Source organism: Reyranella aquatilis, from assembly GCF_020880995.1.
In the GTDB taxonomy this organism is placed as follows: Bacteria; Pseudomonadota; Alphaproteobacteria; order Reyranellales; family Reyranellaceae; genus Reyranella; species Reyranella aquatilis.
Genome location: NZ_JAJISD010000012.1, coordinates 164,888 through 208,781, shown reverse-complemented (window position 1 = coordinate 208,781; position 43,894 = coordinate 164,888). Strand labels below are relative to the sequence as shown.

General features: G+C 66.3%; 38 protein-coding genes. 18 read left to right on the top strand and 20 right to left on the bottom strand.

Annotation, left to right across the window (positions count from 1 at the left end; translation table 11 throughout):
• Positions 1 to 476 precede the first annotated feature (476 nt).
• The 4 genes from LJ725_RS24230 to LJ725_RS24215 all read left to right on the top strand — a co-directional run bounded on the left by LJ725_RS24230 (position 477) and on the right by LJ725_RS24215 (position 7,533).
• Positions 477 to 1,640, top strand: coding sequence for a phytanoyl-CoA dioxygenase family protein (locus LJ725_RS24230; protein WP_230553517.1), 1,164 nt, complete (start codon positions 477 to 479; stop codon positions 1,638 to 1,640).
• 4 nt (positions 1,641 to 1,644) lie between these two features.
• A complete protein-coding gene (locus LJ725_RS24225; protein WP_230553516.1) occupies positions 1,645 to 2,097 on the top strand; it encodes a hypothetical protein in 453 nt (150 codons plus the stop codon).
• Positions 2,098 to 2,275: 178 nt separating this feature from the next.
• Entirely contained in the window at positions 2,276 to 3,961 is a 1,686-nt protein-coding gene (ggt, locus tag LJ725_RS24220; protein WP_230553515.1) for a gamma-glutamyltransferase, read from the top strand.
• A 143-nt stretch (positions 3,962 to 4,104) separates the two neighbouring features.
• Positions 4,105 to 7,533, top strand: a complete 3,429-nt coding sequence (locus LJ725_RS24215) for an NACHT domain-containing protein (RefSeq protein ID WP_230553514.1) — start codon at positions 4,105 to 4,107, stop codon at positions 7,531 to 7,533.
• Between the two features lie 81 nt (positions 7,534 to 7,614).
• Here the strand turns inward: LJ725_RS24215 and LJ725_RS24210 are convergent, their stop codons facing one another.
• Positions 7,615 to 8,364, bottom strand: coding sequence for an SDR family NAD(P)-dependent oxidoreductase (locus LJ725_RS24210; protein ID WP_230553513.1), 750 nt, complete (start codon positions 8,362 to 8,364; stop codon positions 7,615 to 7,617).
• 158 nt (positions 8,365 to 8,522) lie between these two features.
• Between LJ725_RS24210 and LJ725_RS24205 the strand changes: the two genes are divergently transcribed.
• Positions 8,523 to 9,680, top strand: a complete 1,158-nt coding sequence (locus tag LJ725_RS24205) for an aminotransferase class III-fold pyridoxal phosphate-dependent enzyme (RefSeq protein WP_230553526.1) — start codon at positions 8,523 to 8,525, stop codon at positions 9,678 to 9,680.
• 503 nt (positions 9,681 to 10,183) lie between these two features.
• Here the strand turns inward: LJ725_RS24205 and LJ725_RS24200 are convergent.
• Positions 10,184 to 10,981 carry a glycoside hydrolase family 25 protein gene (locus LJ725_RS24200; RefSeq protein ID WP_230553512.1) on the bottom strand — a complete coding sequence of 266 codons (798 nt, stop codon included), beginning with the start codon at positions 10,979 to 10,981 and terminating at the stop codon, positions 10,184 to 10,186.
• Between the two features lie 13 nt (positions 10,982 to 10,994).
• The gene (locus LJ725_RS24195; protein ID WP_216958268.1) at positions 10,995 to 11,438 is read right to left on the bottom strand and encodes a hypothetical protein; all 444 of its coding nucleotides are present in this window, start codon (positions 11,436 to 11,438) and stop codon (positions 10,995 to 10,997) included.
• Between the two features lie 116 nt (positions 11,439 to 11,554).
• Between LJ725_RS24195 and LJ725_RS24190 the strand changes: the two genes are divergently transcribed.
• Positions 11,555 to 13,150, top strand: a complete 1,596-nt coding sequence (locus LJ725_RS24190) for a GMC family oxidoreductase (protein WP_230553511.1) — start codon at positions 11,555 to 11,557, stop codon at positions 13,148 to 13,150.
• 73 nt (positions 13,151 to 13,223) lie between these two features.
• On the opposite strand, the gene LJ725_RS24185 is transcribed toward LJ725_RS24190, so the two are convergent.
• Positions 13,224 to 14,528 carry an HlyD family type I secretion periplasmic adaptor subunit gene (locus LJ725_RS24185; RefSeq protein WP_268990844.1) on the bottom strand — a complete coding sequence of 435 codons (1,305 nt, stop codon included), beginning with the start codon at positions 14,526 to 14,528 and terminating at the stop codon, positions 13,224 to 13,226.
• A complete protein-coding gene (locus tag LJ725_RS24180) occupies positions 14,525 to 16,351 on the bottom strand; it encodes a type I secretion system permease/ATPase (protein ID WP_230553510.1) in 1,827 nt (608 codons plus the stop codon). The genes LJ725_RS24185 and LJ725_RS24180 overlap by 4 nt, the downstream gene beginning before the upstream one ends.
• Positions 16,352 to 16,629: 278 nt before the next feature.
• Between LJ725_RS24180 and LJ725_RS24175 the strand changes: the two genes are divergently transcribed.
• A complete protein-coding gene (locus tag LJ725_RS24175) occupies positions 16,630 to 17,679 on the top strand; it encodes a glycosyltransferase family 2 protein (protein ID WP_230553509.1) in 1,050 nt (349 codons plus the stop codon).
• A gap of 18 nt (positions 17,680 to 17,697) precedes the next feature.
• On the opposite strand, the gene LJ725_RS24170 is transcribed toward LJ725_RS24175, so the two are convergent.
• Positions 17,698 to 18,927: a glycoside hydrolase family 5 protein gene (locus LJ725_RS24170; protein ID WP_230553508.1), complete on the bottom strand. Its 1,230-nt coding sequence runs from the start codon at positions 18,925 to 18,927 to the stop codon at positions 17,698 to 17,700.
• Here LJ725_RS24170 and LJ725_RS24165 point away from each other — a divergent pair.
• Complete coding sequence (locus LJ725_RS24165) at positions 18,926 to 20,116, top strand: GntT/GntP/DsdX family permease (RefSeq protein ID WP_230553507.1); 1,191 nt, start codon at positions 18,926 to 18,928, stop codon at positions 20,114 to 20,116. The two genes, LJ725_RS24170 and LJ725_RS24165, sit on opposite strands and share 2 nt — an antisense overlap.
• A gap of 96 nt (positions 20,117 to 20,212) precedes the next feature.
• Here the strand turns inward: LJ725_RS24165 and LJ725_RS24160 are convergent, their stop codons facing one another.
• Positions 20,213 to 21,973 (bottom strand): flavin-containing monooxygenase, encoded by a 1,761-nt coding sequence (locus LJ725_RS24160; protein ID WP_230553506.1) that lies wholly within the window; start codon positions 21,971 to 21,973, stop codon positions 20,213 to 20,215.
• 22 nt (positions 21,974 to 21,995) lie between these two features.
• Positions 21,996 to 22,970, bottom strand: a complete 975-nt coding sequence (locus tag LJ725_RS24155) for a Bug family tripartite tricarboxylate transporter substrate binding protein (RefSeq protein ID WP_230553505.1) — start codon at positions 22,968 to 22,970, stop codon at positions 21,996 to 21,998.
• 188 nt (positions 22,971 to 23,158) lie between these two features.
• Here LJ725_RS24155 and LJ725_RS24150 point away from each other — a divergent pair, with 188 nt between their 5' ends.
• Complete coding sequence (locus tag LJ725_RS24150) at positions 23,159 to 24,376, top strand: MFS transporter (RefSeq protein WP_230553504.1); 1,218 nt, start codon at positions 23,159 to 23,161, stop codon at positions 24,374 to 24,376.
• Positions 24,377 to 24,397: 21 nt separating this feature from the next.
• Here LJ725_RS24150 and LJ725_RS24145 read toward each other — a convergent pair whose 3' ends face one another.
• Positions 24,398 to 24,673 (bottom strand): hypothetical protein, encoded by a 276-nt coding sequence (locus LJ725_RS24145; protein WP_230553503.1) that lies wholly within the window; start codon positions 24,671 to 24,673, stop codon positions 24,398 to 24,400.
• A 213-nt stretch (positions 24,674 to 24,886) separates the two neighbouring features.
• On the opposite strand from LJ725_RS24145, the gene LJ725_RS24140 reads away from it, so the two are divergent.
• The gene (locus LJ725_RS24140) at positions 24,887 to 25,513 is read left to right on the top strand and encodes a TetR/AcrR family transcriptional regulator (RefSeq protein WP_230553502.1); all 627 of its coding nucleotides are present in this window, start codon (positions 24,887 to 24,889) and stop codon (positions 25,511 to 25,513) included.
• A 15-nt stretch (positions 25,514 to 25,528) separates the two neighbouring features.
• On the opposite strand, the gene LJ725_RS24135 is transcribed toward LJ725_RS24140, so the two are convergent.
• Entirely contained in the window at positions 25,529 to 25,885 is a 357-nt protein-coding gene (locus tag LJ725_RS24135) for a hypothetical protein (RefSeq protein ID WP_230553501.1), read from the bottom strand.
• A gap of 74 nt (positions 25,886 to 25,959) precedes the next feature.
• On the opposite strand from LJ725_RS24135, the gene LJ725_RS24130 reads away from it, so the two are divergent.
• Positions 25,960 to 26,688, top strand: coding sequence for a glutathione S-transferase family protein (locus LJ725_RS24130; RefSeq protein ID WP_230553500.1), 729 nt, complete (start codon positions 25,960 to 25,962; stop codon positions 26,686 to 26,688).
• Positions 26,689 to 26,760: 72 nt separating this feature from the next.
• On the opposite strand, the gene LJ725_RS24125 is transcribed toward LJ725_RS24130, so the two are convergent.
• On the bottom strand, positions 26,761 to 26,976 hold the full coding sequence (locus tag LJ725_RS24125) for a hypothetical protein (protein ID WP_230553499.1): 216 nt from the start codon (positions 26,974 to 26,976) through the stop codon (positions 26,761 to 26,763).
• Between the two features lie 266 nt (positions 26,977 to 27,242).
• Entirely contained in the window at positions 27,243 to 27,455 is a 213-nt protein-coding gene (locus tag LJ725_RS24120) for a cold-shock protein (RefSeq protein WP_068191409.1), read from the bottom strand.
• Between the two features lie 272 nt (positions 27,456 to 27,727).
• On the opposite strand from LJ725_RS24120, the gene LJ725_RS24115 reads away from it, so the two are divergent.
• On the top strand, positions 27,728 to 29,194 hold the full coding sequence (locus tag LJ725_RS24115) for an FAD-dependent monooxygenase (protein WP_230553498.1): 1,467 nt from the start codon (positions 27,728 to 27,730) through the stop codon (positions 29,192 to 29,194).
• Here the strand turns inward: LJ725_RS24115 and LJ725_RS24110 are convergent.
• Both LJ725_RS24110 and LJ725_RS24105 read right to left on the bottom strand, forming a co-directional pair.
• Positions 29,170 to 29,535, bottom strand: a complete 366-nt coding sequence (locus LJ725_RS24110; protein ID WP_230553497.1) for a hypothetical protein — start codon at positions 29,533 to 29,535, stop codon at positions 29,170 to 29,172. The two genes, LJ725_RS24115 and LJ725_RS24110, sit on opposite strands and share 25 nt — an antisense overlap.
• A 125-nt stretch (positions 29,536 to 29,660) precedes the next feature.
• Positions 29,661 to 30,308 (bottom strand): TetR/AcrR family transcriptional regulator, encoded by a 648-nt coding sequence (locus LJ725_RS24105; RefSeq protein ID WP_230553496.1) that lies wholly within the window; start codon positions 30,306 to 30,308, stop codon positions 29,661 to 29,663.
• Positions 30,309 to 30,462: 154 nt separating this feature from the next.
• Here LJ725_RS24105 and LJ725_RS24100 point away from each other — a divergent pair, with 154 nt between their 5' ends.
• Positions 30,463 to 30,795 (top strand): STAS/SEC14 domain-containing protein, encoded by a 333-nt coding sequence (locus LJ725_RS24100; RefSeq protein ID WP_230553495.1) that lies wholly within the window; start codon positions 30,463 to 30,465, stop codon positions 30,793 to 30,795.
• Between the two features lie 138 nt (positions 30,796 to 30,933).
• Positions 30,934 to 31,254 carry an alkylphosphonate utilization protein gene (locus LJ725_RS24095; RefSeq protein ID WP_230553494.1) on the top strand — a complete coding sequence of 107 codons (321 nt, stop codon included), beginning with the start codon at positions 30,934 to 30,936 and terminating at the stop codon, positions 31,252 to 31,254.
• A 30-nt stretch (positions 31,255 to 31,284) separates the two neighbouring features.
• Here LJ725_RS24095 and LJ725_RS24090 read toward each other — a convergent pair whose 3' ends face one another.
• The 3 genes from LJ725_RS24090 to LJ725_RS24080 all read right to left on the bottom strand — a co-directional run bounded on the left by LJ725_RS24090 (position 31,285) and on the right by LJ725_RS24080 (position 32,933).
• Positions 31,285 to 31,464, bottom strand: a complete 180-nt coding sequence (locus LJ725_RS24090) for a hypothetical protein (protein WP_230553493.1) — start codon at positions 31,462 to 31,464, stop codon at positions 31,285 to 31,287.
• 85 nt (positions 31,465 to 31,549) lie between these two features.
• Positions 31,550 to 31,990, bottom strand: a complete 441-nt coding sequence (locus LJ725_RS24085) for an SET domain-containing protein-lysine N-methyltransferase (protein WP_230553492.1) — start codon at positions 31,988 to 31,990, stop codon at positions 31,550 to 31,552.
• Positions 31,991 to 32,066: 76 nt separating this feature from the next.
• Entirely contained in the window at positions 32,067 to 32,933 is an 867-nt protein-coding gene (locus LJ725_RS24080) for an isocitrate lyase/PEP mutase family protein (RefSeq protein WP_230553491.1), read from the bottom strand.
• 158 nt (positions 32,934 to 33,091) lie between these two features.
• On the opposite strand from LJ725_RS24080, the gene LJ725_RS24075 reads away from it, so the two are divergent.
• Entirely contained in the window at positions 33,092 to 34,681 is a 1,590-nt protein-coding gene (locus tag LJ725_RS24075; RefSeq protein ID WP_230553490.1) for an ABC transporter substrate-binding protein, read from the top strand.
• A 6-nt stretch (positions 34,682 to 34,687) separates the two neighbouring features.
• Here LJ725_RS24075 and LJ725_RS24070 read toward each other — a convergent pair whose 3' ends face one another.
• The 3 genes from LJ725_RS24070 to LJ725_RS24060 form a co-directional block, all read right to left on the bottom strand.
• Positions 34,688 to 35,671 (bottom strand): quinone oxidoreductase family protein, encoded by a 984-nt coding sequence (locus tag LJ725_RS24070; RefSeq protein ID WP_230553489.1) that lies wholly within the window; start codon positions 35,669 to 35,671, stop codon positions 34,688 to 34,690.
• Between the two features lie 68 nt (positions 35,672 to 35,739).
• Entirely contained in the window at positions 35,740 to 36,456 is a 717-nt protein-coding gene (locus LJ725_RS24065) for a LytR/AlgR family response regulator transcription factor (protein ID WP_230553488.1), read from the bottom strand.
• The gene (locus LJ725_RS24060) at positions 36,444 to 37,529 is read right to left on the bottom strand and encodes a sensor histidine kinase (RefSeq protein WP_230553487.1); all 1,086 of its coding nucleotides are present in this window, start codon (positions 37,527 to 37,529) and stop codon (positions 36,444 to 36,446) included. The genes LJ725_RS24065 and LJ725_RS24060 overlap by 13 nt, the downstream gene beginning before the upstream one ends.
• Before the next feature lie 214 nt (positions 37,530 to 37,743).
• Here LJ725_RS24060 and LJ725_RS24055 point away from each other — a divergent pair, with 214 nt between their 5' ends.
• The 3 genes from LJ725_RS24055 to LJ725_RS24045 all read left to right on the top strand — a co-directional run bounded on the left by LJ725_RS24055 (position 37,744) and on the right by LJ725_RS24045 (position 43,756).
• On the top strand, positions 37,744 to 41,250 hold the full coding sequence (locus LJ725_RS24055; RefSeq protein ID WP_230553486.1) for a Calx-beta domain-containing protein: 3,507 nt from the start codon (positions 37,744 to 37,746) through the stop codon (positions 41,248 to 41,250).
• 107 nt (positions 41,251 to 41,357) lie between these two features.
• Positions 41,358 to 42,488 (top strand): acyl-CoA dehydrogenase family protein, encoded by a 1,131-nt coding sequence (locus LJ725_RS24050; protein WP_230553485.1) that lies wholly within the window; start codon positions 41,358 to 41,360, stop codon positions 42,486 to 42,488.
• 11 nt (positions 42,489 to 42,499) lie between these two features.
• Complete coding sequence (locus LJ725_RS24045; RefSeq protein WP_230553484.1) at positions 42,500 to 43,756, top strand: acyl-CoA dehydrogenase family protein; 1,257 nt, start codon at positions 42,500 to 42,502, stop codon at positions 43,754 to 43,756.
• Positions 43,757 to 43,894 lie beyond the last annotated feature (138 nt).

Here is a 43,894-nt window from a genome sequence, read left to right as displayed (position 1 = left end):
ATCCAGGCGATCCTTCGCCACATCGATACCTACGAACATGGATCTTGGCTCCCATCCTTGCGCATGCGGGCTCGCGGTTCGGCCCAGGCGACCGTTCGGGATCACAAAATCAACGGTGGAGGCGCCGAGCTCAGGAACGGGCTTGATGGCCCAAGGAGCCTCCGGGCTCTCCACCGAGACCGCGCCCGCAACTCTACGCCGACGCGGCCGTCTCTTGATACAAGGAGGCCGCGCAGCGGCCGTCTCGAAGGATGGGCAACAGACAGGGTGCGCGTTCCCATCCTTCGAGACGCGCGCCGGTGGCGCGCTCCTCAGGATGAGGTAAGTGCTTGAAGCGATTCAATTCATTTCGAGTCAGGCTCTCAGGATGAGGTCGGTGTTTGAGCCGCAGAGCGGCCTCATCGCGCGGCGGGATTTGGCCGCAGGCAAACGCCCGCGCTATCGTCCTGGCCTAAGAAAATAACGGAGACGTCCCGATGGCGATGGCCGAAGCCGCTGCCCCGCTCACTGCCGAAGATCACGCCCGCACCATGGCCGAGTACAGCCGCGCCGGCGAAGCGCGCGCGCGGGCGCTGGGCAATCGCGGGCCGATCCGGCTCGATGCCAATGGAAAGCTGGCGCAGGACATCCTCGACGCCTACTGGACGCACGGCTTCTATGTCTTCGAAGGCGTGGCGGGACCGGAGGAACTGGCCGAGCTGCGGGCCGACGTCGATGCCATCCTCGAACGCGCGCCGGTCGAACCGGGCGCGACGGTGGATCGTCACGGCCGACCGGCGTTCGGCGAGGGCGTGCTGAAGCCGCCCTATCGCTGGGCCAAGCCCTTGAGCGACCCGCTCGGCGGCACCACCAAGAACAACGGCCGCCATCCGGTGGCGATGAGCCAGCCGACGCTGGCCGCCGACGCGCCCGCCTGGACCGTCGAACTGCTCGACGGCAACCTCTACCTGATGAACGCCGCGTTCCGGCTCTACGGCCATCCCGGCCTGCTGGCCGCGGCCGCATCGATCCTCGGCGACGACTTCGTTCCCTACAACGAAGTGACCTTCATCAAGGAAGCGGGCCTCGGCCCCTCGGTCGCCTGGCACCAGGACGGCACGACCCATTGGGACGCCGCCGACTGGGACATGGGCGCCCACGGCTTCAACTTCATGACCCAGCTCTATCCCAGCACCGCGGGCAACTGCGTCTGGGTGCTGCCGGGCAGCCACCGCCACGGCAAGGCCGATATCCGCAAGCTGGTCGCCGAGAGCGGCTCCGACCGGATCGAGGGCGCGGTGCCGATGCTGGCCGGCGCCGGCGACACGATCGTCACCAACCGCCAGCTGCTGCACGGCTCCTTTGCCAACTCCTCGCCCGACCGCCGCGTGACGCTCAATGCCGGCTTCTTCCCGCGCAAGCGCGTGCTGAACGTCACGACGAAGCGGCTGACCGGCGAGACCGTGACCTACGACGCCGAGCGCATCGACCGGCGTCTGCGCATCCTGCTGCTGGCGATCGATGCGCGCCGCCAGCGCTTCCCGAACGAGAAGAGCCATGTCTATCGCCCGCTGGCCGACCGGCAGGACGAGATCCGCTGGAGCGAGGCGATGCGCGACACGGTGCTGAAGAACTATAACCAGCTCGACATGTTCATCTGAGGGGATGCGGTTCGGCGTCTTCCTGCTGCTCGCGCTCGCCGCCCAGCCCGCACTGGCACAGACACAGGCGCAACAGGACGCACCGCCCGCCCCCGACGACGAGACGACCGCCTATTGCCTCGGCGTGAACCGCCAGCTCGCCGAGCGCTTTCGCCAGATGCAGCTCTGGGGCTGCGGCAAGGCGGCGGGGATGCAATGGTGCCGCGACGCCAGGGCCTCGGCGCCGGAGGCGATGCGGGCGCGCGAACGGCTGGTGATCCGCTTCGCCAACGAACTGACCCGCAAGGGCCTGCTCGACGTCGAGCGCCCCGCCGAGGCCCGCGGGCGCCTGACGCAGATCGTGGCCGACGGCTCGACCGACGCCGCCCGCTGCTTCAACCCGGACGGCGACCGCGACGAGCCCGCCTGCGAGCGGCTGCAGCGCTGCGTCGAAGCCGAGAAGCGCGTGGGGGAATAGGGACCCACCCCCCACCCGTCATCCTGAGCGGAGTGAGCGAAGCGAACGCAGTCGAAGGATCTCTTTTCCGACGCACGGTGTGTCGAGGCGAAAAGAGATCCTTCGACTGCGTCGCCCTTCGGGCGACTTCGCTCAGGATGACGGATATAAAAAGGCACGACATTCAGCGAGGACACGGATGACCCAGTCGACATGGCGCGAGCGCGCGGGCACGCCTTTCACCTGCGAGAAGCAGCCCGCCCACGGGCCGCGCGGCATGGCGGTCTCCAACCATCCGCTGGCCTCGGCCGCGGGCCTCGAAATGCTGGCGGCCGGCGGCAACGCGGTCGATGCCGCCGTCGCCATGCAGTTCGCGCTGACCGTGGTCGAGCCGATGATGGTCGGGCTGATCGGCGGCACGACCTGCCACATCCGCCTGGCCGACGGCAGCCACCGCATCCTCGACGGCATGAGCGCCGTGCCGAAGATGGGCCATCCCGACATGTACAAGCCGGTCCCGGGCGCGCCGCCCGAGGTCTACGACGTCGAGGGGCAGGAGAACCTGGTCGGGCCGAAGTCGGTCGCGACGCCGGGCTCGCTGCGCGCCTGGTGTCTGGCGCTGGAGCGCTTCGGCACCATGAGTCTCGCCGACGTGATGCAGCCCGCGATCCGCCACGCCGCGCGCGGCTTTGCGGTGACGCCCTATCTCTCGGACTGCATCAAGGATGCGGGCCCCGACCTCTCGAAGGACAAGCTCGCCGCCGCGCTCCTGCTGCCCAACGGCACGCCGCTGAAGCCCGGCGAGCGGCTGGTGCAGGCGCAATACGCCGAGGCGCTGACCCTGGTCTCGCAGCAGGGCGAGAAGGCGCTGCATGGCGGGCCGCTGGGCGACCTGCTGGTGGAGTGCATGGAGAAGACCGGCGGCTTCGTGCGCCGCGACGATCTCACCGGCTACAAGGTCGAGGAGCGCGCACCGATCCGCGGCCACTATCGCGGCTGGGAGATTTTAGGCCCGCCGCCGCCCGCCGCCTCGGGCGTGCACATCACGCAGATGCTGAACATCCTCGAAGCCTACGACATCGAGAAGATGGGCTTCGGCACCGTCGACACGCTGCACCTGCTGGCCGAGGTGCTGAAGATCGCCTTCGCCGACCGCGCCGAGGCGAGCGGCGACCCGGACTTCGTGAAGGTGCCGGTCGAGCGCATCGTGAGCCGCGACTATGCCGACCAGCGCCGCAAGCTGCTGGACATCGCCCGCGCAACGCAATGGACGGGTGGACTGCAGGCGGCCGAGGGCCAGGACACGACCCATCTCACCGTGGCAGACGGCAAGGGCAACGTGGTCAGCACGACGCAGACCATCAACAGCCTGTTCGGCGCGCGCTTCATCGTGCCCGGCACCGGCATGATCCCCAACAACTACATGAACAACTACGACCCGCGCCGCGGCAACGCGCTGTCGATCGCGCCGGGCAAGCGCGTCACCACCTCGATGTCGCCGATGATGGCGCTGCGCGACGGCAAGGTGCGCTATGCGCTGGGCCTGCCCGGCGGCCGCAAGATCTTCCCGTCGGCGCTGCAGGCCCTGCTCAATCTGATCGACCACGGCATGACCCTGCAGGAAGCCGTCGAGGCGCCGCGCATCTGGACCGAGGGGCCCGTCCTGGAAGTCGAGCACGGCATCCCCGCCCCGGTGCGCCAGGGCCTCGAAGCCCGCGGCCACACGCTCAAGATCATGCCGACCGTCGCCGGCGGCATGAACGCCATCCAGTTCCACGACGACGACACCATGACCGGCGCCGCCTGCTGGCGCGCGGATGGCACGGCGGCAGCGCTGGGCGGCGGGTTGGCAAGGGCGGGCGTTAGGTTCGTGTTGCCGGGGTGAGAAGTGAGACTTTTCAGCAGCCATATCTCTGCAAGCACACTGTCGGCGGACTAGATCTTCCCAGAAACAACCGCATCACGGTTGAAAACATCAACAATAGTGGGCGATAGTGGGCCACTCACTACAACCATGGATACACGCTTATGGCCGCGACCGGTGTGCGATTACCAGCCGTTCCCTCACTCAGCGCTCTACTTCCGAAAGGCACTGAGAGCGGCAAAGAATTCGCCCGGATTGTCGGCCTCCTGCTATTTCAAGATGCGCGCCGTGTTGGCAGAGAATTCATCATGTTTGATGATGCGTCAGGAGATTATGAAGGACTGGACAGTTTTTCCCGACGCTCGAAGTCAGAAAACGTAATTGGCTATCAGTACAAATTCTTTCCGTCTCCTCTCTCGGACGAGCACAGAAAGGAGATTCGAGCTTCGGCACGTAACGCAAAGACTAGATCAAAAAATCTAAAGCTCACAAAATATGTAGTAGTTACACCTGATGACCTAACCAATTCAGGTCGTCGCGCGGAAGGTGGAGACGTCACATGGTTTGAAAATTTGCGAAATGAGTTCAAGAGTACTTTCGAAATCGAACATCTGGGCCATAGCAAGCTGCAGAGCCTTTTCTTGCAGTCCCCGCATCTGTGTCTATTTTACTACCCGCGACTAGTCCCACGCGGTGAAAAGCAGCGAAAGTCAATTCAGGAAATCCGATCGCTATACGACCTCAATCTCAAGAAGAGATATGGCCGCATCGAATTTGTCGGCATGTCAGTTTACAAAGAAGAGGCCTCACGTCGGATCCCCCTTGAGAATATCTATATTCCACTTTCTGTTGTTTCGGAGCGATCGCCGGAAGAGTCGGATGATACCCCCAGGGTTGATCCCGGCAGCTTTCTAGCCCCTGGCAACAAAACTGTTCTTCTGGGCGATCCGGGCAGCGGAAAATCAACGCTATTATCTTTTCTAGCTTTATGTGGGATTAGCGAAGCGCTTCAAAAGCGATGCAACACTCAATCGGACTCAAGGCTAACGGTAGTAGTTGTCTTGCGACGATATGCAGACGAACTCAAAAAGCGCAGAAACTTACCACTTCTAGATTTTCTCGTTGAGACAGTAAAAGCAGATTTCAATTTAGATGCTTTTAGTACGGACTTCCTTGAGTATTATTTTGAGAGTGGCCAAGCCGTCATCTTGTTTGATGGCCTAGATGAACTTCCAAGCTCGACCCTTAAGACAGTCATCCGCAAAAGAATTGAAGCATTCAACGAAACGTATCCAGCCAACACAATTGTTGTATCTTCACGCATCGTTGGATACGAGGCCGAGGTTCGATTCGATGATGCATTTTCACATTATAGAGTCGCGAAACTGAGACTACCCGAAATCAAGAGATTTATTCTTGATTGGTATGCAGCGCGCTTAGAAGACGAGAGCGACAGAAAGCGAAATGCGGACGACCTCGTTAAAGTCATCACAAACCCCGACAACGATGCGATTCGGAGCCTTGCAAGAAACCCATTGCTGCTAACAATTGTCGCTTTGGTACATCGCATTGATGCCGTTTTGCCGGATCAACGGGTTGTTCTTTATCAGAAATGCACCGAGACACTCCTAAACACTTGGCACAAGGCGAAGCAGAAAGACGAAGAAATAGCAAAAGGTAGAATTGAAAGAAGGAATCGGCATCGAATCGAAGCAATCGCTTACTGGATGCATCGCCGAAGCATAGCAGAACGATCCCGGGCAGTTGCACCTTACTCCGACCTCGTAACATTTCTCACGCAACATATTACCGACAACGAACAGCCGTCTTCCGAACCGGCTGAAGACCAAGCGGAGGCATTCCTAGAGTTCATCAAGACTGGTGCAGGCTTACTCATCGAAGCTGGCGATACTTTGTATAGCTTTATTCACATGACCTTTCAGGAGTATCTTTCGGCAACACACCTGATTAGCTTTGGGGAGATGGATGGTACCGATTCGATCTGGAAGGAACTGGGCGGCGATTTAGACAACCCTAGATGGCGCGAGGTTGTACGATTGTTGGTAGCAAGCCTTAGATCGACGTCAGGCCAGAAATTCTTTGTCGACAAGCTGCTTGATTTTCCGACGGGCTCTTTTCCGAGCCGGGACAGGGCTCTTCTTATTGTTGGCCTCCTGCGAGATGGGATTGAACCGGCGGAAGAGAAAGCTCAAGTCATTGTCGAGAAAGCACTACAATCGCTGCAAACCCTTGACTCTCCTGATGACATCGTATCGCTGCAATCTAGCATTCGGGCTTGGAGCACTAAAGATGCAGCACATTCCGCCATCACTGAAGCTGCGGCCTCCAAAGTATTCGAATCATCCGCCTCCAGGCAAAAATTTATTATTGCGCTTGCAAGACCGGCGCTAGATCTTCGTCCCTCGGACTCCAAGGAACTAAGCTCCTTGGTCAAAACATACAGCGACCAAGCTAGCGCTTATGAGAGCCTGATTTTGGGCACACCAACCACAATGCTTGGCTGGGAACCTCTTATGGCTCTTCACGACTTATGGGCAACTCAAAGTCCTGAAACCAATGCAGCGGCAGCAATCGGCCTAGGCCTTTCAGCGTTGCTAGACTCTACTCACATTCCTGCGCGCCTACTCAGGCGCGAGTTAATTGTGTTTGGCACCGGAGAATACGGACCGCACAATGACCACTTTCAAAACCTAATTTCTATTGCTATGGCGGGGACAAATATACGTCCTGAATTGAAGAAGGCCCTTTTTAATTCATTTCGAAGGTCAAATTCGCCTCGAAGGCGCCGCGTTAGACCCATCTCAAGCTTGATTGCTCCACATACGAATGGGCTAATTCGACAGGAAATGGATGGCAAGCGCGACAATTTCGCGATGCTCGAACACATTCGGCCCTTTTTGGAGGCGAAGGTCGAGAATTTAAATGTCAGGTCCCTTGGCTCAGCGGCGAACAGGTCAAAGCGAGGGGACCACGCACGTGAAGAGATTGATCTGATTAAAGATACTTTCCGTTTGGGTATGGAAGAATCGCCCGGCAGTTACTGGGACATGCTATGGGCTTCCGAGATATTCTCTGAGTATGTTATCGCCTCGGTCATAAGCGCTCTTAACCTTCGCCCCATCGCACATTGGAAAGAAGGACTCCGAGGCTCCCTCAAGGCCAGAATTCCAGCGTTGGTTGGGAGATTTTTTGATGAAGCGGAATGGGAAACTCTCAGCGTACGATTGAAAGAAGGAAATTTTAGTTCCGATGATCAAGATTTTGCAGCTTGGTTAGTGCTCCTAGATTTATGGGTGTGGCAACGAGATGGATATGTGAAGCCAACTGATTCTCCCCTCATTCGGATTGTGGAGGCCGCACAATATTCTGAGCACTCACTGTTGAGGTTTTCGGTAGCTCTTTGGCGAGTTTCTCACCAATTGCCAGGAGCAAATGAAGACATGCAGAATCTCACAGCTGCAGCTAACTCACGGTTGAGAACTCAACTAGAGAGCTTCGGCTGGCCACATCCGGAAACAAAGGAAAGTTCTCAAAGGGGGAATCGGCAGCGGCGTTCTACAAAAAGAAAGTAAGTTGCGACCCTCGCAAGTCTTCACAAAGTCGCAACCCAGATTCGCGCTTAAACGCTTCTGCTCCGGCTACATCTCGCCCTTTCAGTGAAACACCCGCCCTGAATCGATCACCAGCGTCTGACCGGTCGTGCTGTTGGTCCGGCACATCGTGACGACCTGGTCGGCGCAGTCGTCCTTGTTGGCGGGCTTGCCGAGCAGCGAGGCGCTGGCGTTCTTGGCGACCACCTCGGGGCGCAGGTTCGCCGTCGCGCGGGTACCTTCGAGCAGGCCGGGGGCCACGCAGTTCACCAGCACCTCGGGCGCGAGTGCCACGGCCATGCACTTGGTGAGATGGATGAGGCCCGCCTTCGAGACGGCGTAGGCGATCGAGGAGCCGGTCGGCCCCAGGCCCGCGACCGAGGCGATGTTGACGATGCGGCCTTCGCCCTGGCGCTTCATCACCGGGCCGACCGCCTTGGTGAGCAGCATCGGGCCGGTCAGGTTGATGTCGATGATCTTGGTCCATTCCTCGTAGGTGAGGCCGTCGAGATCGGTGAAGGGGATCGACTTGTTGTAGGCCGCGTCGTTCACGAGGATGTCGAGCCGGCCGAACCGCTTCACCACGTCGTCGACCAGCTTCTGCACCTGGTCGCGCTGGGTCACGTCGCAGGCGAAGGTCGCGGCGCTGACCTGGTGGCGTTCGAGATCGCGCGCGACGCCCTCGGCCTGGTCCTTGCTCTTCGCGTAGACGACGGCGATGTGGCAGCCCTCGGCCGCCAGCGCATGACAGATGCGCTGGCCCAGCCCGCCATTGCCGCCGGTGACGACGGCCACCTTCCCCTTGAGATCCATCCGTTTCCCCCTTGGCTGCCTTGCGACCCGGGCCGGGTGCAGGCCTTCAACCGTGCGGTATATATAGGCCAGTTCACAGCGTTCGCGGAGCTCGTCCGGTGTCCCTCACAGCCGATCAGAAACTCAGGCAGCGTGCCCGGCAGGTCATTCCCGGCGGCATGTACGGCCACCTGCGCACCGACCGGCTGCCCGAGGGCTATCCGCAGTTCTTCGAGCGCGGCGAGGGCTGCCATCTCTGGGACGTGAACGGCAAGCGCTACGTCGACTTCATGTGCAGCTGGGGGCCCATCGTGGTCGGCCACGGCAATCCGGTGGTGGCCGAGGCGGTGGCGCGGCAGATGGCGGCGGGCGACTGCCTGAACGGCCCGTCGGAGCGGCTGGTCGAGCTGGCCGAGCGGCTGGTCGGGCTGATCCCGCACGCCGACTGGGCGCTGTTCGGCAAGAACGGCACCGATGCGACGACGACCTGCGTGACCCTGGCGCGCGCCGCCTCGGGCAAGCGCAAGATCCTGGTGGCCGAGGGCGCCTATCACGGCGCCATCCCGTGGTGCACGCCGAACCAATACGGCGTGACGCCGGAGGATCGCGCCCACATGCTGACGTTCAGGTTCAACGACACCGGCAGCCTCGAGAGCGCCGTGCAGCGCGCCGGCGACGACCTGGCGGGCATCGTCGTCTCCGCCTTCAAGCACGATTTCGGCAAGGACCAGGAGATGCCCGACGCGGCCTTCGCCCGTCGCGCGCGCGAACTGTGCGACGCCAACGACGCGGCGCTGATCGTCGACGACGTGCGCGCCGGCTTCCGGCTGACGATGCGCGGCAGCTGGGACCTGGTGGGAGTGCAGCCCGACCTCAGCGCCTGGAGCAAGGCGATCGCCAACGGCCATGCGCTGGCCGCCGTCACCGGCAATGACCGCTATCGCGAGGCCGCCTCCAAGCTCTACGTCACCGGCTCGTTCTGGTGCAGCGCCGTATCGATGGCGGCGGCGCTGGCGACGCTCGACGTGCTGGAGAGCGTCGACGGGCCGGCGCACATGCGCGCCATGGGCCAGCGGCTGCGGGACGGCATCGCCGCGCAATCGGCCGAGTTCGGCATCGGCGTGCGCCAGAGCGGTCCGCCGCAGATGCCGACGGTGCTGTTCGACGACGATCCCGACTGCGAGAAGGGCAACTTCTTCACCCTGGAGGCGCTGAAGCACGGCGCCTACCTGCACCCGCGCCACAACATGTTCCTGTCGACCGCCCACACCGAGGCCGACATCGACTTCGCCCTCAATGCGACCCGCGAGGCGTTCAAGGCGCTGGCGGCGCGGTGAACGTTTCCCCCGCACCCCCTCATCCTGAGGAGGCTGGCGGGGAATGAATGCAGCTAAAGCGAGAGGCTATGAACAGCCCCCATGACCTCATCCTGAGGAGCCGTGCGTAGCGCGGCGTCTCGAAGGATGGGAACGCGCACCCCGCCTCTTGCCCATCCTTCGAGACGCGCCGCTTCGGGGCGCTCCTCAGGATGAGGTGAGTGCTCAAATCGATTCAATTCATTTCCGGTCGGCCTCTGAGGAGGCTGGCCGGGAATGAATGCAGCTAAAGCGAGAGGCTATGAACAGCCCCCATGACCTCATCCTGAGGAGCCGTGCGCAGCACGGCGTCTCGAAGGATGGGAACGCGCACCCCGCCTGTCGCCCATCCTTCGAGACGCGCCGCTTCGCGGCGCTCCTCAGGATGAGGTGAGTGCTCAAATCGATTCAGTTCTCTCCGGCCAGCCACTCGGGGCGAGGTCTTTGTTGCAAGCTCGCCGTGGTTCTTTCCGTTCGAGAAGGCTTTAACTCCGCCCGCCGTTCTTCCACCAGCGGTTCAGGCTGGCGGCGTCGCCGTTGTACATGTTGCGGTCGCAATGGCCGACGCCCTCGACGTGGCGCGGCTCGCTGCCGTAGGCGAAGTTCTGCGAGGTCTCGTCGGCGACGTACTGCCAGAGCGTCCACTTCGACCAGGCGTTGGGCAGCCGGGGTTCCTCGCGATAGTCCGCGAGCCACAGATCGCAGCGCGACAGGAGCGAGCCCGGCAGCACGGGCGCATCGAGCCGGAGGCGCTTGCGGCCGTAGACTTCGCCGTTCGCCCAGGCGGGATGGGCGTAGAGCATCGGCAGCCGGCCCGTGGCCTTCTGCACCGTGCGGACGAAGGCTTCGGCCTGGTCGAGCCGCATCGTGTTGCGCGGGTTGGCGTCGTTGGGTTCGAGATCGAGCGCCATCACGGTCTGCGGGCCGGGCTGGCAGGCCGAGAGGAACGCTTCCGCCTGGCGTTCGCCGGAATACTGGCGCGTGCCGAAATGATAGCCGCCCCAGAGCAGGCCGGCCGCCTCGGCCTGGCGCCGCCGCGAGGCGTAGGAGGGATCGAACCAGTCGCCGCCCTCGGTCACCTTGTGGATCACGGCCAGGATGTTGCTGCGGCGGACCGCGGCGAAGCTGGTGACCTTCACGTTGTGGCTGATGTCGATGACGGCATCGAGGCCGGGCCGCGTCTGGCCCGTCGCCGAGGAGGAAGAGGCGGTCGGGGTCGGGCCACCGCAACCGGCCAGCGCCGGCAGGGCGAGGCCCGCCAGCATGCTTCTACGGGAGATCATCTCGGGAGCGTTCCTACTTGGCCTTCTTCAGCACGTTGGTGGCGGCCACCGAAACGCCCGCCCGGTTCTCGGTATAGAAGAGTTCGAGCGTGCCGTCGTCGAGAAGCGTGCCTTCGATGGCGCTGCCGCCCTGCCCGATCATGCGCACGCGCTTTCCGTCGGAGCCGATGACGCCGATGATCGGCTCGGCCTTCGATTCCGAGGAGAGCGTGCCCCAGAAGCGGCCCTCGTCCTGGCCGTCGATCTTCACCGTGATCTTGAGTTCGACCAGGCGGTTGCCGTCGACGATCGTCGCGGGCGACGTCACCGGGAAGTGAGCCGGCAGGCCGCTCACGATGCTCCTGTTCGTCCCCGTCCACGTGCCCGTCATGTCGACGGCGGCCGGCTGCGCGTGCGCGAGGCCGGCGGCGCAGGCGAGCGAGAGGCCGAGGGGAAGCAGGAGGGAGACACCGCGCATGGTTTTTTCCTTCGGGGTTGTCGGGGGCGCCATCATGCCCAAACATCGGCCGGCGTAAAGCCGGGCCATCGTCGCGGCAGTCGACAGGCGTTAACCCGCGCGGGATACTTGGCGCAATGGAATACGACTTCATCGTCGTCGGCGCCGGTTCGGCGGGCGCCGTCGTCGCCAACCGGCTGTCGGCCGATCCGAAGAACAAGGTGCTGCTGCTGGAGGCCGGACCCGCCGACCATCCGTGGACCCGCATTCCCGTCGGCTATTCCCGGCTGATTACCAATCCCGCCGTCAACTGGCTCTACAGTTCCGAGCCCGAGGCCAGCACCAACGGCCGCCGCATCCCGGTGCCGCGCGGAAAGCTGCTGGGCGGCTCCAGCGCCATCAACGGCCTCGCCTTCGTGCGCGGCCAGGCGCAGGACTTCGACACCTGGGCGCAGATGGGCAACCAGGGCTGGGCCTACGAGGACGTGCTGCCCTTCTTCAAGCGCATGGAAAGCTACGAGGAAGGCGACGAGGCGTTTCGCGGCCGCGGCGGCCCGTTGCGCGTCACCAATCCCCCGCCGCTGAACCCGCTCTACGCCACGGTGATCAAGGCGGCCGGCGAAGTCGGCATCCGTCACAATCCCGACTACAACGGCGCGAGCCAGGACGGCATCGCCATGAGCCAGGCCACGATCGCCTCGGGCTGGCGCATGAGCACCGCGCGCTGCTACCTCGACCCGGCGCGTCGCCGTCCCAACCTGCGGATCGTGACGGGCGCCCTCGCCTCCTCGCTGATCCTCGACGGCAGACGCTGCACCGGTGTGCGCTACCGGGTCGGCGAGACCGCGCACGAGGCCCGCGCTGCGCGCGAGGTGGTGGTGAGCGGCGGATCGATCAACTCGCCGCAGCTGCTCGAACTGTCGGGCATCGGCCAGCCGGACCGGCTGCGCGCACTCGGCCTCGAGGTCCGCCATGCGCTGCCGGGCGTCGGCGAGAACCTGCGCGACCATTATGCGCCGCGCACGCGCTGGACCATCGGCCGCAAGGGCGTGACCTTCAACGATCGTGGCCGCGGCCTCGGGCTCGTCAACCAGGCGCTGCGCTGGGCCTTCCGGCAGGACAGTCTCCTGTCCATGGTCGGCGCCCCCTTGCGCGCCTTCGTGCGTTCGCGCGAGGGCCTGGCCGCGCCGGACCTGCTGCTGGGCTGGGTGCCGATGTTCACCGAAGCCGGCCCGCGCGGGCCGCGCATCGCGCGCCAGTCCGGCGTCTCCTGCTACGCCCATCCGATGCGGCCCGAGAGCAAGGGCCACATCCACATCGTGTCCGCCGACGCCCGCCAGGCGCCGGAGATCCGCTTCAACTTCCTGTCGGCGCCGGTCGACGGCGAGCTCACGGTACGCGCCGTCCGCATCGCGCGCGCCGTCATGACCGCGCCGGCGATGGCACCGCTTCAGGTGACGGAGATCGCCCCGGGACCGGGCGGCAACAGCGACGACGAGATCCTCGACTGGGTGAAGCGCGCCGCCGAGACGACCTATCACCCCGTGGGCACGTGCAAGATGGGCTCCGACGCGATGGCCGTGGTCGATTCACGGCTGCGCGTCCACGGCATCGAGGGCCTGCGCATCGCCGACGCCTCGATCATGCCGACGCTCACCTCCGGCAACACCAACGCGCCCTCGATCATGATCGGCGAGAAGGCGGCGGACATGGTGTTGGAGGGCCGAGCATAGCTCGGCCCTGCGAGCGTCAGGACATCGCCTTGCGATGTCCGGGAGCGCCGAAGAAAGAACGACCACTCACGAGTTAACGCCCGCGGAACGCTCGCGCGAGCTGGTCGCTGAGGGGCTTCACCAGGAACGAGGCCACCGTGCGCGGCGTGGTCTGGATGAAGGCCTCGACCGGCATGCCGGCGAGAAGCTGCAGACCCTGGAGGCTCGCCATCCCGCTTTCGGCGACGCGGATGCGCACCGAGTAGTAGGGCTCGGTCGTCTTGTCGTCCTGCGTGACGTCGGCGCCGATATGGATCACCTCGCCGTCGACTTCCGGCGTCGTGCGCTGGTTGAAGGCGGCGAAGCGCAGCACGGCGTGCTGGCCGACATGGATCTGGTCGATGTCCTGCGGCGCCACCTTGGCATCGACGATCAGGGACTCGGAGTCCGGCACGATCAGCATCAGCGGCTCGCCCGCCTGGACGACGCCGCCCACCGTGTGGACGTTGCGCTGGAACACCCTGCCGTCCTGGGGTGCCACGAGATCGATGCGCTTCAGCTGATCGTCGGCCGCGATGCGGCGCTCGGTCATCTCGGATTTCTTGGCGCGAATCTCGGCCAGTTCCTTGCCGACCTCGGTGCTGAGGTCCTGGTCGATCTGGTGGATCTTCAGTTCCAGTTCGGCAATGCGGCCGCGATTCTGCGCCAGCGACGCCACGAGCGCCGAACGCTCGCCTTCCATGCGGGCCGAATCGCGCTCCAGCTGCGTGACGCGGCTGATCGGCACGAGGTTCTGCTTCCAGAGCGTCCGCACGCCGTCCAGTTCCTGAGCCAGCAGCTTCAGTTCCTTGCCCTTGGCGACTTCCTGCGCCTGGATGCCTTCGATCTGCAGGTTGAGCTGCTGGATCTGTTCGCGCAGCTGGGCCTTCTGGCCGTCGCGGGCGGTGCGGCGCATCTCGAACAGCTTCTGCTCGCCGCTCATCAGGCGCGCGACCTCCGGATCTTTCGCACGCGAGGTCAGCTCGGGCGGGAAGTCGACGGTCTTGTCGTTGTCGCGCTCGGCCTCGAAGCGCGCCTGGCGGGCGGCCAGTTCCTCCAGCGCCTTGGTCACGATGCCGAGGTTGGACCGGGCCTGCGTGCCGTCGAGCCGGACGACCACGTCGCCCTGCTTGACCTTGTCGCCTTCCTTGACGAGCAGCTCGCCGACCACGCCGCCGGTCGGGTGCTGGATCTTCTTCACGTTGGTGTCGACGACGAGCTTGCCGGGCGCGATCACCGCGCCGGAAAGCTGGGTCGTGGCCGCCCATCCCCCGATCCCGAACACGAGGACGAAGCAGGCGACCATGCCGATCAGCAGCGGGCGCCGCGTCAGCGCCGGGATCGAAACGGCGGGCTTCATGACGGCTCTTTCGCGCGCGCGACGGGAGCGACGGAGCCGAGCGTGGCCCGCAGCGGCACCGGCGGCGTTGCCCCGGCCGGGCCACCCGGAGCCCCCGGAACGCCCGGCGCCCCCGGCTGCGGCGCCGCCGCCTTCAACGTCTCGCGCAGCACGGCGTCCTTCGGCCCGAAGGCCTGCTGGCGGCCCCCGCGCATGACCAGCAGCTGGTCGACGGCGGCGAGCGCGCTGGGACGGTGGGCGATCACGATGGCGATGCCGCCGCGCGCCCGCACCGACATGATGGCCTTGGTCAGCGCCTCCTCGCCGTCATGGTCGAGGCTCGAGTTGGGCTCGTCGAGCACGACGAGGAACGGATCGCCATAAAGGGCGCGCGCCAGGCCGACACGCTGGCGCTGTCCGGTCGACAGGGCGGTACCGCTCTCGCCCATCTCAGTCTCGTAGCCGTTGGGCAAGGCGAGGATCATCTCGTGCACGCCCGCCGCCTGGGCCGCCGCGATCACCTTCTTGGCATCCGGCTCGGGCTCGAGACGCGCGATGTTCTGTGCGACCGTGCCGGCGAACAGTTCCATGTCCTGCGGCAGATAACCGATATGCTCGCCCAGAGCCTCCGACGACCACTGGTCGAGCGTGGCGCCGTCGATCCGGACCTTGCCCGTCACCGGCCGCCACACGCCCACCAGGGTGCGGGCGAGCGAGGACTTGCCCGAGGCGCTGGGGCCGATGATGCCCAGCCCCTGTCCGGCCTTCAGGGAGAAGGCAATGTCGCGTGCGACCAGCGTGTTGACGCCCGGCGGCGCCACGCTGACGGCCTCGACGGTCAGGGTCGCCTTGGGCTTGGGCAGCGCCATCATCTCGCGGTCGTCGGGGATACGGGCCAGAAGGTTGTTCAGCCGGTGCCAGCTCTGGCGGGCCGCCACGAAGACGCGCCACTGGGCGATCACCTGCTCCACCGGCGCGAGTGCCCGGGCCGACAGAATGGAGCCGGCGATGATGATGCCGGCCGTCGCCTGCCCCTTGATCACCAGATAGGCGCCGACCGCCAGCACCGCCGACTGCAGCGCCATGCGGAGCGCCCGCGAAAAGCTGCCCATGCCGCCGGTGATGTCGCCAGCCCGCTGATGGGCGCTCACGTAGCGGCGGCCGTAGTCCGCCCACTGGTGCGCGAACCGGCCGACCATGCCCATGGCGTGCAGCACCTCTGAATTGCGCCGGCTGGCCTCGGCCAGACCGTTGCGCCGGGCGGAGAGCGAGGAAACCTCGATCGAGGGCTGGCGAACCTTCACCTCGGTCATGAAGGTGATGGCGACCAGGATCAGGGCGCCGACCGTCGCCGTCAGGCCGATTAGCGGATGGAACAGGTAGCAGATGCCGAGGTAGAGCGGCATCCAGGGCAGGTCGAACAGGGCCGGCGGACCGCCGCCGGACATGAAGGTGCGGATCGCGTCGAGGTCGCGGACCGGCTCAAAACCGTTCATCTGCGGCGCCCGCAGCGGCAGCTTGACCAGCAGATGGTAGATTCGCCGGTCCAGCGCCTCGCTGAACCCGCCGGCGATCCGGATCAGGACCCGGTTGCGCACGATGTCCAGCACCGCCTGGAAGCCGTAGAGGCCGAGCGCCAGCACGCACAGCGCGACCAGGGTGGGCACGCTGCGGCTGGGCAGCACCCGGTCGTAGACCTGCAGCATGAAGAAGGAGCCGGTGAGATACAGGACGTTCAGGACGGCTGTAAAAACCGCCACGCCCAGGTAGGAAGAGCGGCAAGACCTGAGGGTTTCCGCCAGCTCGGTGCGTGGCGATCCGGCAGGAGATGGGGCCTGCGCCATACTCGTCTGATCCTTTGTCGGCAGCCCGGCCGTCCCCGGACGGCGAGCCGACCAGACCCACTACCATCGACAAACTGCGGCTGTCTCTCCCTTTCGACTGCAAAAAACCGCTTTTGACTGCGATTGAGAGTCTTTACGTAGGGGCCATGGCAGGCCACGGCTGGACCCTCTCTCGAGGTTGCAGTGGCCGCCTTCGTCGCCCATCTTCAGTCTGCAGCCGCAGGATCGGTGCGATCGCCCCGCCCAGAGTTCGATAAAGTCACACGGAACCAGTCAGTATGCCTTCAACGCCTCCGGTCGGAGTGGTGATCGCCAATTACAACAACGGCGCCTTCGTGGGACGGGCGATCGAATCCGTTGCGCGCCAGTCCTGCCGCGACCTGCGCACGATCGTGATCGACGACGCCTCGACCGACCGGTCGGACGAGGAGATCCGTAGCTGCCTCGCACGCCTGAACGATTCCCGCTTCGACTACATCCGTCTCGACACCAACGTGGGACAGACCGGCGCCATCAAGCGCGGCCTCGCCCAGCTCGACACGCCCTTCGTCGGCTTCCTCGATTCCGACGACAGGTGGTACGAGAACTTCATCGAGCGGCATCTGTGCGTGCACATGAACGCCGCGTTCCCCGTGTCCCTCACCTATTGCGATTCGCACATCATTGATGCCGACGACCGGCTGCTGGCCGGCACCGCCTGGTGGTTCGAGAAGGGCAAGACGACGGGCGGGACCTTCGACGCCAACGTCGTGCCGCGCATCGATCCGGCGACCGGCGATTTCACGTTCCCGACCAACGGACGGGTGACGTTCCATCCGCAATGGACGGCGCTCAGCGCGACCAACAGCATGGCGAGCATGATGTTCCGGCGCAGCTTCGTGGACCTCGTGCTGGTCGTGCCCGATAGCGACCTCAAGCTCTATCTCGACTACTACCTGTCGACCTTCGCCGGCCTGCTGACGGGATCCGTCGCCATCCACGATGCGCTCTATGCCTATCGGATGCACGGCTCGAACAAGCATTCGAACGCCTCCGTCATGGGCGGCACCTACAATTCATCGACCAAGGACTGGGGTCCGATCCGCGACCACATCCTTCGCCTGGTCGAGCGAATCCTCGACGAGGAAGCGACCTCCATCCGCGCCGCGTTCGGCGAGTGGCGCCACGCGAACTCGAAGGCGCTCGTCCGCCGCGCGCTCGACGCCGAATCGCCCGGCAGCAAGGGCGCCTGGATCCGCTTCCTCGATTCGATGGAAGCGCGCCTGGCACCGCTCCTGGGAGCGGGGAAGCCGGGCTCGTCCGGGCGGCAGTGGCGCCGCGGACACTGAGGGCGGAGCGGCCCTCCGCTAGGGAGCGCCCTTCAGGCCGAGCGAGGCCAGATAACTCCAGCGCACCGTGCCGTTCCTGAACCGTATCCCGTCGAGATACTGCGCCACGGCGCGATCGATCAGCGCCGGCGACGGCCTCTCCTTCGTGGTGCCGTCGGCAAAGGCCACGATCTCCTTCCAGCCCTCGGGCCGCGGGATCGAGACGATCGTCGATGGCGTGTCGAGGTTCTTGTAGGTCCAGAACGACCAGCCGATGCCATGCCGCTCGTGCAGGCGGCGGAATTCCTCGTTCCATTCGTCGGTGAGTTCGCCGGTCTCGCCGAGGAACAGCGGCACGTCGTACAGGTTGGCGAAGTTCAGGTGGCGCTGGATCGAGTCGCGCTTCGTCGACGCCCAGAACGAGTGATAGGTGTAGGCGAGGTTCCTCGCGAAGGGCGGCCCGAACATCGCGAAGCTCGAGCTCCACTGGCCGCCGGCCAGAATGACGATGCGCTCGGGATCGACGTCGCGGATCGCCGCCGTCGCGCGCTTGTAGAAGGGCTCGAGCCGCGCGTTGAGCGTCGCCACGTCGTGATAGGGCGCGATCGGCTCGTTCAGGATGTCGTAGCCCAGGATCGCCGGGTTGCCGCGATAGCGCTGTGCCACGGCCCGCCACAGCTTGATGGTGAGGTCGCGGTCGCGTCGGACGTAGAACATCAGCGGATAGCCCGGGCCGTCGTCGTGATTGATGCCGGTCTGGCCGCCGGGCGCCGCATGCAGGTCGGGAATGACGTAGAGGCCGGCGGCGGCGGCCCAGCCGACGACCCGGTCTAGCAGCGCCCAGCCTTCGCCCTCGATCTCCCCATCCACCCCCATGAACAGCCGCCAGTGCAACGGCACGCGCACCATGTTGAAACCGACCGACTTGATGAAGCGGATATCGTCCTCGGTGATGTAGCTGTCGCGATACTCGCGCCAGAAATCGGCGGCGCGCTCGGGTCCCAGCAGCCGATCGAACGCGCCGTAGATCTGGCGCGGCGACTTCGCGACCTCGAACTTGAACATGTAGCCTTCCGGCATCAGCCAGTTGCCGAGGCTGATGCCCTTGAGGCGCAGGATGCGGCCATCGGGCTCGACGAAGTTCTTGCCTTCGATGCGCACCAGCGCTTCCGCATGGGCGACGGGAGCGGCGAGACCCATCATGAGCAGAAGGGCGACGAGGAGGCGCATGACGGGACTGTAGCAGGCCATTAAGGTTCGTCCCGTCATGATTCTCGCGTCTCTCCTGCTCCCGATCGCCGTCGCCGCCATCGTCTTCCTGGTCCAGCGCGTCCGCCTGCCGGCCTTCCTCGCGATCATGGCCACGGTCGTCGTCTACGGCATTGCCGCCGACATGACCTTCCAGTCGGTCGGCAAGGCGTTCGGGCTGGGCTTCACGACGGCGTTGGAGCAGACGGGACTGCTGGTCGTCGCGGGTGCCCTCGTGAGTGCCCTGCTGTTGCGCACGCCGCTCGGCACGGGCACGTCGGCGGCCGCCGGCCTGGTCGCGGGCCTCGGCGCCTCCGCGTCCGGCGGGCTGGCGCTGCTGCAGCCGGCCGGGCAGGACGCGCCGCGCCGCGCACTGGGCCTCGCATTGACGCTCTTGGCAGTGGCCGCCCTGCTCGCCCCTTCGCCGCTCGCGGTCGCGGCGGCCTCGGTGATGAAGGCCAACATCCGCACCGAATTCGTGATCGCCCTTCCCGTGGCGGCGGCGGCCGTGGCGCTGGGCTGGTGGCACGTGGCCCGCCAGGTCCCCTCGGCACCGGTCGAAGGGCAGCTCTCCTGGGCCTGGCTCTGCGTCGGCATTCCGCTGGTGCTGCTGGTGCTGCAGTCGGTCGCGCAGATGCCGACCGAGCCGCTGGGCAAGGGCGGCGCCCGCGAATTCTATGTCGGCATCTCCAAGCCGCTGATGCTGACGGCCATCGCCCTCACGCTGGCCGTCGTCTTCGCCCGCCGCTGGGAGCCTTCGGCGCTGGCCGGCCGCTCCTGGGCGCCGCTGCTGCTGGCCGTCGGCGCGTCGGGCGGCCTCGCCCGCGTCTTCGACGAGACCGGCATGTCGGAACTGCTGGCCGAATATGCGCTGCACCCGCGCTACGGCGTGCTGACGCCGTTCCTGGCGGCCGCCATCGTGAAGACGATGCAGGGCAACTCGCTCACCGCCGTGCTCACCGCCTCGGGCATGGTCGAGCCCCTGCTGCCGGCGCTCGGCCTCGACAGCGCCTCGGGCCGGGCCATCGCCGCCGCCGCCGTCGGCGCGGGCTCGATGGCGATCTGCCACGTCAACGACCCCTTTTTCTGGATCGCCGCCCACATGGGCCGCCTGTCGCCCGGCCGCGCGCTCTACGTGATCTCGCTGGGCAGCGCCGTCATGGCGATCGGCGCGCTGGTGGTAATCGCGACGATCAGGCAGTTCATTTGAGTTCAATGGAGCGCGCAACTCCAGTTGCGCTCATGTCTTTTTCCTCAAGGCTTGAGCGCCACTGGAGTGGCGCGTTCCAATGAATCGATTCGAACGTTAAGCGATCAGCCCCTCTTCCCGCGCCTTGATCTGCAGGGCGAGGTAGCGCGAGTAGATGCGGCACTGGGCGAGGCTGCCGGCGATGAACCACAGGCCGGGCTGCGGCGTCGGCTTGAACATGTTGGCGAGTTCGCCGCCGGCATCGAAGCCCCAGACCGGTCCGATCCGGTCGGCCACCGCGTCGCCCAGGAAGGCGCGTACCGTCTCCTGCTGGTTCTCGTAGCCGGTGGCGACCACCACCAGCTCGGCCTCGCGCAGCGTCCCGTCCTTCAGGCGCACGCCGCCGGCCTCGAACCGGTCGATCTCGTCGTACTGCATCAGGTCGATGCGGCCATCAACGATCATGTCCGAGCAGCCGACGTTGAAGTAGTAACCGCCGCCGCGGCGCAGATACATCATCTGGAAGCCGGTATCGTCCTCGCCGAACGTCAGGCGAAAGCCGCGCTTCTCCAGTCCCGACAGGAGATCGCGATCGACCCGGCGCATCTCGGCGGTCGAGAGCTGGTAGGCGCGCTGCAGCACCGGATAGGGCGAAGCCGCGGCCAGCAGGTCGCAATCCTCGAACGGCAGGCCCTCGGTATAGATCGCATAGACCTTCTGCGCCTCGCGGATCGACACGACATAGGTCGGGCTGCGCTGCACCATCGTCACATGGGCGCCGCTTGCGCACAGATCCTGCGCCACGTCGTGGCCGCTGTTGCCGGTGCCGACCACGATCGCCTTGCGCCCGTTCCACGCCGTGCCGTTGGTGTACTCGCCGGAATGCATCACCGTGCCGGCGAAGTCGTCGAGGCCCGGGAGCGACGGCTTGATCGGAATGGCACTGACGCCGGTGGCGAAGACGACATGGCGCGGATGCAGCACGCGCTCGGTGCCGTCGCCGCGCTTCAGGGTCACCGTCCAGCGTTGCGCGGCTTCGTCATAGCTGCCGGAGGTCAGCTGCGTGTCGGCCCAGTAGTTGAGGTCGAGATTCTCGACATAGGATTCGAACCAGTTCGCCAGCTTGTCCTTGGGAATGAACACCGGGAAGGTCGGCGGGAACGGCATCAGCGGCAGGTGATTGACGTGCACCTCGTTGTGCAGGGTGAGCGAGTGATAGCGCCGCCGCCAGTTGTCGCCGATCCGCTGGTGGCGATCGACGACCAGCGTGTCGACGCCCAACGCCCGCAGGCGCGCGGCGGTGGCGAGGCCCGCCTGGCCGCCGCCGACCACGAGCACGACGGGATCGCGATCCTCGTAGGCCTGCGCCTTGACGCGCTGGTCGAGCCAATTGGCGCCGCCGAAGTCGCGGCTGTAGCGCTCGGCATCGCTCAGTTCGCGCGGCCGGCCGTCGGGCCAGCCGTGCAGTTCCTCGAGCGTGGTGAGCAGCGTCCAGGCGCGCCAGGTTCCGCCGTCGTCGACCAGACGCGCGACGGCGTTGGCCCGCCCGAAGGCCGTCTCGAACTCGAAGATCGTCTCGATGCAATCGACGCCGGCCCGCTTCACGCGGCGCGGCGGCGTGCGCGAAGCCGGAACGTGGACGTCCCTCGCCGCGGTCCGCGCCAGCAGCGGCGCCAGCGCGGCCGCGATCGCGGTCCTTCCCGAGTGAGTGACGACGTCCCAGGTGAAGGCCAGCACGTCGCGCCAGTGTCCTTCGGCCAGGAAGGTAGCCGCGACGGCCGTCGCATCCTGCGCCTGGAGGGCGGCAGCAAAAGAATCGAGCCAGTGCGAGGCGATCTCTCCCGCCTCGTCCGGAACTTCGGCAACTTGTACGGACATGAACGCTTGCTCCGGATGAGGGTCAGTCGAGCTTCACGCCGGAAGCCTTCACGGCAGGCTCCCAGAGCTTGCGGTCTTCGGCGAGAAACTGGTCGAAGCCGGCGCGACCCGGCGGCGGCAGGTCGAGGCCGAGATCGTCGTTCCAGCGCTTCTGGATGTCGGCCGACTTCAGCGCCTCGGTAATGGCCGCTTCGAGCCGCGCGAGGATCGGCTCGGGCGTCCCGGCGGGCGCGCCGATTCCGTACCACGAGGTGGCGACATAGCCCGGCACGGTCTCGGCGATGGCGGGAATGTCGGGCGCCGCCTTGGAGCGCTGCGCCGAGGTGACGCCCAGCCCCTTCAGCTTGCCTGCCCGGACCTGCGGCAGCATGGACGGCATGTTGGCGAACATCATGTTCACGATGCCGGCCATGAGATCGGAATAGACAGGGCCTGCACCCTTGTAGGGCACGTGGATGATGTCGACGCCGGCCATCTTCTTGAACAGCTCGCCGCTCAGGTGCAGCGAGGTACCCGGACCCGACGAAGCGAAGGAATACTTGCCCGGCTCCTTCTTGCAGAGCGCGATCAGCTCCGCGACGTTGTTGGCGGGTAGCGACGGCGTCACGCCCAGCAGGTTGGCGAGGATCGCCACGCGCGAGACCGCCACGATGTCCTTGTCGGGATTGTAGGGCAGCTTCGTGTAGAGCATCGGGTTGAGCGTATGGCTGGCCACCGAGATGAGGCCCAGCGTGTAGCCGTCGGGTGCGGCGCGCGCGAGTTCGACGGTGCCGATATTGCCGCCCGCGCCGCCCTTGTTGTCGACGACGAAGGTCTGGCCGAGGATCTTGGAGAGCTGGTCGCACATCAGCCGGCTCACCGTGTCGGTGCCGCCGCCCGGCGCGAAGGGGCAGATGAACTTCACCGTCTTGTTCGGCCACATGCCCTGACCGAGCGCGACGGCAGGCACGATCGACGGCGCGGCGAGAGCCGCGACGAGCAGGCTACGTCTCTTCATGGGTGTTCCTCCGCTTTTTCTGTTTCGTCGAGCGTAGCACAACCGCCCCGCACCCCAAGCCGTCGACGGCTCCATTCGCACCGCTTCGCGCCGCCAGGAGGCCTCGTGCGCTTACAGAGCGAAAGATCGCGGGGCTGGCGCGGACACCGCATGGGCGAAGAGCGGCGCGCTTTGGTAGACTCGCTGCAATGGACTCGCCGATCCGGGAGCTTCTGCGTTCGCCCGACTTCCTGCGACTGTGGCTGGTCGGCGCCTTCGCCAATGCCATGCGCTGGCTCGAGCTGCTGGCCTCGGGCCTGTTCGCCTGGGAAGCCACGCACTCGGCCTTCGCGGTCACCGTCGTGGTGGCGCTGCGGCAGGTCCCGCAGCTCCTGTTCGGCGCGTTCGCGGGCGCCCTCTCGGAGGCGCTGAACCGCAAGCTGATCTTCATGCTGGCGCTCGTCGTGCCGGCGCTGATCTCGACGCTGCAGGCGACGCTCGCTGCTACCGGACATCTGGAAGTCTGGCACGTCGCGGTGGCCAACCTCGTCTCCGGCACCATGTGGTCGACGGAGATGTCGACCCGCCGTCGCATGGTGGGCGAGGTGGCGGGCCCGCATCGAATCGTCACCGCCATCGCACTCGACAGCGTGACCTCGGCCGCGACGCGGGCGATCGGCCCGCTGCTGGGCGGCATCGCGTTCCAGTGGCTGGGCATGAAGGGCGCGTACACGATTACCGCTCTCGTTCAGTTCGCCGGCGCCTTCGCGATCGCCGGCCTCGTCCACGCACAGGTGACGCGGCGGCTGGATTTCGTGCGGATCCCGCACGAGATCGCCGAGGGGCTGCGTTTCGCCTGGACGCGGCCCACCATCCTGCTGGTGTTCGGCATCACCATCGTGACCAACGCCTTTGCGTTCGCCTATTCGGGCCTCGTCGCTCCGCTCGGGCAGGGCGCCTTCCAGGTCTCTCCCGCGCTGGTGGGCTTGCTGGCGGCGGGCGAGCCGCTGGGCGCCCTGATCGGCGGCGCGCTGATCGCGGCGGGCTTCCTGCGCATGGACCGGCGGCTGGCCTTTGCCGGCGGCGCAGCCCTCTTCATGGCGGCCCTGATCCTGATGGCCCTGTCGCCCTTCTACTGGCTGGCCTTCGCCCTGTTGGTGCTGGGCGGCTTCGGCACGGCGGGCTTCGGCAACATGCAGTCGACCCTGATGCTGACCGAGGCGCCGCCCGAGATGCGCAGCCGGCTGATGGGCGTCGTGACGATGTGCATCGGCACCGCCCCGCTCGGCCAGCTCGCGGCCGGCGCGATCTCCGATGCGATCGGCCCGCGCGGGGCGGTGATCGCGATGGCTGTGACCGGACTGGTCCTCACCGCCCTGATGGTGGCGGCAGTTCGGAGACGGCCGCCGACGCCGCCTCCGCCGTGAGCGGCCGGGCCGCTCGCCCCGTTACTTGAGGAACTTCAGGCACTCGCCCGCGGCTTCGGCCGCGGCGCGGGCGTTGTCGCGGGACATCGAGCCGTTCATCACCATCGGGCGGGCGACGCCGGTCAGGGCGTCCTTGATGTCGGTCTTGGGCGTCATGGTCGGCGCGACCTTGCTGTAGAGGAGCTGCCCGTCCTTGGAGAGCTGGCCCGCGCAGGCGGACGCGGCCGCCTGATCGGCCGCATGGGCCGAAACCGGCAGGAGAACGAGGCCGAGCACGGACAGGAACTTCAAACGCATCAATCATCTCCCAAAACGCCTAAGCGGCGGGCGGGACTTTAGGAAACTCCAGGGGGCATTTCACCGGTCGCGAATGCATAGGCGACGCCCCGGCCCGGAAGATGTCCGCTGGCGTGCATCGCGGATAGACGCCATAATTGCATTCGGCCCGCACAATTCGATTGCGGGAGGCGAGGACGGATACCGGTGCGGAACGGCAACGAAACGACGAGGGTGGCATCACCACGGACTGCGCCGAAGCCGCGCCGCCTCGATGGACGCGCCCTGCGCAGCGAGCGGACCAAGCAGCTCATCATCGAAGCCTATCTGGAGCTGCTGCGCGAGAGTTCGCAAATCCCCACGGCAGCACGGATCGCCAAACGCGCCGGCTATTCGGTGCGCTCGATCTTCGAACGTTTCGACGACCTGCTGGGGCTCAGCCTGGCCGCCGCCGACTATGCCTTCGCCGAGGGGCTCGCCCAGGCCGCGATCCGCGACCTCGACGGCACGCGCGAACAGCGCCTGCGGGCGCAGGTCGAGACCCGTGCGGGCATTTGCGAACGCTGGCTGTCGCTATGGCGGGTGCTCCTGCACCATCAGCACGAGTCGAACTTCCTCAAGACGCGGATCGGCCTCATGCGCGACGCGGTGTGGGCGCGGCTCGCCCTGATGTATCGCGCGGAACTCGATCCGCTGCCGGAGTCCGACCGCCGGAAGATCCTCATTGCGCTCGAGCAGCTCACGGATTTCGAGAGCTGGGGCCGCATGCGCGAGCGCCATGGCCTGTCCGTCGAGGAAGCGATCGACGCCTGGATCGCCGCGATCGACAGGCTCCTGCCGGCGACGCCAGTCGCACGCTGACGAGGCCGCGCCGGGTCAGCGCGCGTTCGCGGTGGCGGACGCCGGCGGGACCTTGAACTTTCTCGACTGCAGGAGCTCCTCCATCTCGGCGATGCCGCGCGCATAGTCGCCGCGTTCGCAATCGATGCTGGCGGCGATACGGGTCATGTTGCGACGGCCGTCGGAATGGGCGCTGCGGCCCGCGCTGTAGCGGTCATAATGGTCGATGAGCTGCTTGCAGCGCGACGCCTCGGGGGAGGTCGGTTCCGCCACCGCCCGACCCGGCAGGGCCAGACAGACGAACGCAGCAACCAGGAAAAGGGAAAGGAAGGGGAGAAGGTAGGTCATGCCCTGAGCAACGAAGCGGGGTGCTGCTTGTTGCGTGCGCGGCAAGGTGCCGCCTTTCCGCGGTTGAGCTGGTAGAAGGGAGACAGCCCAACGGCTTGGTTTTCAGGGGAACCCGGAAAATGCTCACGCTCTATCACGGCTGGCGGTCATCGGCCTCGCGGCGGGTCCGCCTGTGCCTCGCCGAGAAGAACCTTCCCTTCGAAAGCAAGGTGATCGACCTCACGAAGATGGAGCACCATGCGCCGTCGTTCCTGAAGCTCAATCCCAACGGTGTCATTCCTCTCCTGATCCTGGAGGACGGGCGGTCGCTCTACGAGAGCGGCACGATCTGCGAGTATGTGGACGAGACCTGGCCGGAGCCCCCGCTGCGTCCCGCCGACGCCTACGGCCGCGCGGTGATGCGGAACTGGATCCGCCACGTCGACGGGCTGATCGGCAACCTGATCATCTTCAACTGGGCGCATTCGATGGCGAAGGTCGCCACTCAATGGTCGGACGCCGAACTCGCCGAGAAGCTCGCCAACGTTCCCAGCAAGGAGCGACGCGAGGCGTGGCTGCGCACCGCCCGCCGGCCCTACACCGACGAGGAGCGCCAGGAAGCGCGCACCAGGCTGACGGTCGGCCTGGTCGACCGGATGGAAGAGACGCTGCGCCAGAGCCGATGGCTGGCCGGCGACGACTATTCGCTCGCCGACATCGGCGCCGTGCCCTTCATCAAGCGCATCGACGAGGAGATCGCACCGGAGGAGATCACCGGGGCGAAGCATCCGCGCGTCGCCGAATGGTGGGCCGCAATCCAGGCGCGTCCGGCATTCGCCGCGGCCAGGATCGGGCCGTTCACGGCATGACGCGGACGGTCACCTTCGATCTGCAGGCACGAGGGGGGCGAAAAGGGCCGGGGCTCGAACTCGCCTCGACGATCAGGCGCGCACCAGCGTCTTGATGGCGAGCGCCGGCTTGCCGGATTTCTCGGCAACCTCGCGATCCTGCTCGGCGATGATGTCGCGCGCCGGCAGGTCTTTTTCGAGCCCCTGGAGGGCATCTGACGGCACGCGGCGGTTCGAGCGCTGGCTTCCGTCTTCGTAAGTGACGTTGAACAGCACGTATTCCGTGCGCTTGCTGGATTTCTTGCCCATCGGGGCCTCCAAGTGTTCAGGTCCGTCGACATCGAAGGGGTTCAGGGCGCGTTTCCCCGTCGGGAGCGCGTGCAGGAAGCGTGCTTTGGCGTCTGGACCCTGAAAGCGGTCGCGCGCGCCAGGGACGGAAAACAATATCGGACGCAGCCACCGCTACGGCCGCGCCCCGGCCGTGGAGGCCAGCGAAAAAGAAAAACCCCGCACCCAGAGGGTGCGGGGCCTTTTGCTGGGCTGGAGCGTGGCTGCCGCAGGCGGCAGCCAGCTCGTCAGCCGGCAGTCTTCAGATTGTCGGCAGCCATCTTGCCGCTGCGACGGTCGGCGACGAGTTCATACTCGACCTTCTGACCTTCGTTCAGCGTGCCCAGGCCCGCGCGCTCGACGGCGCTGATGTGCACGAAGGCATCGGCACCGCCGTTGTCCGGCTGGATGAAGCCGAAGCCCTTCTGAATGTTGAACCACTTCACGGTTCCCGTAGCCATGGGTAACCCTTTCACTACTTTAGATATGCTTGCCCGCGCAGCGTCCCACAAAAAACAAAGGGAACGCGCAGCCGGCCGTCGAATTCGCACTGGTTTTCGGGATCAAGAGTTCGTGGAGCGGGTTGCCGGCAGGGCCGGGAACGCGGACCAAATCAATCGTCCGTCTATCGACGCGCTGGATATGGCCCTTTGCCCGGGCTTTTGCAAGGACCGATTGGACGCCCCTCCCGGGCCCGATAAGCTCGCCGCCCCGAACAGGGGGAGGATATAGCATGCCCGGCAGCCCCAAGGTGCTCATCGCGGGGGCAGGCCCCGTCGGCCTCACGCTCGCCAACGAACTGGTCCGCCACGGCATTTCGGTGCGCATCGTCGACAAGGCGGCGCAGCGCACCGACAAGTCCAAGGCCCTCGTCATGTGGAGCCGCACGCTCGAACTGTTCGACGATGCGGGCTATGTCGGGGCGTTCCTGTCGGCCGGCCTGCAGGCGCACGGTGCGCAGATCTCGACCGGCAAGCAGGTCGTCGCCCGCGTATCCCTCGATCTGATCGACAGCCGCTTCGCCTACGGGCTGATGATCCCCCAGAGCGAGACCGAGCGCATCCTCGAGGAGCGCCTGGCCGCGGCGGGAGTGACGGTCGAGCGCTGCGTCGAACTGGGCGGCTTCACGGACAGGGGCGATTCGGTGGAGGCGAGCCTCATCGCAGCCGGGGGCGCCCGCGAGACGGTTCGGGCCGACTGGCTGGTGGGCTGCGATGGCGCGCATTCGACGGTGCGCCACGGGCTCGGCTTCGCCTTCGAGGGCTCCACCCTGCAATCGCGCTGGGCGCTGGCGGACGGCCATGTCACCGGCCTCGAACCGCAGGATCACCTGCACATCTTCTGGCACCGCGACGGCATCCTCGCCTTCTTCCCCATCGTCGGCGATCGCTGGCGGGTGGTCGCCGACCTCGGCGCCGGCGAGGGCGAGGGCGGCGACACAGATCCGACACTCGACGACATCAACGGGCTGATGGCCCGTCGCGGATCGCCGGGCATCGTCATGACCGATCCCATCTGGCTCGCGGCGTTTCGCATCAACGAGCGCAAGGTGAAGGACTACTCCCGAGGCCGCGTGTTCCTCGCCGGCGACGCCGCCCACATTCACAGTCCGGCCGGCGGCCAGGGCATGAACACGGGCATCCAGGACGCCTTCAATCTCGCCTGGCTCGCCCTGGTGATCGAGGGCGCCGCCAGGCCGGCACTGCTGGACAGCTATTCGGCGGAGCGATCGGCGGTCGGCGAGAAGGTCCTCCGGAACGCGGGACGGCTGACCGAAATGGCGACGATGCGCAATCCGCTGTTGCAGGACATCCGCAACACCATCGTGCGCTTTGCCGCCAGTTTCCCGCAGGTCCAGCACAAGGTCGCAGACCAGCTGGGCGAAATGGACATCGGCTATCCGGAAAGCCCCCTCACAGCCGCGAGCGGGCAGCTTCCCGATGGCCCGAAGGCGGGTGAACGCTGGCCGCACCGGCTGGCCGGAGGCGCCGGCGGGTGCCGCTTCACCGTGCTCGGCCCTCCCGATCTGGTGGCCGGATTGGTCGCCAAGTTTCCGCGGCTCGCCGTGGCGGCGCCCGGACAGAGCGCCGCAGATACGATGACGCTGCGCCTCATCCGGCCCGACGGATATGTGGGATTTGCCGGCGGGCCGCAGGAGGCGGCCCGGGCCGAAGCCTATCTCGCGGCGCTGGCCTGCTGATCGGGTGACGCCGGCATCCCCGTCCGCGGCGTCATCAGCCAGCCCCGGGCATCAAGGGCATCGGCAAACACGCGGAAGGGGCGCGGTCCGACCCGCTGCTTCAGCAGGATCGCCATGTCGATGTTGAGCGTGCCCTGGACCACCAGCGCGACCGGACCCGCCTCGCCATCGCTTCCGTATTCCAGCAACATGCGGGCGACCGATTGCAGGTCGTCCCGGTCGAGGACGAGATCCCCGCCCCTGATGTCGACCAGCTTGGCGTGCCCCTTGGTTCCCTCGATTTCGGTTGCCAGCAGATAGCCCTCGATATCCTCTCGGCCGATGGCGCCTTCACCGTTCACGGTGAGAATTCCGAAATGATCACTCCGCGTCCAACGAAGCGGCATGCTCAACCCCCAACGCCCGCAACAACAAATTCTCTCAAAAAGAGCAAACTGCGCTGTCGCGAAAAGGTTGCGCCCTGACGTCAGGAAACCTGAGGCAGCATCCGCTCGATGGCCGACGCCCATACGTCGAGAGCGGCCTCCCAGGGCAGACCGAAATCCTCCCGCAGGGCTCCCCAGCTCTCGAAGCTGGTGAGGGTCGCCAAGGCGAGGACGAGAGTGTCGCGCGACTTGGGATCCAGGGCGGCGAGTTCGGGCCGGTACATCAGTTCCAGCCGCTCGACGTTGGCGCGGCGAACCGCCAGCACCCGCGCACGGATGTCGGGCGGCTGCTCCTCGACCGGCTTGCCCGTCAGGATCCGCCACAAGGGAAGCCACTTCTCGCAGGCCTGGGCGCGCGTATGCACGTGCGAGCGGATGCGTGCCGCCCGATCACCGTCGACATCCCGGGGCTCGGCCTCGGCCTGGCCGACCGCGATGGCATAGTCGGCGGTGGCGAGGCTGAGGGCTTCCAGGTCGGTGAACCGCTCGAAAATCGATCGAACCGAATAGCCGGCCCGCGCCGCGATCTCCGCCGCGGTCGGCATGCGCCGGTGCTCCTGCAGCAACAGCAGGTAGGCTTCGATGATCAGGTGCCGGGTGCGCTCGCTGCGCAGGCGCCTTCCGTCGAAACGGATCGGCTCCGAGACGGCTTCGACTGCGTCGGGCGGGACAGCCTCATGCGAGGTCACGGGTTCGGGCTCCCACTTGAATGAGGGATCAGCAATAGGCCCGCCGCCCGTCAACGTCACCCCCTCCTTTCGCATCTCTGGCGTTTCAGCGGACCCGCTGGCAGATTTGCCCGCCATGCCGGTTCACTGGACCATCGATTCGAAACATCGTCTCATGACCGTCGTCGCCGAGGGCGACGTCACGCGGCCCGAGTTCGAGGCCTATCTGGACGTGATCGACAACGCGGAACTCTACACTTACCGGAAACTGTTCGACGGCGGCGCCGCAGACACCAGCATGGGCGCCGAGAACATCCTCGCGGTGGGGGTACGCATGCGATCGGCCCACCAGACCCGCGCGGTCGGCCCGCTGGCCGTGGTCGTGCCCGAGGACAAGATCGCCATGGTGTCCCGCGTCCTCGGCATGCTGGCGGCGGCGGACCGGCCCATGCGGGTGTTCCACGAGGCCGGACCGGCCCGCGACTGGATCCTCAAACAGCCCGTCTAGGGAACGCGACGGGTGGCGCCCCCCCCGGCCCAACACGGCTGAGCGGTGGCGGACATCCGGGGCGAGACAAAGCGCCGGGTTGTGACGGCCGGTCCCGGCCTGTAGGCCGCTCTCCCGATTGCAGGAACCGAGGCGCCAATGGCCGACACCGACGACGACTATGTCTACGACGAAGCCAGCGGCGAGTGGATGCCCGCCGCGGAAGCCGCTGCGAAGAAAGCGGCGGCCGAGGCGGCGGCGCAAAGCGTGGAGGTTTGCGATTCGGTCGGCAAGGTGCTGGCCGACGGCGACAGCGTCATCCTCGTCAAGGATCTCAAGGTGAAGGGCGCCAACCAGACGCTGCAACGCGGCACGGTCATCAAGAGCATCCGCCTCACCGGCGACGCCCAGGAGATCGACTGCCGCCACGACACCATCAAGGGCCTGGTGCTGCGCGCCGAATTCGTCCGCAAGCGCTGAGACGAGGAAAGGCCTGAGCGCCGCGTTCGCTCAGGGCATGGTCCCCGGCGGACGGCGTTCGCCGGGCCGGACACGGCGATCCTCGTCTTCGGGCCCGACGCTGCGACCGGTGTCGCTGTCGCGCGGCTGCACCGTCTCGCCGGTACCGATATCGCGTTCGATATCGTTGGGGGATCGTTCACGCGGCTTCGGATCGGGATCGGCGGCCATCGCGGTCTCCTCGTGTCTGGACGAGGAAGTGAACGGGCCGGGAGCTGGTCCGGTTGCCGGACCGATCCCGCCCTTCAGGAACGGGTTACTTGCGACGCCGCCGCTTTGCGCGCGCCGTCGCCGGCACGACCTCGTCGCGATGGAGATTGTCGTGACGGGCGTCCATCAGCCGGTAGTCCATGACGAGTTCCTCGCCGGCCTTGATATCGCGCAGCGCGTAGTAGGTGACGTCGCCGTCGTCCGAGCCGATGTTGGGATTGGCGTCGTGGTTCATGTACCAGCCGGTCGAGATCCGCAGGAAGTCGATCGGCGCCCAATAGCCGCCGGTGGTGCGGATGCCGAAGCGCTTGATGAGCTGGGCCTGCGGCGAGGCATGGGCCCTGGCGAGCGGTATCCAGCGGCTGTCCTTGCCGTCCCACACCCGGACGAGCTCGTCCTTCTTGATGTCGATGTCGGCGAAACAGCCGAGGCCATGGATCGAAGAGGCGCCGAGATGGACGAACGCCTTGCTGACTTTGCGCTTCATGGACTCTCTACTCTCGGGAATGCCCGCGCGCCCGGCACACTCTCCGAACGCGCGCGGCAGGCAAGCGTGACGGAACTCAGGCCTTCACGATGAACGGCTTGGCCGCGGCATCGTAGTCGGCATAGCCCAGCGTCGCCCGCAGGTCGGCCGGCGACAGAGCGGCCTTGCTCTCGGCCTCGCCGGCCTTGAGCGCGGCCAGTCCGGCCTTCATGCCGGCAGCGGCGGGCGACAGCATGCCGGTCGGATAGGTGCCGATCTTGAAGCCGAGCTTCAGGGCTTCGGTCTGCGAGGGCGTGGCGCGCGGCGCACCGGGCGACAGCACCGCGAAGGACGGACGACCCTTGGCGGCGGCGACGCCGCGCCGGATCTCCTCGTCATCGGCCGGCGAATCGAGGAACAGGATGTCGGCGCCCTCCTCGACATACATCTCGATGCGCGCCACGGCCTCGTCGATGCCCTGCGTCGGGCGGCAGTCGGTTCGCGCCAGCACGAGGATGCCCGATTCCTTCGCGGCCTGGACGGCGGCGCGGATCTTCATGCGCGCTTCCTCGCGCGGCAGGCAGGGCTTGCCGGCGGCGGTGAGCGCGCGCGGCGTGATCTTGTCCTCGATCAGCACGGCGGCGGCGCCGGCGCGGCCATAGGCGCTCACGGTGCGCTGCACGTTCATCGCATTGCCGTAGCCGTGATCGCCATCGGCCAGGACCAGCAGGTCGGGCGCGGCACCGCGCACCATGTTGAAGGAATCGAACATCTCGCCGAACGAGACGAGGTCGAGATCCGGACCGCCCAGCCGGCTGGCCGCGACGCACGAGCCCGAGAGGAAGGCCGTCTTGAACCCCTCGCCATAGGCCAGCTTGGCCGTGAGCCCGTCCCACACCGCCGGCATGACGACGAGGCCGGGTTCGGCCAGCAGGGCGCGCAGACGTTGGGGGGCAGTGGTCACTTCGGATCTCCTCGGGTTTCCGCAAAGGGCGGCGGACGATAGCAGACCGTGCAAGCAGGTCGACACAGCGAGTGCACAGGGTCTAGGCTTTCAGCCGCACTGCAATCCCACGGGAGATTCACGAGCACCGGAGCAATCGTTGTCGGGAGGAAACCAGAATGAAAGTCGACAAGACGCGTTTCGTTTCGATCTGCCTGGCCGCGGGCCTCATCGGATGGGCCTCTCCCGGATGGGCCCAGAAGAGCGGCGGCACGCTCCGCATACAGCACATGGACACGCCGCCCAGCGCCTCCATCCACGAGGAATCGACTGTCTCGGTCGCCGTCCCGTTCATGTCGATCTACAACAACCTCGTCGTCTTCGACCAGAACGCCCCGAAGAACAGCCTCGACACGATCGTGCCCGACCTCGCGACGAGTTGGGAAACGAAGGACGGGGGCCGCAAGCTGGTCTTCAGGACGCGCGACGGCGTGAAGTGGCACGACGGCAAGCCGTTCTCGGCCGCCGATGTCGCCTGCACCTTCGACCTCATCCTCACGCCCGACAAACTGCGTCGAAATCCGCGCAGCGCCTGGTACGGCAACGTGGAGAAGGTGACCGCGGACGGTCCCTCCGAAGTGACCTTCCACCTGAAGCAGCCGCAGCCCTCGCTGCTCGCCCTGCTCGCGTCGGGCTATTCGCCGATCTATCCCTGCCACGTCCCGGCCGCAGACATGCGGCGCAAGCCCGTCGGCACCGGCCCGTTCAAGCTGGCCGATTTCCGGATGAACGAGGGCATCAAGCTGGTGAAGAACCCGGACTACTGGAAGCCCGGGCGTCCCTATCTCGACGCCATCGAATTCTCGATCATCGCCGACCGATCGACGCGCATGCTGTCGTTCGTCGCCGGCAAATTCGACATGACCTTCCCGGCCGACGTCACCGTGCCGCTACTGAAGAACATCAAGCGCGACGCGCCCCAGGCGCAGTGCACCATGCGCGAGAGCGGCGTCAGCACCAACCTGATCGTCAATCGCGAGGTCGCGCCCTTCGACGATCCGAAGATCCGCCGCGCCATGGCGCTGACCCTCGACCGGGAGGCGTTCATCCGCATCCTGAGCGAAGGCGAAGGCAAGATGGCCGGCGCCCTGCTGCCGCCGCCGGACGGGGTCTGGGGCCTGCCGGAGGAGAAGCTGAAGGGGCTGATCGGCTACGGCGACGTCGAGAAGGCGCGCGAGGAAGCCCGCGCCCTCATGAAGGAGGCCGGCTACGGGCCGGACAAGCGGCTGAAGATCAAGGTCAGTACCCGCAACATCGCGACCTACAAGGACCCGGCGGTGATCCTGATCGATCAGCTCAAGCAGATCTGGATCGACGGCGAGCTCGAGATCATCGACACCAGCGTCTACTACAATCGCGTCTTCAAGAAGGACTATGTCGTCGCGCTCAACCTCACGGGCAGCGCCGTCGACGATCCGGACGTGACGCTGTTCGAAGGCTATGCCTGCGGCTCGCTGCGCAACTACAACAACTACTGCGATCCGGAGATGACCAAACGCTTCGAGGAACAGTCGCGCGAGACCGACCGCAGGAAGCGACAGGAACTTGTCTGGGAGATCGACCGCAAGCTGCAGGAAGACGTGGCGCGGCCGATCATCAGCCACGGCCGCATCGCCGGATGCTGGCAGCCGCAGGTGAAGAACGTCACGCTGCACATCAATAGCATCTATAACAATTGGCGCTTCGAGGACGTCTGGCTCGAGCGGTAGTGCACGTCAGACGCCCGCCTTCAGCAGTAGCTTGCCGGCGACGCCACGACCTTCGAGGCGGCGATGCATCTCCGCGGCCTCGGCCAGCGGGAACACGCCTTCGATGGGCACCTTCAGCCAGCCCTCGTCGAGGGCCGCCAGCACATGGTCGACCCCGGCGCGCCATGCCGGCGAGGCCTGGTCGATATGGCCGAGATGCAGACGGGTGAAGGTCTGCGAGCGCGGCAGGATGCGCTCGCGGATGTTCTTGAAGGGCTGCCCTTCGGCTTCGCCGATGCTGATGACATGGCCCAGCATCTTCACGACGCCGAAGGTTCGGTCGAGCATGGTGGCGCCATAGGAATCGATCGCAAGGTCGACGCCCTTGCCCTCGGTGAAGTCGAGGACGGCGCGTTCGAAATCCTCCTGCGACGTCACCACGACCCTCGACGCGCCGTAAGCCAGCGCCCTCGCTTCCTTCCCGGGCGTGCCCGTCGTGCCGATGACGCGCGCACCTGCCCGGACGGCAAGCTGGGTGCACATCAGGCCGACGCCGCCCCCGATCGCATTCACCAGCACGGTCTCGCCCGGTCCGATGCCACCGTAGATCGTCCACATCATGTGCCAGGCGGTCAGCGCCTGGATGGGAAACGCGGCCGCGACATCGAGCGGGACCGAGTCGGGGAGCTTGATCAGTCCTTTGGCCGAGGCGATGCACTTCTCGGCGTAGGCGCCGCCCTTCTCCGGAAAGGTCGCGACACGATCGCCCACCGTCACGCCCGTCACATCCGGCCCGAGGGCCGCCACGGTGCCGGAGACTTCGAAGCCCAGCACCATCGGATAGGTCATGGGATGCGGATAGATGCCCATGCGAACCTGCGTGTCGGCCCAGTTGCAGCCGGCATAGGCGACGTCGATCGACACCTCGCCCGGCCCCGGTACGGGATCGGGCAGATCGGCCAGCACGAGTTGCTCGGGGCCTCCGGTGGCATGGATGACGACCGCTTTCATGGGCTCCTCCGGTGGGATCGATGCCGGAAGGCCTTGCAGCTTCGATGCCAGGGCGCAGCCCCGAGGGCTCAGCTTCGGCCCGATGCCAGGATCTCGCGCAGCCGGGCCGTTGCGGCGCGGCCAATCGTGAGCGGATGGGCCATGCCGTCGAGCACGAGGCGGCCGGTCGAGCGCGTCGGCGCTTCGAGGCTGCGCAGCCGGTCGCGGTTGATCATCACCGAGCGGCCCAGGCGAACGAAGGACGGCGCCGGCAGCAGCTCCTCGAAATGCGCCAGCGTGCGCAGGATCATCACCGCCGGCTGACCGGCGACGAAGACGCGCGTGAAATCGCCGTCAGCCGTAATCGCCACGATTTCGGCCGGCGTCGCGAACAGGGTCCGTCTCGGCGTCCTGAGCTCGATCACGCCCGGGCCCGGCGGCAGCGCCGAGAGCGCGCGCTGCCGCGCCGCCCGCTCCAGCGCCGCCTCGAGACGCTGCGGCTCGACCGGCTTCAGCAGGTAATCGACGGCATTCACGGCAAAGGCCTCGACCGCATGCTCGGCGAAGGCGGTGACGAAGACGACGATGGGCGGCCGCTCCAGCGAGTCGAGAAGGTCGAACCCGTCGCTGCCGCCGCCCAGTTCGATATCGAGGAAGACGAGGTCGGGGTGCTGGCTCGACATCAGGGCGCGCGCGGCCTCGGCGCTCTCGGCCTCGCCCACGATCTCGACATGGGCATGCGCGGCCAGCAGGCGGCGCATGGCACTGCGGGCCAGCGGCTCGTCGTCGACGATCACGACCCGCACGGTTCGCCCCTCAACTCGAGCGTCGCGACGACCCTCTTCTCTTCGGGCCGCTCGCCTTCCTCCCGCAGCTGGAAGGCGTGGCGTTCGGGATAGTGCAGTGCCAGCCGGCGCCGCACATTCTCCACGCCGATGCCCGCACGCGGGCGCCGCGCCGCGCCGGCAGGCGCGAGCGTGCCCGCATTCGAGACCTCGGCCCGAAGCACATCCCCGCTCACGGCGATGGCGATGCGCAGATCCAGCCCGTGTTCACGCCGCCCGTGCTTCACCGCGTTCTCGACCAACGGCTGAAGCAGGAAGCTCGCGATGCGGCGCGGCCCGGCGTCCGGCGCGACGTCCAGCCGTGCCTGCAGGCGATCGCCGAAGCGGGCCTTCTGGACGGCGAGATAGGCCGACAGGCCCGCGACCTCGCCCTCGACTGTGACAACCGTGTGATTGATGCCGTCGAGCGAGTGCCGGAGGTAGGCGGTGAGGTTGCGGAGCATGTCTAATGCCGCGGTCGGATGCTCGGGGATCTCCTCGGCGACACCATTCAGGGCGTTGAAGAGGAAGTGCGGGTCGAGTTGCAGACGAAGCCGTTCCAGTTCGGCCCTCAGGGCCTCGGCCTCCGCGCGCATCCTCCTGCGGTGCTGCGCCTGTTCCGCCAGTTCCGCGCGCAGCCAGAAGTAGGCGAGGCTCCATCCCGCGAGGGCAAAGAAGTAATGCACGAACGGGACGAAAAACTCTTCGACCCCGCGGCGGTCCGGCGGCACGATCCAGGGAAGCATCTCGTGGACCAGGACGATCATGGACGCGGTGATCAACCCTCCCAGAGCCGACAGCAGCCCGATCAGCGCAACGCCGGGTATCGAGACGCGCCGGGCAAACCGAGGCGAGGCGTAGATGCCGCGCAGGCCTATCGAGAAGGTCACGAGACAGAGGACGATCAGGCCCGTGCGTGCGAAGGCGACGGTGAAGCTGTGGTAGGCGACACGCTGGGCCAGCACGTCGGCGATCGCGAACAGTCCCCACCCGCCGATCTGGGCCTGCCAGAACGGGGACAGGCCGTTCCACCGGGCAGTCACGAAGGCGATCAAGGTCGGGAGGCTCCGGTCGGGACGGCTGGGTCGCCGCCGAAGATTGGGCATTTGGCGGAGAGAGGCAAGCCACGCGTGATCCGCGCCGCCCCTCCCGTTCACCGAGTTTTCTGCCGCGTTCGTCGACTGGCGCCCGGCCTGTCGCTGAAACGCCCCGATGCCGATGGCATCTGTTCACGCACACGAGGCGCAGGCAACTGAGCGGAGAGACGAGATGGCGACGGTGAAATACACGGTCAAGGACAACTGGGGTTCCGGCTTCATCGGCAACATGACGGTCGACGGCGGCACGAGCGGCGTGCATGGCTGGACGATCGAGTTCGACGCCGGCTTCGCCATCACCAACATCTGGGGCGCCGAGATCGTCAGCCGCGTCGGAACCCACTATGTGCTGCGCAACGCCTCCTACAATGGCGACGTCTCGGCAGGCGGCAGCGTCACCTTCGGCTTCCAGGCGACGCCCGGCGCCACGGGCGGCACGGCGGCAACCGGCCTCACGCTGAATGGCGCGGGTGAGGAGCCGCCGCCGTCCCTGCCGACGATCTCGGTCGGCGACGCATCGGTGGTCGAAGGCAACAGCGGCACCGTCCAGATGAACTTCACGGTCAGCCTGTCGAAGGCGGCGAGCGGCCCGGTGACGGTCGCCTACGCAACCGCCGACGGCACGGCGACGGCGGGCTCGGACTATGTCGCCCGGTCCGGCACGATCACCTTTGCGGCCGGCGAAACGCAGAAGACGATCAGCGTCACGGTGAATGGCGACAAGGTCGCCGAACTGAACGAGACGCTGGCGCTGAGGCTTTCCTCCCCGAGCGGCGCCACCATCGCCGACGGCGCAGCGGTGGGCACGATCACCACCGACGACGTTGTCGTCCCCAAGATCACCATCGCCGATGCCACGATCAAGGAGGGCGACGGCGGCACGCGGGACCTCGCCTTCACCATCACCCTCTCCGAAGCCACCACCGCGCCGGTGAGCGTGACCTACGGCACCGAGGACGGCACCGCCAAGGCGGGGTTGGACTACGTCGCCCAGACCGGCACGGTCACCTTCGCGCCCGGCGAGACCTCCAAGGTGATCAACATCAAGGTCAGCGGCGATACGGCCATCGAAGGCAACGAGACGCTGAAGATCAATCTGACGGGCGCGACCGGCGGCAAGATCGCCGACCGCCTCGGCATCGGCACGATCGTCAACGACGACGCCACGATCTCGATCGCCGACGCCAGCGTGACCGAAGGCCATGCCGGCACAAGCGAGATGTCCTTCACGGTCACGCTGTCCTCGGCGACTTCGAGCCCGGTCACGGTCGGCTACGCAACCTCCAATGTCACCGCCAAGGCTGGCCAGGACTATGTCGCCCAATCGGGAGTACTGACCTTCGCCGCCGGCGAGACGTCGAAGGTCATCCGCGTCCAGGTGACGGGCGACACGGCGGTCGAGGCCAACGAGACGCTGCGGGTGACCCTCGCATCGCCGACCGGCGCCACGCTCCGGGACGGCAGCGCACTCGGCACCATCGTCAACGACGATAGCGCCACGCCCCTGCCCTCGCTCTCGATCACCGACGCCTCCTCCGCCGAGGGAAGTGCGGCGGCGCCCGGCCAGACCAGTTTCACCGTGAGCCTGTCGGCGGCTTCCGCCACTCCCGTTACGGTGAACTTCGCGACGGCCAACGGCACGGCCGTGGCCGGCAGCGACTATGTCGCGCAATCCGGCACGCTCACCTTCGCCGCCGGCGAAACCCAGAAGACCATCCAGGTCGCCACGATCGGCGATGCAACCGTCGAAGCCAACGAGGGCTTCAGCATCGTGCTCTCGAGCCCCAGCGGCGCCACCCTCGCCGACGCGACCGGCACCGGCACGATCGTCAACGACGACGTGGCGGCCGGTCCGACGCTCGCCATCTCCGACGCGACCGTGATCGAGGGCAATCCCGGCAGCGGCGCTGCGCCCGGCTGGCTCAGCACCTCGGGCAACCAGATCGTCGATTCGGCCGGGCATTCGGTGCAGATCGCCGGCGTGAACTGGTTCGGCTTCGAATCCTCGACCTTCGCGCCGCATGGCCTTTGGACGCGTGGCTACAAGGACATGATGGACCAGATGGTCGATCTGGGCTTCAACACGATCCGCCTGCCCTTCTCCAGCGAGATGCTGCATACGACGGCGGCGCCCAACGGCATCGACTTCAGCAAGAACCCCGACCTGCAGGGCCTGTCGGCGCTGCAGATCATGGACAAGATCGTCGACTATGCCGACCAGATCGGCCTCAAGATCATCCTCGACCATCACCGCAGCAATGCCGGCGCCGGCACCTCCGAGAACGGCCTCTGGTACAACAGCCAGTACACGCAGGCGGCCTGGATCAACGACTGGAAGATGCTGGCGGCACGCTATGCCGACGATCAGTCGGTGATCGGCGCGGATCTGCACAACGAGCCCTACAACGGCACCTGGGGCGGCGGCGGCGCCAACGACTGGGCGCTGGCAGCCGAGACGGCCGGAAACGCCATCGGCACGGTGAACCCCAACTGGCTGATTTTCGTCGAGGGCATCGGCACCTACAAGGGCCAGAGCTACTGGTGGGGCGGCAACCTGATGGGCGTGCGCGACCGGCCGATCGACCTCGCACTCGACAACAAGCTGGTCTACTCGGCGCACGACTATCCCAACTCGGTCTACGAACAGTCGTGGTTCCAGGGTCCGGACTTCCCGGCGAACCTGCCCGCCAAGTTCGACCAGATGTGGGGCTACATCTACAAGGAAGGCATCGCGCCCGTGTGGATCGGCGAGTTCGGCACCAAGCTGGTGGATCCGAAGGATGCGCCGTGGCTGGAGGCGATCACGTCCTATCTGGGCGGCGACTTCAACAATGACGGCACGTCCGACCTGGCACCGGGACAGAAAGGACCGAGCTGGACCTTCTGGTCATGGAACCCGAACTCGGGCGACACCGGCGGCATCCTGAACGACAACTGGAACACCGTGAACCAGACGAAGATGGGCTACCTCACGCCCATCGAGTACCAGTTCCACGAGGATGCGCCGGGCGACGGCAGCAGCGGCGGTCCGACGGCGAGCTTCGTGCTCACTCTCTCCGAGGCGGCGACGCAGGAAGTGACGGTCGACTACCAGACCGTCTACGGCGAGGCCGGCGCCTCGGACTTCATCGCCAGCAGCGGCCACGTCACCTTCGCCGTGGGCGAGCAGAGCAAGACGATCACGATCGAGATCAGTCCGGACAAGCTGGTCGAGGGCAACGAGCATTTTGGCGTCGTGCTGAGCAACGCCGTGGGCGCCACGATCACGCGCGCCACCGGCACCGGCACCATCGTCGACGACGACACCGCGACGACGACGACCACCACGCCGACGACACCCACGCCCCCTACCGATCCGACGACGCCTTCCTCGGGCTCCGGCGATCTCGAGGCCATGTTCGCCATCGTCAATTCCTGGTCGGGCGGCTTCAACGGCAGCGTCACCCTGGAGAACGACGGCACGGCGGCGGTCACCGGCTGGCAGGTCAAGATCGAGACGACGAACCAGATCACGGACCTCTGGAACGCCGTCATCGTGTCGCACGATGCGAGCGGCTACGTGATCGGCAACGCCGCCTACAACGGGACGATCGCCCAGGACGGCGAGACCAGCTTCGGTTTCGTCGCCACAGGCGCGCAAAGTCCGTCGACGGTGCATATCGACCTGCTCCACCTGTGAGGGGTGACGCCGCCATCGGCAGCGTCTCGCCCTGCAATTCCCGCGTCCTGCGGGCGCTTCCGGTCATCCCTCCCAGTGCCTAAAGTCGGCGCCGGGAGGATTGGTTCATGAAGTTCAGCTTCTCGAGCGAGCAGGAAGAGTTCAGGTCGAACCTGCGCCGCTTTCTGGGCGAGCGGTCGCCCACCAAGGAAGTGCGGCGCCTGATGGCGACCGAAACCGGCTTCGAGCCTGCCGCCTGGCGCAAACTCAACGGCGAGCTCGGCCTCACCGCCGTCCGCATCCCCGAAGCCTATGGCGGCCAGGGATTCGGCTTTGGCGAACTCTGCATCGTGCTGGAAGAGATGGGCCGGTCGCTGCTCTGCGCGCCGTTCTTCTCGACCGCCGTGCTGGCCACCGGCGCGATCCTCAATGCCGGCACGGAAGCCGAGAAGCAGGCGCTGCTGCCCGGCATCGCCGCCGGCGACACCATTGCCACCCTCGCCTGGGTCGAGAATCCGGCCCATTGGGATGCCGCCGCCACGACGCTGACCGCCAAGCCGTCCGGTTCGGGCTACGTCCTCGACGGCTTCAAGAGCTACGTCCTCGACGGCCACACCGCCGATCTCATCGTCGTCCTTGCCCGCGCCCCGGGCAGCAGCGGCGACAAGGGCCTCTCCCTCTTCACCGTCAAGGGCGACGCCAAGGGCCTGTCGCGCAGGCTGCTCAAGACGATGGACGAGACCCGCAAGCTCGCCCGCCTCGACTTCAAGGGCGTCGAAGCCACGCTGCTGGGCGAAGCCGGCGCCGCCGCCGTGCCCTTCGCGCGCACCATGGTCGAGGCCGCGGTCTGCCTCGCCAACGAAATGGCCGGCGTCTCCGACCGGCTGCGCGAGGATTCGCTGGAATACGCCAAGATGCGCATGCAGTTCGGCCGCGCCATCGCCTCCTTCCAGTCGATGAAGCACAAACACGCCGACATGCTGGTCGATGTCGAGCTGGCCAAGTCGGCCGCCTACTACGCCGCCGCCGCGCTCGACGAGGGCGACGACGACATCGTGGCGGTCGCGTCGCTCGCCAAGGCCGCTGCCAGCGACGCGGCCGTGCAGACCGCCGTGCATGCCATCCAGATCCATGGCGGCATCGGCTTCACCTGGGACAACGACACCCATCTTTGGTTCAAGCGCGCCAAGAGCTCGGAGGTGCTGCTGGGCGACGCCCATCACCATCGCGAGCAGATGATGCAGCACTGGGCCGCCTGAGGAGCAGGATGATGAGCGAACTCACCGAAGACTCCGTCCGCGCCGAGGTGCGCGCCTGGCTGGAAGCCAACTGGAATCCCGAACTCGGCCTCGTCGAATGGCGCAATAAGCTGGCCGATTCGGGCTGGGGCGTCCCGACCTGGCCGAAGGAATGGTACGGCCGCGACCTGCCGCAGGGCCTGCAGGCCGTGGTCGACGAGGAATTCGCGCGCGTCGGCGCGATCGGCGTCGCCAAGGCCGGCATCCGCACCCTCGCCGCCGCGACCATCCTCGCGCACGGCACCGATCTCCATAAGGAGAAGTTCCTGCGCCGCATCCTCACCGGCGAGGATACCTGGTGCCAGCTGTTCAGCGAGCCGGGCTCGGGCTCCGACGTCGCCGGCGCCGTCACGCGCGCCGAGATGCAGGGCAACAAGTGGATCGTGAACGGCCAGAAGGTCTGGACGACGTCGGCCCACCATGCCCACTGGGGCCTGCTGCTGGCCCGCACCGATTGGGACCAGACCAAGCACAAGGGCCTGTCCTACTTCATCATCGACATGCACCAGCCCGGCGTGAACGTGCAGCCGCTGAAGCAGATGAACGGGCACGCCTCGTTCAACCAGGTGTTCCTGACCGACGCCGTGGTCGAGCCGGAATTCCTGGTCGCCAACGTGGGCGACGGCTGGGCCGTGACGACGACGACGCTGATGCACGAACGCCGTGGCGCCGACGGTCTGCGCACCTGGGCGATGGGCTCGGACCGCAAGGGTCGCGCCTACGACGAGGAGCGGGCCGAGATCGCCACGACGATGGAGCCCTACAAGTGGTATCCGCAGCGCGCCGGCCGGGTCGACCTGATCCTGCCCCGCGCCCGGGAGACGGGCCATCTTGGCGATCCGGTGGTGCGGCAGGAGATCGCCAAGCTCCTGATCATGTCCAAGTCTGCCGAATGGACGGCGCGCCGCGCCCGCGCCGCCGCGCAGCAGGGCAAGCCGCAGGGACCGGAAGGCTCGCTCGGCAAGCTCGTCGCCAGCCATGTCGCCCGCGCCGCGGCCCGCATCCACACCCAGCTGTCCGGCGCCGACGCCCTGCTGAGCGGCACCGACAGCCCGATGAACGGCACCATCGCCGAGATCCTCGTCTCGGTGCCGGCGACCTCGATTGCCGGCGGCACCGACGAAATCCAGCGCAACATCATCTCCGAGCGCGTCCTCAAGATGCCCAAGGAACCGAGCATCGACACGACCAAGCCGTTCCGCGACGTGCCGCGCAATACGGTTCGGTAGGTCTTCAGACGCAAGCGCCTCGCCTCCCCATTCAGGCGGGGAGGTGTCGGCGCTATCGCCGACGGAGGGGCGTGACCCCGTCGCCCTCGTCGGACGAGGGCACTTCCCCTTTGCGGAGTCCGCAAAGAGGAAGGGACT

Bases quoted from the DNA above. Each gene is read 5' to 3' on its own strand.
- LJ725_RS24230 (WP_230553517.1), top strand. From the start codon at position 477: ATGGCGATGGCCGAAGCCGCTGCCCCGCTCACTGCCGAAGATCACGCC.
- LJ725_RS24225 (WP_230553516.1), top strand. From the start codon at position 1,645: ATGCGGTTCGGCGTCTTCCTGCTGCTCGCGCTCGCCGCCCAGCCCGCA.
- ggt (WP_230553515.1), top strand. From the start codon at position 2,276: ATGACCCAGTCGACATGGCGCGAGCGCGCGGGCACGCCTTTCACCTGC.
- LJ725_RS24215 (WP_230553514.1), top strand. From the start codon at position 4,105: ATGGCCGCGACCGGTGTGCGATTACCAGCCGTTCCCTCACTCAGCGCT.
- LJ725_RS24210 (WP_230553513.1), bottom strand. From the start codon at position 8,364: ATGGATCTCAAGGGGAAGGTGGCCGTCGTCACCGGCGGCAATGGCGGG.
- LJ725_RS24205 (WP_230553526.1), top strand. From the start codon at position 8,523: ATGTACGGCCACCTGCGCACCGACCGGCTGCCCGAGGGCTATCCGCAG.
- LJ725_RS24200 (WP_230553512.1), bottom strand. From the start codon at position 10,981: ATGATCTCCCGTAGAAGCATGCTGGCGGGCCTCGCCCTGCCGGCGCTG.
- LJ725_RS24195 (WP_216958268.1), bottom strand. From the start codon at position 11,438: ATGCGCGGTGTCTCCCTCCTGCTTCCCCTCGGCCTCTCGCTCGCCTGC.
- LJ725_RS24190 (WP_230553511.1), top strand. From the start codon at position 11,555: ATGGAATACGACTTCATCGTCGTCGGCGCCGGTTCGGCGGGCGCCGTC.
- LJ725_RS24185 (WP_268990844.1), bottom strand. From the start codon at position 14,528: ATGAAGCCCGCCGTTTCGATCCCGGCGCTGACGCGGCGCCCGCTGCTG.
- LJ725_RS24180 (WP_230553510.1), bottom strand. From the start codon at position 16,351: ATGGCGCAGGCCCCATCTCCTGCCGGATCGCCACGCACCGAGCTGGCG.
- LJ725_RS24175 (WP_230553509.1), top strand. From the start codon at position 16,630: ATGCCTTCAACGCCTCCGGTCGGAGTGGTGATCGCCAATTACAACAAC.
- LJ725_RS24165 (WP_230553507.1), top strand. From the start codon at position 18,926: ATGATTCTCGCGTCTCTCCTGCTCCCGATCGCCGTCGCCGCCATCGTC.
- LJ725_RS24170 (WP_230553508.1), bottom strand. From the start codon at position 18,927: ATGACGGGACGAACCTTAATGGCCTGCTACAGTCCCGTCATGCGCCTC.
- LJ725_RS24160 (WP_230553506.1), bottom strand. From the start codon at position 21,973: ATGTCCGTACAAGTTGCCGAAGTTCCGGACGAGGCGGGAGAGATCGCC.
- LJ725_RS24155 (WP_230553505.1), bottom strand. From the start codon at position 22,970: ATGAAGAGACGTAGCCTGCTCGTCGCGGCTCTCGCCGCGCCGTCGATC.
- LJ725_RS24150 (WP_230553504.1), top strand. From the start codon at position 23,159: ATGGACTCGCCGATCCGGGAGCTTCTGCGTTCGCCCGACTTCCTGCGA.
- LJ725_RS24145 (WP_230553503.1), bottom strand. From the start codon at position 24,673: ATGCGTTTGAAGTTCCTGTCCGTGCTCGGCCTCGTTCTCCTGCCGGTT.
- LJ725_RS24130 (WP_230553500.1), top strand. From the start codon at position 25,960: ATGCTCACGCTCTATCACGGCTGGCGGTCATCGGCCTCGCGGCGGGTC.
- LJ725_RS24125 (WP_230553499.1), bottom strand. From the start codon at position 26,976: ATGGGCAAGAAATCCAGCAAGCGCACGGAATACGTGCTGTTCAACGTC.
- LJ725_RS24120 (WP_068191409.1), bottom strand. From the start codon at position 27,455: ATGGCTACGGGAACCGTGAAGTGGTTCAACATTCAGAAGGGCTTCGGC.
- LJ725_RS24115 (WP_230553498.1), top strand. From the start codon at position 27,728: ATGCCCGGCAGCCCCAAGGTGCTCATCGCGGGGGCAGGCCCCGTCGGC.
- LJ725_RS24100 (WP_230553495.1), top strand. From the start codon at position 30,463: ATGACCGTCGTCGCCGAGGGCGACGTCACGCGGCCCGAGTTCGAGGCC.
- LJ725_RS24095 (WP_230553494.1), top strand. From the start codon at position 30,934: ATGGCCGACACCGACGACGACTATGTCTACGACGAAGCCAGCGGCGAG.
- LJ725_RS24090 (WP_230553493.1), bottom strand. From the start codon at position 31,464: ATGGCCGCCGATCCCGATCCGAAGCCGCGTGAACGATCCCCCAACGAT.
- LJ725_RS24085 (WP_230553492.1), bottom strand. From the start codon at position 31,990: ATGAAGCGCAAAGTCAGCAAGGCGTTCGTCCATCTCGGCGCCTCTTCG.
- LJ725_RS24075 (WP_230553490.1), top strand. From the start codon at position 33,092: ATGAAAGTCGACAAGACGCGTTTCGTTTCGATCTGCCTGGCCGCGGGC.
- LJ725_RS24070 (WP_230553489.1), bottom strand. From the start codon at position 35,671: ATGAAAGCGGTCGTCATCCATGCCACCGGAGGCCCCGAGCAACTCGTG.
- LJ725_RS24055 (WP_230553486.1), top strand. From the start codon at position 37,744: ATGGCGACGGTGAAATACACGGTCAAGGACAACTGGGGTTCCGGCTTC.
- LJ725_RS24050 (WP_230553485.1), top strand. From the start codon at position 41,358: ATGAAGTTCAGCTTCTCGAGCGAGCAGGAAGAGTTCAGGTCGAACCTG.
- LJ725_RS24045 (WP_230553484.1), top strand. From the start codon at position 42,500: ATGAGCGAACTCACCGAAGACTCCGTCCGCGCCGAGGTGCGCGCCTGG.